This window comes from Bacillus sp. GW823-FHT06B01, assembly GCF_058952315.1.
Genome location: NZ_JBXAHR010000004.1, coordinates 57,672 through 115,342 on the forward strand (window position 1 = coordinate 57,672; position 57,671 = coordinate 115,342).

The window sequence follows — 57,671 nt, forward strand, 5'->3', positions numbered from 1 at the left end:
ATTAAATTGGAACAAGTTGAATCACTCGGAACGGCTTTAACAGGTATTATCGGATTCCTTTTCGTTCCATCAGGTATTTCGGTTATTAATTCTCTCGGTGTAATGGGACAATATTTTGTACAAATTTTAACTGTAATCGTTGTCGCAACAATTATTTTACTCGCTGTAACAGGATTATTTGCACAATTTATTTTAGGAAAAGACGATAAAGAAATAGAAGATACGAAAGAATTGAAAGTAGTAAATAAAGGACGCAAGCACGGAAAAGTTGCGTAACCAATTTAGTATATATTGCTAGGAGGGAATGAACATGGCAAGCACAATGACTCCATATTTCGGAATCGTCGTTTCATTAATCGCATACGGAATCGGAACATTATTATTTAAGTATTCAAAAGGATTCTTCTTATTCACACCATTATTCGTAGCGATGGTATTAGGGATTGTCTTTCTAAAAGTAGGTAACTTTACTTTTGAAGAATATAATACTGGCGGAAAAATGATTAGCTTCTTCTTAGAACCAGCAACAATCGCGTTTGCAATTCCATTATATAAACAAGTGGATAAGTTAAAAAAATATTGGTGGCAAATTTTATCGGCTATCGTGGTTGGATCTATTTGCTCAGTAATTGTCGTGTTTATTGTTGCAAAAGCAATTGGTTTAGATACAGCAGTAATGAATTCAATGTTACCACAAGCAGCAACAACAGCAATTGCATTACCAATCTCTGAAAGTATTGGTGGTATACCAGCAATTACATCGTTTGCAGTTATTTTTAACGCAGTTATTGTATACGCATTAGGAGCATTATTTTTAAAAACATTTAGAGTAAAACATCCAATTGCAAAAGGTTTAGCACTTGGAACAGCAGGTCACGCATTAGGAGTGGCAGTAGGAATTGAAATGGGTGAAGTAGAGGCAGCTATGGCAAGTATTGCTGTAACAGTAGTTGGGGTTGTAACTGTAGTTGTCATACCGATGTTTATGCCATTCATTGGATAGTAAAACTTACTTAAAAAAACGAGAAAAGCAAGCTATTTGTAGGACAGATTTCTACTGATAGCTTGCTTTTTATGTTACAGTAGTGGTAAGACCTATGTTAATAAAATGTAAGTTTCCTTAAATCTTCATTAATACTGTGTAGAATACGTTTTGAATTAGGTCATTGTATTGTAAAATAAGAAGTAAGCTACTATAGGATCTGCTAAGAGAGATCTATAATAAGCTTATAAAAATCTTTATATGAATGAATAATTAAAGGTAGAGAAGAGAGAAAAAATCTACTTATTAACGTTTTACTTTATAGGACAGGAGAGAGTACTCGTCGATTATGCAAATAAAAAACCTGTTTCAAAGCAAAGGATTTCAGAGGTTTCTCGTATTAGTAATACTTGCTCTCGTGTTATACGGGCTGCAAAGTATGTTGAATTTAATTTTAATTACGTTTATTCTCACATATTTAATGGATCGATTCCAAAAGTTTATTTCTCGCAAATTAGATCATTTCATGCCCATTAACCGAAAAATTATTATAGCGTTTCTATATGTAATGTTAATTGGTGGAATTGCTATTACGCTATTTAAATATTTACCAGTATTAACGATACAAATTTCACAATTGATTTATCAATTTAACGTATTTTTAAGAAACCCACCGGATAGTGAATTAATTAAGTATGCAGTTAATGCTGTCAATCATATGGAACTTTCGAAATATGTAGGACAAGGCGTTGACATTTTGTATAAATCGATTACGAATGTTGGGAAATTTGGCCTTCAAGTGTTACTTTCTTTAATTTTAAGTTTATTTTTCTTATTGGAGAAAGCTCGGATCGTTGCTTTTACTGCAAAATTTAAAGAAAGCCGACTTGCAATTTTCTATACTGAAATTGAGTACTTCGGTAAGAAATTTGCACGTTCATTCGGAAAAGTAATCGAAGCACAATTTTTAATTGCAGTTGTTAACTGTGTTTTATCCGTTATTGCACTATGGATATTAGGATTCCCGCAATTATTAGGTTTAGCGTTAATGATCTTCTTACTCGGTTTAATTCCAGTAGCTGGGGTTATCATTTCGTTATTCCCGCTTTGTATGATTGCTTACAATATTGGCGGTATTATGTACGTTGTTTATATTTTAATTATCGTAACAGTAATTCATGCGCTTGAAAGTTACGTGTTAAATCCGAAGTTCATGTCGCAAAAAACAAACTTACCGATCTTCTATACATTTATGGTATTAATCTTCTCAGAACACTTCTTAGGTGTATGGGGATTAATTATCGGTATTCCAATCTTCATTTTCTTATTAGATGTCTTAGATGTGACAAGTGATGAAATAGAGAATGATGCCAGAAAAAATAAGGTGAAGTAAAGAAAAAGCATCGATGTTCGATGCTTTTTCTTTTATAACATGATGTTTTTTATGCCATACTGTAAGCAGAAGATAGAATAGGGGTGAAATAATGGCTGTAAATGAAAAGGTAGAGTTAGCTACATTTGCTGGAGGGTGCTTCTGGTGTATGGTTTCGCCATTTGAAGAGATGGAAGGAATTATAAAGGTTGTTTCTGGTTATACAGGTGGTCATAAAGAGAGTCCAACATATAAAGAAGTATGTTCAGAAACGACGGGACATTATGAGGTAGTACAAATTACATTTGATACAAATAAAATGCCGTATGAGGAGTTATTAAATATATATTGGAGACAAATTGATCCGACTGATATAGGAGGACAATTTCACGATCGTGGACAGTCTTACGAAACAGTAATTTTTTATCACAATGAAGAACAACATAAAAAAGCAGAGGCTTCAAAAGAAGAGCTTGCAAAGAGTGGACGCTTTTCAAAACCAATTGCGACAAAAATATTACCAGCAGCTACGTTTTATCCAGCTGAAGACTATCACCAAGGATATCATAAGAAAAATACATTCCGCTATGAGTTATACCGTAAAGGATCGGGACGAGATGCTTTTATTAAACAACATTGGCCAAAAGATAATACTCATTTAAAAGAAAAACTCAATGAGATGCAGTTTTATGTAACACAGGAAAATGGTACAGAACCGCCATTTCGAAATGAGTATTGGAATCATAATGAAGAAGGTCTTTATGTAGATATCGTTTCAGGAGAACCGTTATTTACTTCTTTAGATAAGTTTGATAGTGGGTGTGGATGGCCTAGTTTTACGAAGCCAGTCATGTCAGCAAGTGTGAAAGAAAAAATGGATGTCAGTCATAATATGACGCGTACAGAAGTGAGAAGCAAAGAGGGAGATTCACATCTAGGTCATGTATTCCCAGATGGCCCAGGACCAAATGGTCTTCGTTACTGTATTAATTCCGCAGCCCTTCGATTTATCCGAAAAGAGGAATTAGAGAAAGAAGGATATGGTGATTTTCTAATCTTATTCGGAAATAAAAAATAACCTCGCTAACTGCGAGGTTATTTTTTGTTATTTTGCTTTTTTCTTTTTGAACTTGCTTAATACTTCATAAACGATTGGAACAATAAGAAGTGTTAATAACGTTGAACTTGTTAATCCACCAATTACTGTTACACCAAGTCCTTTAGAAATTAAGCCGCTACCTTCAAATCCTAATGCAAGTGGGATAAGAGCACCGATTGTTGCAATTGCAGTCATTAAAATAGGGCGAAGGCGTGTAGCACCAGCCTCTAATAAAGCTTCACGTGTTGATAGACCTTCATTTTCTTTATGAATAACACGGTCGATAAGCACGATTGCGTTTGTTACAACGATACCGATTAACATAAGTGCACCAATCATTGCAGAGACACTTAACGTTTCACCAGAAATTAATAAGGCAACAAGAGCACCGATAATTGTGAATGGTAGCGAGAATAAAATTGCGAATGGTGCAAGGGCACCGCCAAATGTAACGACAAGAACGAAGTATACAATGGCAATCGCAGCTAACATCGCTAAGCCAAGTTGCTTGAATGATTCTTCAATATCTTTTGTAACACCGCCCATAGAAACATCTACACCGGAAGGAAGATCCATTTTATCTACTTCCTTTTGAACAGCCGCAGATGCTTTTGAAACGTCATCAGATGTTAGTTTTGCACTTACTTCTGCATAAACACGGCCATCGCGGTGTTTCACTGTATTCGAAGTTTCACCTTCTTTTACAGTCATAACATCTTTCACAGCCACTTCAGTACCAAGTGGCGTTGTAATTTTACGATTTGTTAAGTCATCGATTGTTTCATAATTTTGTTTTTCAGCTTCTACATATACATTGACATCTTTACCGTCTTTTTTAATTGTTGTCAGAACAGGGCGATCATGTTGATTAGAAAGTCCCATTCCAATTTGCGCAGCTGTTAGACCCATTTTACTTAGTTTTTCCTGATCTGCGACTAAAGTGTACTCTGCATACGTTTTTGCAATACTAGAGTCAATATCCTTTAAGTCTTTATTTTTCTTCATGATATTTTGAATATCTTTGACGATAGGTTTAATGTCTTCCGAGCTATCTCCGTAAACGTATAGTTTAATTTCATTACTACCGCCACTCGCTCCGAAGTCTTGGTTTTTCCATTCGCCTTTTCCAGACATCTTCTGTAAATCTTTAACGACTTGCTCTTTTTCTTTTTCGAAGTTTTTCGTGTCGTTATCATATTGCACGAAGAACATTGCTTGATTTGATTGACCAGGACTCATTGGGTTTTCGCCACCTAATGAGAATTGAATTGTTTTGACGTCTTTATTATCTTGGAAGTGCTTCTCAGCTTTCGTTGCAATTTTTTCAACATCTTCTAACGTTTGACCTGGTTCAGGGTTGTACGTTGTAATGATCATTTTTTCTTCTTCAGATGGTAAGAAACTTACACCGATAATTGGCACAAGTGCAAGACTACCAACTAATAGAAGGACAGCAATGCTTGATGTGGTGATTTTATGATTTAAAGCCCATGCAAGTATGCGTTTATACCCGTTTGCTAATTTACTTGGTTTTTCTTCATGATGTACTTCTTTTTCCCTCATGCTCTCTTTTTTAAATAAAGAGTGAGCTAACATCGGCACGATTGTAACTGCTACTAGTAACGATGCTAATAAAGCGAAGACGATAGTTAAGGCAAATGGTAAGAACATTTCACCAATCATACCTTTTACTAGTCCAAGCGGTAAGAATACAGCAATTGTTACAATGGTAGAAGACATAATTGGGATAAACATTTCCTTCGTAGCTTCACGAATTAAATCTTTTCCGCGCAGTTTCTCTTCTGATAACGACATTCGTCGGTAAATATTTTCAATAACAACAATGGAGTCATCGACGACGCGGCCAATAGCGACTGTCATTGCTCCAAGTGTCATAATATTAAGCGTAATATCCATTTGCTTTATGACTAATACAGCAATTAATAAAGAAAGTGGTATGGAAACGACAGAGATTAATGTTGTTCGGATATTTCGTAGGAACAGCATAATAATAACAATCGCAAATATAGCACCAAAAATAGCTTTGCTCAGCATTGTTTCTACTGATTTCTCAATCGGTGCACCTTGGTCGAATGTTGAAATAATCTCTAAGTCTTTATATTTTTTCTCAAGGTCTTTTACTTTATCTTTCACTGCATTTACAACATCAACAGTATTCGCGTCAGCAGCTTTCACAATTTGAATTCCAATTGCTTCTTTTCCATTTGTTCGAGAAATAGATTCTGCTTTTCCGACTTCTTTAATTTCAGCAATTTCATCTAATGTAACTGTCGGAATCCCGTTCATAGCCGCTGGATTCATTTGCGGCGTTTGTGTACCAGCTCCAGCGTTTTGACTACCTTGACCGCTCGGTGATGAAGGTATAGCTGGGATCTTTAATTCTTTTAATGCTTTTATTGTTGTAATATTTCCATCTACAACAACTGATTTTTCTGTGTCTTTAAATGTATATAAGCCAAGTGGTAAAGATACGTCCGATCCTTTAATTACATTTTTTACAGTATCTTCACTTAAACCTAATTCTTTCATCTTATCTTTCTTGAAGACAAGTTGTACTTCATCTACTTGTTGACCTGAAATTTGAACAGATGCGACCCCATCAAGTCCTTTTAATCCAGGAACAACATTTTTTTCTACATTTTCAGTTAAGGCAGCTAAAGATTCATTTTTACTTGCTACGCTTAACGAAATAACTGGAAAGGCATTGAAGTTTACACGTGAAACTTTCGGGTCTTTTACACCTTCTGGGAGTTTCACATTTGTGAGAGCTTCTTTAATTTCTGTTTCAGCCTTTTCCATATTTTTATCAAAATCATATTCTATCTGAATAGAAGATGCGTTTTGATAAGATGATGAACTAACAACGTTTACACCACTTAAATTTTGTAGTTGCTCTTCCATCGGTTTTGAAACTTTGTCAGCTACTTCTTCTGGTGTAGCACCAGGATAAACCGTAGTTACTGTTACAACAGGTGTTGTAATATCAGGAATTGTTTCCAGCTTCATATTCAGCCCAGAATAAATACCTGCAATGGTAACAATAATGGTTAGTAGCCAAACTGCGAACTTATTTTTTAACGAGAAATTAATAATTTTGTTCATGTTTGCGCTCCCTTTGTATTGTATTGACCAACTGGTCAGTCTAATACATAATATAACTGACTGATCGGTCAGCCGTCAATGAAAAGGGATGGTATAATAAATTCATAATAAGATGCGAGATTAAATTTAGGAGAGACATGATATGAAAGAAAAAGAGCGCTTAATTATAGAGATGGCTATGAAGTTATTTGCGACTAAGGGTGTAAATGCGACATCAGTACAGGAAATTGTGACAGCTTGTGGCATATCTAAGGGAGCTTTCTATTTATACTTTAAATCGAAAGATGAGCTTTTATTAGCAACACTTCGATATTACTATGACAAGATTCAAAATAAAATGCTGGATATTGAAAATGAATCGTTATTGCCGCGTGAAAAATTTGCAAAGCAATTGCATTGTCAGTTTAACGATATACAAAAGCATAAAGAATTTATTATTATGCATGCGAGGGAAAATGCTATACCTTTTAATAAAGAAGTAGAAGAGTTTATGATGAGGATGAAGTTAGAGTCTCACGCATTTTATCGGAATAGTTTATTGTCTATTTATGGTGACAAGGTTATGCCTTATTTATTAGATTTAGTCATTATGGTAGAAGGTATATGCCGTGGATATTTAGAACTAATCATTTTACAAGCACCAGAAATTGACTTATCTTACGTTTCTGCATTTATTTTGAAAAGAGTAGATGATTTAGTAGATGGATTGGTAGAATCTTCGGAAGAACCTGTGTTACATGAAGAAAAGCTTGGGGAATTTCTTTGTAAATCAGAGCTTATTAAGGAGCAGGTTAAGGAACACTTTTTAAAAGAAGTTATTGTTTTTAAACGTACATTAGCTGATCAACTAGAAGATGAGGAATTGCTTGTTACATTAGATGTTTTGGAGGCAGAAATGAGATTGCAAAATCCAAGGATCCCGGTCATTCAAGGGATGTTGTCTAATTTAGACGTATACCCAAATTTAAAAGAATTTCGCTTACGACTTATGGGGTATTACAATATAAAAAGGTAACAATGATAGTTTTCATTGTTACCTTTTTTATTAATGAACGAATACTGCTTCCTTATATTGTTGTAAATCGTGTAAGGGTGTTATTACGTGAATATTTCAAAGGGCTGATATGGCATTGTGCATGTTTGGTGTACTTTTATATTATTCGATAAGATAATCTGTATTGTGTATATAAAGTTCAATAATCTTTTTATTTTAAACCTTGTATTGAGTTTCTTTTTGTTATTAGGATATGACATATATACAATCCATAGCTTTGAATAATCGTAAAGCTAGGAACGATGAAATAACGATATCTTGTTTGATATTCGATTAAGAAATGAATAGCTACATAACCAATTATTAGTAGTAAAAATAATGTATAAGGAGTTTCATTTTGTTTAGTTATTATAAGATAAAGAAGTGACAATATACCAAATAGCAAGGTGGTAACATAAATATATCTTTCGTATTTTATAAGGTTGTCTTTTAATGTGATTATATCATTGTCTTTATTTTCTAATCCAAATAAACTCCACATCGGAGCTGAATCGTAATCGGCCCACATAAGTATGAACTTGTCTTTAAATAAAGATAAAACTTTTTTCGGATCAGCTATGCGTTCTTGAATAAGTTTTTTTTCAGCGACTGTCCGTTCCTCACCAATTTCAATGGATGTAATATATTCTGCATCTTCCTCAGAATAACCGCCTTTTGTGTCATGATTAAACCCTACTGTGAATTTCCAGAGCGGATCACGATTAGAGAGCGGATATTGTGTAACACCGGTGGATATAAGTATGTAGCTAATAATATAATGTACAAGGTAAAAAATGATGAAAATACCAACAAGTTTTTTTATAGAATGGAAAACACTCTGTTTTGATTTTCCTAATATTCCTTGTAAAAAGGTATAAATAGTTACGGCAATCAAAATTAAGGCACCGAGTGGACGGATGATATCTCCTAGAGATAGGAAGATTCCTATAAAAATCCACATATATTTATGGCTTAATCCCTTTGTAATTAATATATAAAAACCAAGGTAAAAGAAGAAGGTAGCAAGGTGTTGATTTGTTAATACAGAGCTCATTATAATGCTTGGGATATATAGCGAGTATATTACCCCTGCAATACGTCCAGACCATTCATTAAATACCTTTGAAGTAATCATGTAAACCAGTAATGTTGTTCCTGTAGAATATGCAACATTTAAAATCTTCAGCAGTGTAGGGGATTCTCCGAATAAATTTATAATAAAAGCTTGATACATTGTAAAACCAAGTTGATACACCCATGAAGTATAGTATGTATTTTGAGCAAAACTAAAGTCGCCTTTAGCGGCTTGGACTGCGCTATAGTACATCATTGCAAAGTCAGATTCGATAGGGGTTGGAATATTGAGAATCCAGATCAATCGAATCGAAAAAGCTAAAGTAATAAGTGAAATAGTAAATACTATTTTTGACATATATTTATTCGCAATGTAACCAATAAGTAAAAGGAGTAAACCTATAATAAGGGGCAGGACTATAACAAGGAAACGAGAACCGGAAGTACTTCCGATTATGGATATGGAATACCATGTTATGGCTGCATAAATAAATAGGCATAGTAGTAATAAACACTTTACAAAACATGCATTGGCTTTTAGAGAAAATGTATTTTGCATTATATGTTTAAACTCCTTAATGAATTTTATAAGTTATTTCAATGAAAATGGCCCTATGCAAACTTAACTTGGTCTGCATAGGGCTTGTTTTAAGAAATTAAGAGTTTTGTTGAGACCATTCTTCTACGTCCCAAACTTTTGTTATCCAATCTTCATAAAAGTCTGGTTCGTGACATACAAGTAGAATCGTTCCTTTATATGCTTTCATAGCTTTCTTAAGCTCTTCTTTTGCTGTAACATCAAGGTGGTTTGTTGGCTCATCAAATAGTAGCCAGTTACTTTCTTCTCCCATTAGTTTACATAAACGAACTTTTGCCTGTTCACCACCACTTAATTGATTTAGAGGGCGAGAGATATGTTCATTTTTCAAACCACATTTTGCTAACATTGCACGGATTTGATGTTGGTCCATGCTAGGAAATGTATTCCACACGTCATCAATCGGTGTTATATTATCAGCTTTTACTTCTTGTTCGAAGTATGATGGCGTTAGGAAATCACCAAGGCTTGTTTTACCACTTAATGGTTTAATCTTGCCTAAAATTGTTTTTAGTAATGTTGATTTACCAACACCATTACATCCAACAATTGCAATTTTTTCACCGCGTTCAATTGTCATCGTTAATTTTGGTAATAATGGATGTGTATATCCGATTTCTACATCTTCACCTTCAAAGACGAAACGACTACTTGCGCGACACTCTTTGAAAGAGAATTCTGGCTTAATTGCTGTTTCAGGACGATCAATACGCTCCATGCGATCAAGTTGTTTTTGACGACTCTTTGCACGACCCGTCGTTGAATAACGAGCTTTGTTCTTCGCAATAAAGTCTTCTTGCTTTTTAATAAATTCGCGTTGTTTTTCATAAGCGTTTATATGCTGATTTTTATTGATTTCCGCTAGCTCTAGGAATTTTTCATATGTCGCTGTATAACGCGTCATTTTTGTGAATTCTAGATGGAAAATAACATCAACACATTTATTCATAAATTCCGTATCATGGGAAATTAATAGGAAGGCATGTGGATATTCTTTTAAATAACTTGTTAACCAATGAATATGTTCAACGTCTAGATAGTTGGTAGGTTCGTCTAATAGTAATACTTCGGGTTGTTCAAGTAGTAACTTTGCAAGTAATACTTTTGTACGTTGTCCACCACTTAATGCAGCAACATCACGATCTAAACCGATTGCATCAATTCCAAGACCACGAGCTGCTTCCTCAATTTTAATATCTAATAAATAGAAACCACCTGCTTCAAGAGCATCTTGTATTTCTGCCATTTGCTCAAGAAGTTCCTCTAATTCTTCTGGTGTAGCAGTGCCCATTTTTTCTGTAACTTCATTTAAAGCTTTTTCTTTTTGAAATAGAGGTAGAAATGCATCGGCTAATACATCACGAATTGTGCGACCGGGTGTTAAAATTGTATGTTGATCTAAGTAACCGTAATTTGTACCAGGTGTCCATTCTACACGGCCCTCATCATGGATAAGTTGACCAGTAATAATATTCATAAATGTTGATTTACCAACACCATTTGCACCAACTAATCCAACGTGCTCACCCGCTAGTAATCGCATAGATACATCTTTAAATAATGTACGATCGCCAAATGTATGTCCTAGTTTTTCGACTGTTAATAAGCTCATAATATCCTCCGTCCAACTTGAAATAGTATCTTGAATCATGATACTAAATTCTTTCGTATAATGCTATCATTTCAAAATGTATATTTTTTCAAAAAAATATGTTTCATTATTTTGAAAAATATATATATGATGGTGATAAGTATGAGAGATTTATTGGAGAAGTACCAAAAACGTCGTAGCGTGAAGGGGTAGAAAAGACTATTTTGTCTATAATAGAAAGATAGATAAATAGAAGGTACAATCAGTTTATTAAAAATGATTGCACCTTTTTTAGGGTAAATAAAAATTATTTAAAGTATCCACGGATAATGCCTCTTACCCGATTTGCATGGAATTTACGTTTATTGTTCAATATATTTTGCATCATGCGGAATGTAGCGGCAACGACTGCACGTACAAGGTAAGGAAATCCATAATGTAAACGAATAACTTTACCAAAACCACCAGCGTAAGAAATAGCTCTGTTTAATGATTGTTCATCTATAGTATCCTCTTTTACAGGATGGTACACGAAAAGATTTTTTCTAAATAAACCTATATAATTTTTTTTCATACCTCGTAGTACGAAATCAGTCTCTTCACCGGCGCCATAAATTGTTCCAGATCCAACACCTAAATCTTCATTAAATGTGCCAACGTCTTGTACAAATTGTTTTGTAAAAAACAGAGCGAAAGAGGGGCCCATGAATCCATACTTATTATTTAGAATGATATCTTTATCAGGCGCATGTATTAAAGATCCTGTTTTTTCAACGTTTGTAGTGTTTGTCGATATAAATTGAATATGTGCATTTGAGTTAAACGTTGCTACTATGCTCTCTAAGACATTCGTTTCGTAAATACAATCATCATCTGGAAAAGCAATAACATCGCCATCAGCTACTTGTAAGCCGATATTTCTTGCGCGAGATAGGCCTTTAATAGGTGTATAAATATAGTTAATAGAAAAATTATTGGTATATTCCTCAAAGAGCTCAGAGATTGGAATGTCATTTTGATCTACTACAATAAGTTCGAAGTTTTTATAAGTTTGTTGTTTAAGTGACTTTAGTAGATCTAGAATATCATCACGTCTACCACAAGTGGCCATAATCAAAGAAAATTTCAATTTTAACAGCTCCTTTAAGAGGTTGCGTTTACACCTTTTTGAATCGTACTTGTAGCTTTCCTAGTAGAGCTAATAGAATCTCATCTTTTGTTACAAATAAGATAAGAATGTATGTTGATCCGCATATCAATATTACTAGGGCGAATTGTATGATTTGTCCAGAGACTAACTTTTTTATAATAAACGCTATTGGTAAAAATGTTAGAGAATAAAATAGGTATTTAAGTTTTTGAATATCAAACAATGTATAATTCACTTTTAATTTCTTTTTTATATATATATATTCGAGAGTAATTAATCCAATGTTTGCAATGGTTGTTGTGAAAATTGCTGTTGTGGGAGTGAGTATATCGAAAAATATTAATGCGATATTGGATGCTAAGTTGACGAATCCACAAATAAATAAAAAGCGCACCAAAATATTTTCTTTCTTTTTCACATAAATAATTTGATTCGATAAGATAGACTCAATACCTACTGTGATCATATAAAAAGCAAAAATAATTAAAGTATTACCAGCGGGAGCGAATTCCTTTCCACCATAAATAATGACGGCCTTATGGGCAATGAGCATTAGACCGATTGCCGCAGGAAATAAGGTAATGAAATATACCTTTGATATTCTATTTAATAAATATTCATATTCATTTTCAGTTGCGTTTCCAGATAAATACGAAAGCCTTGGAATCGTGACTTGTACAACACTTAACATAAGTGTATTGATGATAGTCATAATTTGGAAAGCCATAACATAGAAAGCGACTTCTATTTTTCCTGCGTATGCGCCTAAGACAAGTCGATCTAATTGTGTATATAAAATATTGGCATTTGAAAAAATAACGACTAATACTAAGGGTTTTAAATGTGGAATAATCGTTAAGTTAGAAAAATCAAATTTAACTTGGCGTTTCACATATATAAAACTAATAAAATGATTTAAGAATGTTGATATCACTAATAAGCAGGCAAATGTTTTATAATCATTCACTCCATGAACTAGAGAGAAAAGAAGTCCAACATAGATAAGTCGAACAACAATTGTTTTTTTAGTAATGAAATCATAATTTTCATATGCTTCATTGAACCACTCCACATAAAATATATTTGAAATGAAATTGAAGCCGAAGATTAGAAGGACAGGGAATAAGTTTTCGTTACCGTATCCAATGTAACTAAAGAGTAAAAAGGATAGTAAGGCCAAAATACTAGTCGTAAAGTTAATTACATAAAGACTTGTAAATAACTTAGAAACTTTACTTTTATCATTTTTTATTAAACTCATTTCACGTAGTCCGTATTGATATACACCAAATACTGCGAATATGAAAAAATAATTAAAAATAGTTTCAGCATAGTTAACAGTTCCTATTGAATTGGCTCCTAGCATTCGATACGCGTAAGGACCAACTAAGATTGGGAGTATAATATTAAATGTATTGAGCAGTATTTTATAAAAGATATTAGAAATAATTGATTTTTGCATGATTTCACCTTTTCATTAAAGTAATACGATTTAATCAAAATATCATTTATATCGTATTAAGAACCCTTATTAGAGATCATTATTTGGCTCCATATAAAAATACATTTGAAGTGTGAATAATTTTAGTATAATGAAATACATTTTATATACAGTTTTGAAGGTATAGTTTTTTATATGAGCAATAAATCATCACCTTCATTTGTTAATTACGAGTATAAGTGTACCTTACATAAACTTTGTAAATCAACTATTGCTTGTATAGAAATAAATATAAAATAAATTGTATAAAAAAGAAAATAAGAATGGATATGCGTAGTTAAGATAGATATATATATGTTAAGGGGTGACTATAAAAATCGTAGTGGATGTTTGAATTGTTTACAAAGCAATGAGCGAATATATATACTACATATTCGCTCAGAAGGAAATTGTTTTTTATACGCTCCAAGGTTTATTTAAAGTTAGTACTTCAGCCATTTCTTTACTTTTTAGACGTCCTTTTTTTCGGTCTTCTGCACGTTCTAGACCAGTTTTGTGCAACCAATGTTCTTCTTCAGTTTCTGGCAGTACTTGCGGAACCGAAGAAGGTTTCCCATCTTTTAGAGCTACGAATGTAATGAAGCAAGTAGCAGCGATGCGACGTTCTCCTAATAATAAGCTTTCTGCGATAACCTTCACAAATACTTCCATAGATGATTTACCAGTATAACAAACAAACGCTTCGTAACAAACAGAATCAGCTTGTTGAATTGGTGTTAAAAAATTAACAGAATCAATAGATGCTGTAACGCAATGCTTTCTGCTATGTCTGGCAGCTGCAATAGAAGCAATACTATCAATTTCCGCTAATAATTTTCCACCGAATAAAGTTTGATGATTGTTCAAATCGTTTGGGAAAACACGTGTTGTTTTAATTGCTTTTGATTCTCTCATAAATTTCTTTTCCATATAATCAGCCCCTAGGTTACGTTTTCAATCAGAGTGACATGTTCTTTATGACATAAAAGGAGTATTAGTTCCTATTGGATTTTACCAGATATTCAAATGAGTAAAAGGTATGGATAGAGGGGGAGGAATACTTCTGCAAGTATATTCATGCAACTGAAAGAAAATTTATTTTGTCTAAAATGTAGTGTAAAAGAGGATTCGCTTACATTGCAAGTGAAAAGTGAAGAATACATATTTGTTATATAAATTCCCTATCAGCTGTGTGCCCATTCATGATAGAATCGTTGTGTTATGAATGGAAATAGAGGTGCAATGGACATATGAATCATATACAAACAAATTTTTCATCTTTCTCCAGTAAAATAATGGTTGGTACGATGCTCGCATTTTTTATTTATAGTTGCTGGTCAGCATTTGAAACGAGTAAGCAATTTTTTGAAGGAAGTACAATGAGTTTAACAATTATATTAGTAATTTTTATTATCTTTATTTTGTTAGTAACATCGATTTTACAATATCGTTTTACAGATAAACAATTTCTTATTTTTCTTATAGGCACATCTATAGTTGTGAGACTTAGTATGGTTATATTTATAGATGTTCCAATGATTGGTGATATGAAAGCAATGTATGAATCTGCAAAGCAGGTTGCAATTGGTAATAACATAGGGAATGTAGCTCAGTTACCTTTTATCATTTATGAATCGATTATTATTCGTATATTTGGTGATACGGTATTTGCTTTACAGCTATTTAATGTTTTATTTTGTACAGGGACCATATTCTTCATTTATCGCATTACGTCAATGATTTTTGGGGAAGAGTGTGGTCGTATTGCATCTGTATTTTATGCTTTATATATCCCAAATATATTTATGAGTTCCTTATTAACACAAGAATCGCTCGCAATATTTCTATTTTATTTTGCTTGTTACATACTTTTATATAAAGGATTAGATCATCCTTATATGTGGGTGTTTTCAGCAATCTTCTTTGCATTTAGCAATATGATTTTCCCAATGGGATTATTTCTTCCTATTTTTATCACTGTATATGTGTTGTTAATTGAATTTTTTCAATCAGCAACGAAACAAAAAGTGCTATTAAAGATGATAGGCATACTAATTCTATTTTATAGTGCTCATTTTTGTGTGAATTACGGAATTAAGGCAATGGGGATGTCCCAATACACGATTTCGAATGAGATGTATGTTCAATCTGTTTTAATTGGGAAAAATCAAAGTGAGGAAAAAATAACGAAAAATCAAAGTGTATCAGAGCACATTAATCAAAAGTTAAAAGAGATTGAAGATGAAAGATTTAATCTTTTAAAACCAGTAATTAATCAGTTTTCAGATGAGGGAGTAAATTCTATTCTATTTAAATGTGAAAAACTTATATATATAATGGTAACATTATTTATGGCTATAGCATTATTACATTTCCTTATTAAGACAAAACAAAATGAAGGATATATGTTGTTCTTATTGTTAATTAGTGGATATGTGTTGTTAAGACTTTTCCAAGTACATATGGCATATTACAATATGATTGTGCCAGCCTTGTTTATTTTACAAAGCTTTGGTATTTATATGAGTTATGTTTACTGTCAAAAAATATTTTTCAGAAAATAAAAAGAATCCATTTTGGATTCTTTTTTTGTAGATGGATGATTAGAGTTCATACAAAGGAGAGATGAAGAATCTCCACCCTTATATTTGTTTGCTTTATCGGTTTAGTTCTAGCTGCAAACTATCCGCTGTTAAGGCCATTTTTGAGGAGTCGTCTTGAATACTCTTCATTACCTGTGAAATAACTTCTAATTCATTTTCAATTTTTTTATTCTGGTCTTTAGAGTTAGACATATCTTTTACGATTTCTTGGAAATATTGATCTGTCGCATGCATACTATCTGTCCCTTCAGATACGAGAGAGCTAATTTGTTCTACGGAGGAAGAGACGTGGATAATTTGTTTATTAGTTTTTTCAACGAGCTTTGTAACGTTGTAGATAGATTCTTTCGTTTGCTCTGATAACTTTCGAATTTCTCCCGCTACGACTGAAAAACCTTTACCGAATTCACCAGCACGTGCAGATTCAATAGCAGCATTTAATGCTAGTAAATTTGTTTGCTCAGCGATTGATTTTACGATATCAATGATTTCGTTAATTTTATTAGAAATATCGAGAAGTTCACGAGTATCAGTAATGATAGTTTCCATATTTGTTTGAATGCTTTCCATACGTTTGTTTTGCAGATTTAATTGTTCTTTTCCTTTATTAGCCTTTTCTTCTGATGTTGTGGCTAATGATGTACCTGTTTTTGCAATTCCTACAATATTTTCTGATTTAGATGTTAACTGTTGAATAGAAGAACTTGTTTTTTCAGATACTGCTGCTAGTTCTGTTGCAATATGTGTAATCGTCATAGCTGTCAGTTCTTTTTCTTTTTCATGTTCTTTTTGAATTCTTTCATATTCGGATTCATAAGCCGCAATAACAAGTTCTTGTTCTAATGTAAATAATTTGTTTATTACATTTATAGAATAAGAAAAATCCTCTATTGTTGAAATTTTAGTTTGCAAAATCTTCATGACGGAACGGAATAATTCTTGATAGGCTGCAGTATACCATTTTCTATGTAAACCAATTTGTACATGTCTTCTTGCAATTTTAGCACGTTGTTCAATAAAATCTTCATACATATTACCGCTAAACAATTCTTTAATATGTGTCTTTAACGTTTGTTTTAATTTGGGAATAGAGCTGTAGCGTTCAATAACGGCAATTAAATTAGGTTGTTTTGTGATGTTGGTGTAGAATTTTTCAGTGATCCAATCTATTTCCTCATAAATAAACGGCTGTAATACTTTTACAATTTGTAAATCTTCCTTCGAAATATGTAGCATATCCATTTGAGTTTTTAGTTCAGAATTAGCAGGCACATTAAATATTATTTGTTGGCCTTTACTTAACTCAATTATACTGGTGTTTGTTTTATTTTTTTTAAAAACCCCAAGCATCATTCTTCCCCCTGTTTGTAAAGCGTTTTCAATTTTGTATTCTAACGTAATTATATATTGTTATATGAAATTACTCTACAGTATATGGAATTGTATATAAATTAAGAGAATTCTATGTAGAATCCTCTTAATGGCCTTTATTAATCTTAGCGTGTGTTTTAAAGAAAACTGGGAAATGTACATTATATATTACAGTCACGACACGAATAACGAATGTTACTAATAAACAAACATAGAAGGCTAATACGTGCGCGCCCATTGCATGTGTGATTAGGAAGCTAATTGCTCCTAAGATAGAAGCGATTGCGTAAATTTCTTTTCGGAATACGTAAGGGATATCTTGAGCGCAAATGTCACGCAAAATACCGCCTCCAATACCTGTAATGACGCCCATTGAAACTACTAAAAACGAGGCGTCAACGTGATGTGACATTGCTGCATTTGCACCAATAGCTGTGAATACACCTAAACCAACAGCATCAGAAAGCATAATAACGACTTGAAGTTTATTGATGCGCTCAAAAAACATACAAGTAAATAATGCTGATAATACGCTTACGAAAAAGTAAATGGGTTTTACAAATGCGACAGGAGGCAGGTTACCAATCATAATATCACGAATAATACCGCCGCCGAGCGCAGTAGCTACAGCTAAACAAAGGACACCGAATAAATCTAAATCTTTTTTCAAACCAACTAATGTACCAGAAATGGCAGCGGCGATAATGCCAAGAAACGTAAATATATCGATTAATAACATGGCTCTAATTCCTTCCTTATAAAGATGTTCCAGAGAAAAAATATACACTAAAGTTTTGGAAATAACAATGTATTTTCTTTACGTGTAAAAAAAAAGAATAAATTAGGAAAGAAAGCGTTTGAAAATACAAATTTATTACCTTTTCTATTATAAAAATTGGTATATAAATCGGATAGTTTAACAATAAGGTTATGTTATAATAAACATTTGAGATGAATAAAAAATGTTTATTTTATAGGTTGAAATTATGTAATAGTTATGGAGGCTTTAAATGTTAAAGGAAAACAGTATAAGTAGTAAATTTGAAAATTTCTTACTGATTTTTATAATGTTACAGCCAATTCTAGATTTACTCACGGCATTTTGTATAATGGTTTTAAAAATTGATACAACCATTGGAGTTCTTGCGCGTCTATTTGTCATGGGCCTAGGAGGAATATACATTGTATTCCAAGCTAGGAAAAGAGGGAATCTTAAGTACTTGCTGTATATAATTGGAATGGGTGCTTTTTTCACTATAGGACTAATTAATAATAAATTGGTTAAGGATCCTATCGTATTAGGGGAAGAGATTAAGTTTATAGCGAAATCTTTATATCCGTTTATCATGTTTACTTGCTATATTTTGGTCTTTAAATCACTTAAAGAAAATAGGCATTTTAAAATGCGAAACAATATTGCCTATGCAGCATTAATTATAAATATAGTAATGGTAGTTTCAGTTGTAACAGGAACAGATTATAACAGTTATGATTGGTTAAAGGTTGGTTCACGTGGATGGTTTTATGCAGGGAATGAATTAGGTTCAATTCTGGCGATTATTTGTCCAATAGTTGTTTTATATTCTATTGAAAAAACAACTAGTATGTCTAAAATATATTGCTGGATTCCTTCTATTTTGATTATTTTTTCATTGTTTGCCGTTGGTACAAAGGTTGGATTTGGAGCGATTTTTGCTACAATGATTATTGCGTTCATCATGTGTTTTATTCAGGCATTTATGCAACGTAAAGATGCGAAGAAAAATGCATATGTATTAAATGGTATGATTGCAATGACTGTTTTTCTAGGGGTAATGGCATACACTCCTTTCTCACCATTTATGAAAAATATGGGGCTACATTTTCAAGTAATTGAGAAGCTGCAAAATGAGAAGAAGGAAGAAAATGCGAAACAAGTAGAAGAATTGAAAGAACATAAACCTCACGTTATTGAGACGGAAAAAGAGAAAGAAATTGAAAAAGAAAAAGAACAGAAAGAGGAAACACAGGCTATTATTTTTAGTGGCAGGGAATTATTTGAACAGCAGTATAAAGAGTACTATGAAAAAGCTCCTCTTTCTCAAAAAGTATTAGGTATGGGTTATTCAGGTAATTATAAAGGTGAGCCGAAATTAATTGAACGAGATTTCCATGATTGGTTCTATTCATTTGGAATTGGTGGACTTGTGTTACTTTTACTACCTTTTGTATACTTTGGATTTAAAATTATTAGACTTGCATTGACTAAATTTAAACAATTATTCACTGTGAAATATGTATTAATAATGACCGGAATAGGTTTAGCCTTAGGTATTTCATTTATAGCTGGTCATGTTTTAATGGCACCGGGTGTAAGTTTTTATTTAGCCCTTATTAGCGCATACCTACTTGTTGATTTGGAAATTGAATGATTAAAAAATAAAAGCTAGCGCATGTTAGCTTTTATTTTTGTTATAGTAAGTAAAAATAAAAAGTGTGGAGGAAATAGGAAATGAAAGTGTTACATATAAATGCTGGTGCAGAAGAGGGCGGAGGAAAAACACATATTATTTCACTTTTATCTCAGTTTCCGAAGAAAGAAGTGGAATTAATGGTATTTGAAGAAGGTGCAATTGCTAGAGAAGCGAGAGACCTTGGTATTCAAGTGCATGTTTTTACTCAATCATCTCGGTACGACCTATCCATTCTTTCAAGAATAAAATCATTTATTAATGAAAATCAATTTGACATTGTGCATACACATGGCGCACGAGCGAATTTCTATCTCTCCCTCTTGAAAAAAGGTATAAAAGCAAAATGGATAATGACTGTCCATAGTGATCCAACGTTGGATTTTATGAAGAGAGGATTAAAAGGGTGGGTGTTTACGAAGTTAAATTTACGTTCTTTCAGGAAGGTAGATTTATTCTTTGCAATTACGGAAAACTTTAAGAGAAACATAATAAAACTAGGTGTACCAGAAGAGAAGATTTGTACGGTTTATAATGGAATCGAGTATGATAATACTCCAGCAAAACCTTATGATAAAAGTGAATTTGGCATCGATGAAGGAGTATTTACAGCTGTTCAAGTAGCGCGTCTTCATCCTGTTAAAGGTCATGATATTTTATTTGAAGCGTTACAAAAAATTAAAATTCCAAATATAAAGGTGCTCTTGCTTGGTGATGGACCTATAGAAGCAGAATTAAAAGAGATGGTGAAACAAAAGGGCTTAGAGGATAAGGTGATTTTTCTAGGTTTTCGTACAGATTCAAAAGAATTATATGCATCTGCACACATTAATTTGTTAACCTCTTATAGCGAAAGCTTCCCTCTTGTTTTATTAGAAGCGGCTAATCAACGCTTAACATCTATTGCAACAAATGTAGGTGATATGAAGAAGTTAATAGTTGATGATACGTATGGATGGATTGTACCGATTGGTGATGCGGCTTCGTTAGCAAACGCGTTAGAAAATGCTTATGAAAAATGGTTGAATGGTGAATTAGAAGCGATGGGAAATCTTTTATATACTCATGCATCTACTCATTTCTCGCTAAAGAATTTGTATGAAGATACTTATAATGCATATAAAAAACTTTTACTGAAATAGAGAGGATAGTTAATCATGGAAGTAAAAACGGTTGATATTCTAGGTGTTCCTTTTTCTACAATGACAATGGATGAAACGATCCAATATTTGAAGGGACAACTAGAATTGGAGCGAACTCATACTTTTCAGGTAGTAACAGCAAATCCTGAAATTGTTATGTGTGCAAAAAAGGATGAAACATTCCATAAAACATTATTAAATACAGATTTAATTACACCTGACGGTATTGGAGTTGTAAAAGCAAGTGGTATGTTAGGTACACCTGTAAAGGAACGTGTAGCAGGTTTTGATTTAATGTGTAATCTATTTGCAAAGTTATCAGAGGAGAATAAACCGGTATCTGTTTTCTTACTTGGTGCAAAATCGCATGTTGTACAAGCTGCAGCAGATCATTTAACGAAGACATATTCAGCTGTATCTATTGTGGGTACACAAGATGGGTACTTTAAACAAGAAGAAGAAGAGAGTATCGTTTCTCGTATTCAAGAAGCAAAACCAGATTTATTACTTGTCGCGCTTGGTTTCCCAAGACAAGAGAATTTTATCCAAACTAATAAGCATCGTTTAGAAACGAAGATGGCTGTTGGAGTGGGCGGAAGTTTAGATGTATGGGCTGGAGAGGTAAAACGTGCACCAAAATGGATTCAAGCGATTAACTTAGAGTGGTTTTATAGATTGTGTAGTAATCCAACGCGCTGGCGTCGTCAGTTAGTATTAGCGGAATTTTTAAAAGAAGTCATGCGTTCGAAAAAGTAGCGGAATATCGCTACTTTTTTATTTGGTCATTTTTAATAAAGTGAGGTTTTGCTCATCCACCACTGATGGTTAACCCTCACCAATTGGACGTTTAATGGCAGTTGGTCTTCAATTTAACCTTTTTGTTTCAGCTGAATTTTGAGGTGGGAGTCTTACTGCCCTCAAATAGTGTGATAAGTATTTTATTTTTTGGGAATGATGAAGGAGAATTTTTTGAACGAAAGTATTTTACTTATACAATTCACACATGTAAAATGATGTGTAAAGACAGCTGTGTAAGGAGGACTTCTTGTGGGCAAGGTGAAAGAAATTTCGAAGCGAAAGCTACTTGGTATAGCAGGGCTTGGATGGTTATTTGATGCAATGGATGTTGGAATGCTTTCATTTGTAATGGTAGCACTGCAAAAAGATTGGGGATTAAGTACGCAAGAAATGGGCTGGATAGGCAGCATTAATTCGATTGGTATGGCAGTCGGAGCACTCGTTTTTGGAATACTATCAGATAAAATAGGGCGGAAATCAGTCTTTATTATTACATTATTACTATTTTCTATCGGTAGTGGTTTAACTGCTTTAACGACGACACTTGCGATGTTCCTTTTTTTACGATTTTTAATTGGTATGGGGCTTGGCGGAGAGCTTCCAGTTGCGTCTACATTAGTATCAGAGAGCGTTGAAGCGCATGAACGTGGCAAAATAGTTGTGCTATTAGAAAGCTTTTGGGCAGGTGGATGGCTAATTGCAGCCCTTATCTCGTATTTTGTTATTCCGAAATATGGTTGGGAAGTTGCAATGGTATTGAGCGCGGTTCCGGCATTATATGCTTTATATTTAAGATGGAATTTACCGGATTCTCCGAGATTTCAAAAGGCTGAAAAAAGACCATCTGTTATCGAAAATGTAAAGTCAGTTTGGTCTGGGGAATATCGTAAGGCAACAATTATGTTATGGATTCTATGGTTTTCTGTTGTCTTTTCGTACTATGGGATGTTCCTTTGGTTACCTAGTGTGATGGTATTAAAAGGATTTAGTTTAATAAAAAGTTTCCAGTACGTACTTATTATGACGTTAGCTCAATTGCCAGGATATTTCACGGCTGCTTGGTTTATTGAACGACTTGGTCGTAAGTTCGTTTTAGTTACGTATTTAATCGGTACAGCATGTAGTGCTTATTTGTTTGGAGTGGCGGAGTCATTAACGGTATTAATCGTAGCAGGCATGTTACTATCCTTCTTTAATTTAGGTGCTTGGGGTGCATTATACGCTTATACACCGGAACAGTATCCAACGGTTATTCGTGGTACAGGTGCAGGGATGGCAGCAGCATTCGGTCGTATTGGTGGTATTCTTGGACCGCTATTAGTAGGATATTTAGTTGCTTCACAGGCTTCACTATCACTAATATTTACGATTTTCTGTGGATCAATTTTAATTGGCGTAGTTGCTGTAATTGTACTTGGGCAAGAAACGAAGCAACGAGAATTAGTATAAGGTGAAAGTTTAATCGGTGAGGGATTTATCCCTCGCTGATTATTAGCCAGCACCAATTGTGTTTTTGGGGAAGTAATATTCATTTCTTCGCATTCAGTGGGGGTTACTTCCTACAAATAATGTAATGAAAGGGTAGGGGGAACCGTTGTGGTTTCCTTTTTTCTGTTTTTTTAGATAAATAATGGTATAGTAAGAAAAAGGGAATGTTTCTTATAAAAGCGAATGTATACAACAAGACATATGGACAAAAGAATTAGGTGGTTGAAGAAATGAAAATTTTACTGATCATGGAAGAAGCAGAAGAGCGAAGAAGTTTAGCTGAAAAATTTACTGAAAATATAAGGAATGTAGAATGTTTTGAAGCGAATACGGGAACAGAATCATTATTGATCATGAAAAAGCATACACCAGATTTTGTTTTCTTGAATTCAAAATTACTAGATGGAACTGGTTTTGAATATGCGAGTTTATTACGGGAAGTAAATTGTTATACGAAATTGATTTTTATGGGTGAAGATATAGAAGAGTCGATTACGGCATTTCGGTTTCAAGCATTTTATTATTTACTACGCCCATTTCGTGAGGAAGATTTGCAATTCCTTTTATATAGAATGTGTAAAGAGCAAGGCGAAAAAGCAAAGAGTTATTTGCGAAAACTACCGATAGAAGGTCAAGAGGGAATTCGGTATATTTTCCCTGAAGATATTGTATATGTAAGCAAAAATAAGGAAAATAAAACGGTTTCAATTTATACAACAAATAATCAGTATATTTCAACATATACACTTCAGGAGCTGGAAAATAAGCTAAATGTATATGATTTTTTACGTGTGCATAAAAGTTATTTAATTAATATGTCATATGTACAAGAACTAAAACCTTATTATAATGGCACATATAATCTGTATTTAGATAAATATGATGAGCAACCGATTCCAGTTAGTCGTAATTATGTGAAACGACTTCGAAATAAGATTGAATTATAGTAGGTAATGCGAATTTTTTAACATGATAAACTAAAAATCCTTCATGATAAGGAGGATTCAAATTAAATATTCAGAAAATTTAGTACAATCCGACTAAGCGATAGTATTGGGGGGATTGTATGTGAAAACATTGAAGTCGATTTTACTATGGGGAGTTATTGCAGCAGTAGGCGCAGGTGCTTTTGGTGTAATAGCTTTATCACAAGGTGAAACTATTAATGCCGTGTGGCTCTTAGTAGCTGCGGTATGTGTGTATGCAGTTGCTTACCGCTTTTATAGTAGATTTATAGCGAGAAAGGTATTTGGTTTAGATAATAATCGGCAAACGCCAGCCCATACATTAAACGATGGAAAAGATTATGTTCCGACAAATAAGTGGGTATTATTTGGGCACCATTTTGCAGCAATTGCTGGGGCAGGCCCTTTAGTAGGACCGATTTTGGCAGCGCAAATGGGATATTTACCAGGGACAATATGGATTATTGTTGGGGTAGTTGTTGCTGGAGCTGTACAAGATTTTGTAATTTTATTTGCTTCGATGAGACGGAATGGTAAATCTTTAGGAGAAATGATTAAAGATGAGATCGGTCCTGTTACAGGGCTTATTGCAATGATAGGCATTTTAGGCATTATGATTATTTTATTAGCGGTATTAGCATTAGTGGTAGTAAAGGCGCTTGTCGGAAGTCCTTGGGGAATGTTTACAATAGCAGCAACGATTCCTATTGCTATTTTAATGGGAGTGTACATGCGCTACATTAGGCCTGGCCGGGTTGGAGAAGGGTCAGTAATCGGAATTATTCTACTTATACTGTCTCTTATTGGAGGACAGTATGTAGCAGAGCATCCAACGCTTGCAAGTATGTTCACGTTTAGCGGTGAAACGATTGCTATTATGCTTATTGTATATGGATTTATCGCATCGGCCTTACCAGTTTGGATGCTTTTAGCACCACGTGATTATTTAAGCACATTTTTAAAAGTCGGAACAATTGTTGGATTAGCAATTGGTATTTTAATTGTAGCACCAGATTTACAAATGCCAGCAGTTTCGAAATTTATCGATGGAACAGGTCCTGTTTTCTCTGGAAACTTATTCCCGTTCTTATTTATTACAATTGCTTGTGGTGCGGTGTCTGGATTCCATGCTCTCGTTTCATCAGGTACGACACCAAAGATGATTGAACAAGAGGGACACGCACAGCCAATCGGTTATGGGGCAATGTTAATGGAATCATTTGTAGCCGCGATGGCGATGATTGCAGCTTGTGTATTAACACCAGGAACTTATTTTGCGATTAATAGTCCCGCAGCACTTATCGGTACAGATGTCTCGCAGGCAGCTCAAGTTATTTCCTCATGGGGATTTGCCATTACACCAAATGAATTAAAAGATCTCGCTGTAAACGTTGGAGAGCAAACGATTTTATCACGCACAGGTGGTGCACCAACGTTAGCGATAGGTATGGCGTATATTTTCTCACAAGTAATAGGTGGAACAGCGATGATGGCATTTTGGTATCATTTTGCAATCCTCTTTGAAGCTCTATTCATCTTAACGACAATTGATGCTGGAACGCGTGTAGGCCGATTTATGATTCAAGATATTTTAGGACATGTATATAAGCCATTTGGGAAAACGGATTCTACATTAGCGAATGTGATAGCTACAACGTTATGCGTATTAGGATGGGGTTATTTCTTATACCAAGGGGTAGTTGATCCGCTTGGTGGAATTAATACATTATGGCCACTTTTCGGTATTGCAAACCAAATGTTAGCAGGTATTGCATTATTACTTGGAACGACAATTTTGTTCAAAATGGGGAAAAAGGCATATGTTTGGGTGACACTTATTCCAACTGTCGGATTGCTTATTGTAACGATGACGGCGGGTTATCAAAAGCTATTTCATGAAAATCCTAAAATAGGATTTCTATCTCATGCAAAGGTGTTTCAGGGAGCATTAGATGAGGGGAAAGTGTTAGCACCAGCTAAAAATGTCGCTCAAATGAAACAAATTATTTTCAATGATTATATTGATGCAGCGCTTTGCGGGATTTTTATGATAGTTGTAATCGCTGTATTAATTTCTGCAATTCGAATTTGGATTCAAGTATTAAGAAATAGGCCGATGCCGCTAAAAGAGGCGCCATATATTTCTAGAGATGAAAGTGAGTCGAGGAACTATTATGCTTAAACGACTACGGAAAGTATGGAGACAAAGAAAACACTTTATTAGTTTACTCGTTGGAGTACCAAGTTATGAAACATATGTAGAGCATATGAAAAAGCATCATCCAGAAGAAGAGGTTGTATGTCAAAAACAATTTTTTGCAGAAGTGCAAGAAGCTAGGTTTAATGCAAAGGGTGGAAAGATATCACGGTGTTGTTAATAAAAAGGGCGAATTTTCGTCCTTTTTTATTTTTTGCTGTTTCACGTGGAACAGCAAAAAATAAATAAAAGCTTTGGGAATTATAGGGATTTCGTATACAATAAAATAAGGAAAGTGATAGATAGAAAAGTAGGGAGATTATTTTATGTTAAGGGACTTATTTGTAAACACAACAATTATTCTTTCCTTTATTTTTGTTGGAGGTCAGCTTTTAAGAGATAAACCGTTAAAAGAAGGGTTCTCTTTTTTGCAGAAATGTGTAGTAGGTATTCTTACTGGAATATTAAGTGTACTGTTGATGCATTTTGGTGTACATATTGAAGATATTATGTTGGATCTACGTTATTTAGCTGTTATTTTGGCAATTATAATTGGAGGTCCGATAGCTAGCAGTATAACAGTTACTATTATATTAATTACCCGATTATTTTTTACTGAGTACTCTTTAGCCTCTGAATTGGCTTGTTATACAATTGTATTGATAGGTTTTGGAATTATTTTCATTTGGCGGATGAAAGCTTCTATATTTAAAAGATGGATCTGGTTTAATGTATATAGTTTATCTATTTTAACGGTTCCACTTTCTATTTTATTTAAGGATATGTCTATAGTAGCATTATATTTAGTTTGTAGTGGTGTTGCAGCATATATCACATTTATAAGCGCAAATTATGTATTGCAATCCAATGAGTTATTTCAAACGATGAAGCAATACGCAACGATAGATGCACTGACAGGTTTAGGAAACGTAAGACAGTTTGATTTAGAGATGAATCGTCATATTGGTAATAAGCGTATGAAAAATGATTCACTTTGTTTATTACTTATAGATATTGATCACTTTAAGTGTGTAAATGATACGTATGGGCATCCTGCGGGAGATGAAGTATTAAAACAAATGGGGCATATTTTACGAGAAGTTTCAATGTTTCCAGATTTGGCTTTTCGAAAGGGTGGGGAAGAGTTCGCGCTTTTGATACCGCAGAAAGGATTAGCTTATGGAATGCGTATGGGGGAAAAAGTTCGCACGGCTGTTGAAAACCATCCATTTCAATTGCTAAATGGAACAAAAATAAAAATTACAGTTTCAGTAGGAATTTCAGTGTATGAAGAATCACCAGAGCGATTTATTCAAGCTGCTGATGATGCATTATATTACTCCAAAAGAAATGGTAGAAATCAGGTTAGTTCTGCATCTTAAAGATAAGATGACCAGAAGAGCTTATAAAAAAACACCCACAGAGAGGAAATATATAAACTCTGTGGGTGTTTTCATTTATATGTTAGACAAGTTCTTTTGATGCAACGAATTTACGATATGCACCGTGATGTGTTGGGCCTACGTATTCGTTGATCTTGAATGAATAACGGATAGCAGCTGTGATAAATTCTTTAGCAGTTTTTACTGCTTCTTTCACAGTTTTTCCTTTTGCAAGTTCTGCTGTAATTGCAGCGGAATATGTGCAACCTGCGCCGTGTGTATTTGTCGTATCAATTTTTTCTGATTCTAGAAGATCGAATGTTTCTCCATCATATAGGACGTCGATTGCAGTTTCCGTACCAAGCTTGCTACCGCCTTTAATTAGGACGTATTTCGCACCTAAAGCGTGGATTTTTTTCGCAGCTTCTTTCATGTCTTCAAGAGAATTAATCTTTATGCCACTTAATTGGTAAGCTTCAAATAAGTTTGGTGTTACAACTAATGCCTTTGGAACAAGAACGTCACGTAAGCAATCGTTCGTTTCAGGATGTAATGCTTCATCAGCACCTTTACATACCATAACAGGGTCCACTACTACATTTTTGAAATTATGTTTCTCGATTGTTTCTGCAACCATTTCAATAATTTCTACTGATCCAAGCATACCTGTTTTTAAAGCATCTACGCCAACGCCTTCAATTGTCGTTTCTAATTGTGGTTTTAATGTAGAAGCCGGGATTGGGAATACGTTATGTGCCCAACCGTTATGTGGATCCATCGTTACGATTGTCGTAAGAGATGTCATTCCGTATACACCAAGTTCTTGGAATGTTTTTAAATCTGCTTGTATACCAGCACCGCCACTTGTGTCAGAACCAGCGATAGTAAGTGCTTTATTTAATGTCATTATGAAATCCCCCTCAAGTGATATAATGAAAACTATGTTTTCACCATTATATCAATGTTACGAATAAGTACAAAGTGAAAAGTAGATGATTTACTTTAGGGGCGATTTAAAATCTTGTATGTAGGAGACGAATTATGTTTCAAGAGAATCGTACAAATGAATTAGTTATATTAAAAGAGATTGCAGAGACGTTGAACACCTCAAATGATACATATCATGTGCTGCAAGCTGTGTTGGAAAAACTGTTGAATGTAACAGGTTTAACGACAGGATGGATATTTCTTGCGGATGAAAATGGCAGATATACAAAATTAATTGATTATCAATTACCAGAGGGATTAAGATTTGAAAATAAACGACCGATGTGTGAGGGGAATTGTTGGTGTTTACACCGATTTGTGGAAGGGAAACTAGAGAAAGCCGTTAATATTATTGAATGTAAGAGAATTAATAATGCGATTGAATATAACTGGGGAGATACAGAAGGGATTGTGCATCATGCGACAGTGCCGCTAAAAGCGGGGGGAGATGAATTTGGCGTATTAAATGTGGCTAGTCCAGGTAAAACGCATTTTTCTGAAGAAGAGTTAGTGCTATTACAATCAGTTGCTTTCCAAATTGGAACAGCATTAAAACGTACAAAATTGTATGAAAATGAAAAGAGAAGGGCTCATTATTATGTAAAGTTAGACCGCTTTATTCAAGCTTTAAGGACGATTCATAAATTTAATGCATTGCCAGAGGAGATTGTAAAGCAAATAGGGAAGTTATTTTTATGGGAGCAAGTTGTATTCTTTATTAGAGAAGAAAATGAACTTGCTGTAAGAGCCTCATGTAAGATAGATGAGATACAAGAGGATTTGAAGTCGGCGGCACAGGAAGCTCTGAAAAAAGAAGAGCCTGTTTTGTTAAAGAGTCAGGTTGGGAATATCGTACATCCTAATCGTGCGGTTATTGCCATTCCCATACATATTCAAGATCATATATTTGGCGTACTAAGTGTAAGTTCGAATAATGGAGAATTTGATATAAATACGATAGATGTAGTACAGGCGTTAGCCAATCATATATCGTTAATGATAGAGAACTTAAGGTTAAATGAAAAGCGCCGAGAACTTGTACGACTGGAAGAACGTAATCGTTTAGCTAGAGATTTGCATGATTCTGTTTCACAAAAGTTGTTTTCATTAACTTTTATGACGAAAGGTGCCGAAGCCGTCTTAAAGGGGAAAAACGAAAAGGTAGATCAGTCTTTGCATGAGATACGTGAGTTATCGCAAGGTGCTTTAAAAGAAATGAGGACGTTAATTTGGCAACTACGTCCAGCGGGATTAGAGAAAGGACTATTACCAGCTTTAAAACAATATGGTGAAAGTTTGGGATTGAAAATTCGGGAACAAGTTACAGGTGTTCGTGATTTGCCACGTGTAGTAGAGGAAGCGCTATGGCGAATTGGACAAGAAGCTTTAAATAACGTAAGTAAACATGCGAATGTCAGAGAAGCGGCGATTTATTTCAAAGTGACGGAGAAGAATGTATCATTAGAAATAGTCGATCAAGGAAACGGCTTTGTAGAGAAGGATATAAAAGAGAAGAAATCACTCGGTATGACTACGATGCGCGAAAGAGTAGAATTAGTCGGTGGAACAATTAAAATTGTAAGTGATAAGAAAAGAACAAGTGTAAAAGTAAATGTACCATTATGATGTGAAAATGAGGGAAGTTTGTGAAAATAAAAGTATTGTTAGTTGATGATCATACAGTCGTTTTAAAAGGATTAGCATTTTTCTTAAGTACACAGGAAGACTTAGAGCTAGTTGGAGAAGCAAGTAATGGGAAAGAGGCATTAGTGAAAGTAGGGGAGACACATCCTGATGTTGTACTAATGGACTTATATATGCCCGAAATGGATGGTGTCGAGGCGACGGCGTGCATCAAAAAAGAATATCCAAATGTGAAAGTAATTGTATTAACCAGCTTTTCTGATCAGGCGCATGTTTTACCAGCGTTAAGGGCGGGGGCAAGTGGGTATATTTTAAAAGATGTAGAACCCGATCAGCTTGTTGAAGCTATTCGAAGCGCATATAAAGGTAATATTCAATTACATCCAGATATAGCAAATACTCTTCTCTCTCAAACATTACCTGTGGAAGAAAAGGAAGAAGAACCTTCTATTCAAGTGGATGTGCTAACGGCGAGAGAAAATGAAGTGTTGCAGCTATTAGCTAAAGGGATGAGTAATAAAGAGATTGCTTCTGTTTTAGTTATTACAGAAAAAACGGTAAAAGCGCATGTAAGTAGTATTTTGAGTAAGTTGAATTTATCTGATCGCACGCAAGCAGCATTATATGCAGTGAAAAATGGAATTGTATAAGACAAAAGTCGTAAGACCTAGTTCGCCTTTAGAAGGTGGACTTTTTTTATGGAAAAATACGTCTATGTGAGGACGAAATTGTCTTGATATAAAGATAAAATATGTTTGTAAGCAACAAAACAACAATTACAAGGGATACCTTTTTTGAAAGCATATAACAACAGAAGAGTGAGTACTAGGAGGAAAAACAATGGCAACAGTTTTATTTGTAAAAGCAAACAACCGCCCAGCGGAACAAGCAGTTAGTGTGAAATTATACGAGGCATTTTTAGCAAACTATAAAGAAGCACATCCGAATGATACAGTAGTAGAACTTGACTTACATAAAGAAGAATTACCATATGTAGGCGTAGATATGATTAATGGTACATTCAAAGCAGGTAAAGGATTTGATTTAACTGAAGAGGAAGCAAAAGCAGTAGCAGTTGCTGATAAGTATTTAAATCAATTTTTAGAAGCTGATAAAGTCGTTTTCGGTTTCCCATTATGGAACTTAACGATTCCAGCAGTGCTACACACATATATTGATTATTTAAACCGAGCTGGCAAAACGTTTAAATATACGCCAGAAGGTCCAGTTGGTCTAATTGGAGATAAGAAGATTGCATTATTAAACGCGCGCGGCGGCGTATATTCTGAAGGTCCAGCAGCTGAAGTAGAAATGGCTGTTAAATATGTAGCAAGCATGATGGGCTTCTTCGGTGCAACAAATATGGAAACAGTAGTTATTGAAGGACATAACCAATTCCCAGATAAAGCAGAAGAGATCATTACAGCTGGTCTTGAAGAAGCAGCTAAAGTAGCAAGCAAATTTTAATTGAAAATAGAATCGTCACTATAAAAAAGTAGCATTAACAGGTAAACGTTAATGCTACTTTTTTATATTTTAAGTTCATCAGCCAGTTTTTCTAATTGAATTCGATCTTGTATGTAATAGGTTCTTCCGTCTTTTTTTAAGTAATTTTGCTGGCAAAACTGGTTTAATACGTATAAAAGATGGCGGTAGCTGACATTTAAGTATTCCGAAGCCTCGGTATGTTTTTCTGTATAACTGTTATTTTGTTCTGTTAATAGAATAAACGCCGCTAATCGATTTTCGAACGGATAACTATTGTTTTTGGCGTAACTTTCTGTTCGGCTAATTGTTTTTTCACCGATAAATTTACATAGTTTCTGTAGAAATGTAGCATCTTGCAACAAAAGATGCTGACAATCTTTAAGAGGAAGCGCTAAGCACATACAATCTTCAATCACTTCCACCGTTTTCGTAACGGATTCTACGCCAATTAACCCTAATTCTCCAATGAACGAAGGTGCTTGAATAAAGTTAATTAAGGAGACCTTCCCGTTTTTGTGACTCATATATATTTTCGCTTTTCCGGAAATTAAGTAATAAAGATAAGGAACATCAACACCTTCATTACATATCCTTTCTCTCTTTTGAAAGGAATGTAGTTCAGCATACGGTAAGACATCAAAAGAAAAAAGAGTATGGAAGTTGTAAGTTTGCATGTAATGAGAGATTTCTTCGCTATTTTTGCTGACTTTCATATTTTCACCTCATGTTTAGTATGAGATATCTCCTATTATGTTTACAAGAAGGAATGATACGATTTACATAAATTTGTTTTTGTAGAAAAGAGAGTGTGAAGGGCTTATGAAAAAATATAAAACATTGCTATTTGATGTAGATGATACATTGTTAGATTTTCAGAAGGCGGAGAAAATGGCGTTACGTATGCTGTTTGAAGAGAAAGGGATTCCTCTAACTAGCGAGGTTGAAGGGCACTATAAAAAAATTAATAAAAGTCTTTGGGATGCTTTTGAGGAAGGTGAAATGAACCGTGATGAAGTTGTAAATACGCGGTTTTCAATTTTGTTTAAAGAGTACGGGGAAGAAGTAGATGGAGTATTATTCGAAAATAATTATCGTAGCTACTTAGAAGAAGGAGACCAACTTATGCAAGGTGCGTTTGAATTTATAAGTCAAATTCAAAGTGAGTACGATTTATATATAGTGACAAACGGTATTTCTAAGACGCAAGATAAACGTTTACGTAATGCAGGATTACATGCCTTGTTTAAAGATATTTTCGTTTCTGAAGATACGGGATTCCAAAAGCCGATGAAAGAGTATTTTGATTATGTTTTTGAACGAATTCCTAATTTTTCCCCTGAAGAAGGGCTCATTATTGGGGATTCGTTAAGTGCTGATATGAAAGGTGGATATGTAGCGGGAATTGATACTTGTTGGTTTAATCCAGAAAAGAAATCAAATAATAGCGAGATTGTGCCAACATATGAAGTACAAAATTTTGAAGAGTTATACGCGTTATTGAAGCAACGTGTGTAATAAAAATAGGCAGTGGAACTTTTGTCCCTACTGCCTATTTTTATTCGTTTGTAGCTTCGTTATTTTTAGGAAGTGGAAATGCATTACCAATCGCTGCCGCTCCAAGCATCGGTAATAGTAAATTGAGCGGGAAAAACATGAGTAATAGTAATGTTATAGCAATTGGTTTTCTTAATGCATAGCTTGAAATTGCTGTCGTGACGATGGCTACCGAAGCGATTGGATCTATCGGGATAATGGAAGCTATAGCATATCCGATACTAGATCCAGCAAATATAATTGGGAAAATATGTCCACCGCGCCAACCTGTATTTAAACAAACGGCAGTAATACATAATTTTAAAACACCTGAAAGAAGTAGTACCCAGAAGGATAAATGACTCCATTCAACGACTAAATCTTTTAATTGGTGTTCTCCTGAGAATAACGTGTACGGGAGAACAGTTCCTGTAATTCCTAATAAAATACCACCGATAATTCCAAGTGATAGTTTGTATTCCCTGAAGGGATGGATTAATTTCTCTAATGTGAATTCAAATTTGAAATAAAAGAAACCAACTATAGCACCAATACTAGCAAGTGGTAGAAAGGCGATCCATTCATTAAGAGAAAGGGAACCTTCCCCAAAATCAACGATAAAGGATCCGCGATTATCGAATTTACTAAGTAATAAATAAACGGAAAAACCAGCGAAAGTAGTAGCTAAATATACAATTGCTTTTTTTCCTTTAGAAAATTCGTTAATTTGCTCACCCTCATTTTCATTTGGAGCTAAATAACCGAATAGCGGCGCGTTAAAAATTACACTTAAAGTAGCGCCAATTCCAACCTCTGTTAGTTCATTCATTCCTTTTAAGGCAAATGTAAAGCGATCCCCTACCCATGTACAAAGTCCACCGATAATTCCAACAAGTGCTGCTTCGGGACCTAAGCTAGCTCCAAATATTAAAACGATAATCGCAGTTAAAGTAGCTTTATGTACAAAACGGTATTCAATTCTACCTGTTTTTTTATATTCACCCATCACTTCTGGCATAAGACGTGGATATGTACCGAAATACTTTTGAGTTAAACCAACGAGAATACCACCGATAGTTGTGACGCAAATAGTGTAATACGGGGGAGAAGCGAAAATAGTAGGTAAGTATCCCCAAATAAAGTGAATGCCGATATTTATTGTAACTAAAAATAGCCAGACTGTAGCTCCTACTATAGAGCCTAAAAGAATGCCGTATAGGACGAGTATATAGTGCATGTCCTTTGTATTTGTCATGTTATACCTCCGTTATGTAAGCTTTAATGTTGAAAGGATTCAATATGCTCCTGCGAAATGAATATGTATAGTATCTTTTTGAGAGGTTGGCTTATTCAATATATTGAGGTCTCGTGAGAATTTGAAATGTTATACAGTTAAACTACTTACTTAATTTTATATAGTAATCGAGGGTTTTAAAAGGTCTTTTTCAAATGAATATGGAATATATTTCTTTTGTTATGCATGTCAAATTCTTTGTATTTAATTTAGAACATTCAGAAAAACTGATTGACATTAGGAAATTATTGCTATAAAATCAACGGTAATTGCATAGTCTTATCAAGAAAAGGTGGAGGGACAGGCCCGATGAAACCTTGGCAACAGCCGTATAACGGAATTGTGCCAAATCCTGCAGGTAATAATCCTGAAAGATAAGAAAGAGCCTTTAGAGCGTGTTTTCAAACTGCTCCTTTCTTGTTTTCAGGAAAGGAGCAGTTTTTTTATTTTGTATAAAAGAAAGGAGAATGAGAGATGGGAGAATCATGGGGAAAAGGAACAATTTGTGTGCAAGGTGGCTATACACCAAAAAATGGTGAACCGCGTGTTTTGCCACTTTATCAAAGTACAACGTATAAATACGATACTTCAGATGATTTAGCAGCGCTATTTAATTTAGAGGCAGAAGGATATATATATACGCGTATTGGAAATCCTACTTTAGCTGCATTTGAGCAAAAGTTAGCGGATTTAGAGGGTGGTGTAGGAGCTGTTGCAACGGCTTCTGGGCAGGCTGCTATTATGCTTGCTGTTTTAAATATTTGTAGTAGCGGAGACCACTTGCTTTGTTCTTCCACAGTTTATGGCGGAACGTTTAATTTATTTGGAGTGAGTTTGCGTAAGCTTGGTATTGACGTTACGTTCTTTAATCCGAATTTAAGTGCTGATGAAATTGTGGCCCTTGCTAATGATAAGACGAAACTTGTTTATGCAGAGTCGTTAGGAAATCCAGCGATGAACGTTTTAAATTTCAAAGAATTTTCAGATGCAGCGAAAGAGTTAGAAGTACCTTTTATTGTGGATAATACATTAGCAACTCCTTATTTATGCCAAGCATTTGAGCACGGAGCAAATATTATCGTTCATTCTACGACGAAATATATTGATGGTCATGCAAGCTCTTTAGGCGGCATTGTTATTGACGGAGGGAACTTCGATTGGACAAATGGGAAATATCCTGAACTTGTTGAACCGGATCCAAGTTATCACGGCGTAAGTTACGTTCAAAATTTTGGTGCAGCAGCTTATATTGTGAAGGCGCGTGTTCAATTATTAAGAGACTACGGAAACTGTATGAGCCCATTTAATGCGTATATTAGCAATATCGGCTTAGAAACGTTGCATTTAAGAATGGAGCGTCATAGTGAAAATGCTCTCGCAGTTGCTAAGTGGCTTGCTAACCATGAACGTATTGAATGGGTGAATTATCCGGGATTAGATAGTAATGAAAATTACTCGTTAGCACAAACGTATTTGAAAAAAGGTGCTAGTGGTGTTTTAACATTCGGCATTAAGGGCGGATTAGAAGCAGCGAAAGAATTTATCGCAAATGTAAAACTAGCAACTCTCGTAACGCATGTAGCGGATGCACGAACTTGTGTTATACATCCTGCTAGCACAACGCATAGACAATTAAGTGCTGAAGATCAGCGTCTAGCTGGCGTTACATCAGATTTAATTCGTTTATCGGTTGGTATAGAAGATGTTTCTGATATTATTGCAGATTTAGAAGCAGCGCTAGTCGGAGGCAAAGAACATGCCGATCATAATTGATAGAGATTTACCAGCTCGCAAAGTGTTGCAGAAGGAAAATATTTTTGTAATGACGAAAGAGCGAGCAGAAACACAAGATATCCGGGCATTGAAAATTGCTATCTTAAATTTAATGCCTACAAAGCAAGAAACAGAAGCGCAATTACTTCGTTTAATTGGCAACACACCGTTGCAATTAGATGTTCACTTACTTCATATGGAATCACATTTGTCTCGCAATGTAGCGCAGGACCATTTAACGAGTTTCTATAAAACATTTCGTGATATTGAGAATGAGAAATTTGATGGACTTATTATTACAGGAGCACCAGTTGAAACTCTTTCTTTTGAAGAGGTAGATTATTGGGAAGAGCTTAAACGTATTATGGAGTATTCAAAAAAGAATGTAACATCTACGCTTCATATTTGTTGGGGGGCACAGGCTGGCTTGTATCATCATTATGGTGTTCCAAAGTATCCTCTTAAGGAAAAAATGTTCGGTGTATTTGAACATGAAGTTCGTGAGCAACATGTGAAATTGTTACAAGGGTTTGATGAATTGTTTTTTGCCCCGCATTCTCGTCATACAGAAGTACGAGAGAGTGATATTAGAGAGGTGACAGACTTAACATTATTAGCAAATTCTGAGGAAGCGGGAGTTCACCTTGTCATTGGGCAAGAAGGAAGGCAAGTATTTGCGCTCGGGCATAGTGAATATAGTTGTGATACGTTAAAGCAAGAATACGAACGGGATCGCCAAAAAGGGTTAAATATTGATGTGCCGAAAAATTATTTTAAGCATAATAATCCAAATGAGAAACCACTTGTAAAGTGGAGAAGCCATGGGAATCTATTATTCTCTAATTGGCTGAATTATTACGTGTATCAAGAAACCCCTTATGTATTATAAAAAAAAGATTGTGTAACACGTGGCAACGTTTTCTTTGTAAAGATTAACTTATATTTTTCCGAATGTTCAAAAAACATTGTTTTTCAGATTTTTTACTCATATAATTTCATCTAAACACAATTTTTGAGGGGTGGACAGTATTATGAAAGAAATTCAAGTTGGTTTATTAGGTCTTGGGACAGTTGGGAGTGGTGTAGTTCGTATCATTACAGATCATCAAGAGCGACTTATCCACCAAGTAGGTTGTCCTGTAAAAGTAACGAAAGTACTAGTACAAAATATTGAAAAAGAGAGAGAGGTAGAGGTACCTTCTACTCTATTAACACAAGATGCAAATGAAATTTTAGATAATCCAAATATTGACGTTGTCATCGAAGTGATGGGTGGCATTGATGATGCAAAAGCATATATTTTGCAAGCCTTACAGAGCGGGAAGCATGTTGTGACTGCCAATAAAGATTTAATGGCGTTACATGGGGCGGAACTCTTAGCGGTAGCCAAAGATAATAAAGCAGATTTGTTTTATGAAGCAAGTGTAGCCGGAGGGATTCCGATTTTAAGAAGTATCGTAGAAGGACTTTCTTCAGATCTTATTACGAAAGTAATGGGAATTGTAAATGGAACGACAAATTTTATTTTGACGAAAATGTCAGATGAAGGGAGAGCATATAACGACGTGTTAAAAGAAGCCCAACAACTTGGATTTGCAGAAGCAGATCCAACATCAGATGTGGAAGGTTTAGATGCAGCGAGAAAAATGACGATTTTGGCTACCCTTGGTTTTTCTACAAATGTAGAGCTTGGAGATGTGAAGGTAAAAGGGATTACTTCTATTACAGAAGAAGATATTGAATACAGTAAGAGTTTAGGATACACGATTAAATTAATCGGTCTTGCGAAGCGAGATGGTGAAAAATTAGAGGTGACGGTTGAACCGACACTACTTCCAAATACACATCCTCTTGCGGCCGTACAAAACGAATATAACGCTGTATATGTGTATGGTGAAGCGGTCGGAGAAACGATGTTTTATGGACCAGGTGCAGGAAGTTTACCGACAGCAACAGCTGTTGTTTCAGATTTAGTAGCTGTAATGCAAAATATTCGATTAGGTGTAAACGGAAATAGTGCGGTATCCCCGCAGTATAAAAAGGTATTAAAAGAGCCAGACGAAATTGTTGTGAAGAAATTTTTAAGACTTCATGTAAAAGATGAAATTGGTGTATTTGCAAAAATTACTTCATTATTCTCTGAGCGTGGCGTTAGCTTTGAAAAGATTATTCAAATGCCGCTTGAAGAGAAAGGGAAGGCTGAAATTGTAATTGTGACGCATCGTGCGTCTCTTGCTGATTATGATTATATTCTACATACGTTGCAAGGGTATGAAGAAATAGATTGTTTGAAAGCAAACTATCGAATTGAAGGGGATTCTAAGTAGTATCTCTTCTCATAAAACAGAAAGAGCCTGTTAAGCAGCTTGCTTAATAGGCTCTTTTCTATTTAAAATCTTCGTACCAATTTGAATAAATGCTTGGATAATCCAGCCTGTTGTAAAGGATAAGATGATTGTTCCAAAATAGATAGGTCCATCTAATAGGAAGCTTAATGTTAAAAATAAAAACGCTAACGAAATTTCTGTTCTTCTAAATGTCCATTTCTTTTTCTCAGCAACCGTTAAAACGAAAGCTTCTTGAGGTGCTGCGCAAAGGTTTGTAGAGACGTAAAGACCAATCCCAGCTCCAACGAATAGATTTCCGCAAATAAGTGTTATATATTTTGGAAGAGAACGGATAGCGTCCATAATAGTTGGAATGGAACCAATCCAATCAACAAAAAGGGAAATAAGAACCATCGTTACAATTGTACCAATTGTTATTTGTTTTTTATTCCAAAAGAGTACGATAAGAGTAAATACAAAGTTAATCATGAAAATCCAAAAACCGATACTTATCCCGAAATTTTGATATAGTGCAATAAAGAAGGAATCATAAGGGCTAAGTCCAAAGGAAGTAATTGTCGTCATCATATTAATACCGATGGCGAGAGTGAGTAGACCGCCAATGAAAAATATATATTCTAATTTGAATCGAAGCATAGTTGTATATCCTTTCAAAATGTATTTGCTAGGAAAGGATATATTGTGGAAAGCTTACCAGGTCAAGGGAGAATTTTTGCAGAGAAGGGGAAAATGAGATGACGAATATAAGAAAGATTGCTGAACTTGCTGGAGTATCTGTTTCAACTGTTTCACGTGTACTGAATAATCATCCATATGTGAATGAACAGAAACGAAAAGAAATTTTAGCAATTATAGAAGAATTAAATTATACGCAAAATGTGAACGCAATTCATTTAGTGAAAGGAAAAACGAATGTCATTGGTGTTTTATTACCGCATGTAAATGATCAATATTATAGCGCTATTATCGAGGGAATATCAAAGGAAACAGCAAAGAATAACTATAATATGATGCTTTGTCAGACGAATTATAGTGAGGAAAGAGAATTAGAAATTTTGAATATGTTAAAAATGAAAAAGCTTGATGGGGTTATTATATGTTCCCGAGCAAATAGTAAGGGAAAGCTTGAAGAATATACGAAATTTGGTCCAATTGTTATGTGTGAAGAAATAGACTCGAATTTCATTTCGAGTGTGCATATTGATTACTATAAAGTCTTTTCGCGCGGGATGAAGAGCTTAATAGATGCCGGCCATACAAGTATTGGGTATTGCATTGGAAGGAGTAATAGCATTAATAGTCAGAGAAGAAAACAAGCATATGAAGATTCGCTTCAACAGATTGCTGTAACACCGATAGAGGCTTGGAAGTTTAAAGGCTGTTTTACGGTGGAAGATGGGCGTAATGTGATTAGGGAATGGACACGTATGTCAGTGAAACCAACTGCGTTTCTTGTATCTTGCAACCATATTGCGGCGGGAATGGTAACGGAAGCAAGAAAACAAGGAATTTGTATTCCAGAAGATATTACGATTATCGGTTGTGATGATCAAGATGTCGCAGATATTTTAGGCATTACGACGATTTCGTATTGTAGTAAAAATGTTGGTGTGAAGGCATTTGAATTATTATATGAAAAGATTAATGATGAGAAAATAGATGTAAAGCACGTAGAGTTATTGCCAGAACTAGTACATAGGGAAACAACATAATAGATAAGGTGTGAAAATCGCTTTTCAAAATTGCGTTTGGTATAATTATGGACAATCTATGAGGGCTAAAAGGGGTTTTGATATGAGATCAAAAGTAGTAAAAGTAATTCTACTCATTACAATTGCATCTTTCTGTTTATTTGCATATGGCTTTGTTTCAGGTGTAAATGATGTGTTAAATCCAAAAGCTTCAAATTTAATTAAAAAGACCGATGTAGTGGCAAAAGAGAAAAAGAAAACGGGAACGTTACAAATCGTTAGTTTAGGTGACTCATTAACACGTGGTGTTGGTGATAAAGAAGGAATTGGCTATATTGGGCGTATGAAAGAGGATTTACAAAAAGATTATAAGCAAAGGGTTGCATTAACAAACTTAGCTGTTAGTGGTGCAAAAATGCCTGACCTATTAAAACAAATTGAGAGTAGTGGCGCTCAATATTCAATTAAGCAAGCAGATGTAATCGTTTTAACAATTGGAGGAAATGATTTATTTCCAGGTTGGGAATCGCTTGGAAAGATAGATTTAGAAACATACCGTCCTGATACAGCAACGTTCCAAAATGAAGCGAAGAAAATAATAGAAGAAATTCGTAAGTTAAATACAGATAGCCCTATTTTTTGGCTTGGTTTATACAATCCTTTTGAAGATGTAGAAGATTTAAAAGGTTCTTCAACCATCGTTGTAGACTGGAATGCATCTTTAGAAAAATTGGCGATAAATAATAAAAATGTGTATATTACACCGACATTTGATTTATTCCAAAACCGTGGGAAAGATTTATTATACTCCGATCATTTCCATCCGAATGAAATAGGATATACATATATGGCGGACCGATTAGTTCAAAATGTTGTGAGTAAATTAAAACTAGAACAAGGAGGGGTAAAATGACGACGATACTTTCTGTACGAGACGTGAAGAAGGTAATTGGAAAGAAGACTATTGTAGAGAATATTTCCTTCGATGTAAAACAAGGAGAAGTGTTTGGCTTCCTAGGACCAAATGGCGCCGGAAAAACAACTACCATTCGAATGTTAGTTGGATTGATTAAAGAAACAGAAGGTACGATTTCTATCGGTGGTTATTCGATTAAGGAAAATTTCAGAGAAGCGATGCGTCAAATTGGGAGTATCGTTGAAAACCCAGAGTTGTATACATATTTAACGGGATGGGAAAATTTAAAGCAATTTGCTCGTATGTTAGGTGATATATCAGATGAACGTATTATTGAAATTGCTGAAATGGTTCATTTAGATGAAAGAATTCATGACAAGGTAAAAACGTACTCACTTGGTATGAAACAACGCCTTGGAATTGCGCAGGCGCTCCTTGGGAATCCAAAATTGCTCATATTAGATGAGCCAACGAATGGTTTAGATCCAGCAGGGATTAGAGAACTTAGGGAATTTATACATAAGCTTGTGAAAGAAGAAAATATGAGCGTGTTTATTTCAAGTCACTTGCTAAGCGAAGTACAAATGATATGTGATCGGGTTGCGATTATTCATAAAGGAAAAATGATAACAGTTGCCAAGGTTGAAGAGTTAATTAAAACAGCAAGTGATCGTGTAGAATGGATTGTTACACCGATTTCTAAGGCGAAAAATATGCTAGAAGATGCTAAGGAAGTAAGAGAAGTGAGTATAGAAGATAATCGATTACTATGCCGCATGGATATCGCATGTATAAGTAGTTGGAATAAAAACTTTGTAGAAAATGGGATAGATGTGCATAGCGTTAAGGAGCTTGTATTTACGCTAGAAGATTTATTTATTGAACTCACAAGGGGTGAGCAGCATGCGTGAATTTGCGAATCTAGTCTTAAATGAATCGGAGAAAATTTATCGTAAGAAACGTATTTTTGTTGTCATGCTTATTTTAGCAATCTTGATCCCGCTTTTCGTGTATGCGCAGTATCGTGAAGTAGAAACGACACAAAAAAGGCTCGGTACGACGGATTGGAAAGTTTCATTACAACAACAAATTGTTGATTCTCAAAATCGTTTGAACAATTCTAGACTACCAGAAGAATGGCGTGATTGGCTAAAGGTAAGAGTGGAGCAGCAACAATATTATTTAGATCATGATATTAACCCGATGGCACCGGGCGCACCCACTTTTGTAAGGGCGTTTATTGAGCAAGGAATTACATTGTTTATTCCGCTTCTCGTAATGATTGTTGCTATTGATATTGTTTCAGGAGAGCGAAGTGATGGAACGATGAAGATGCTACTTACACGGCCGATTCGGCGCTGGAAAATACTTCTTAGTAAGTACGTGACGATGTTATTTTTCATTTCACTCATACTGCTTCTTGTAGGTTTGTTTGCTTACATATTATCTGGGCTTGTATTTGGATACTCGGGATGGAATTTGCCTGTTTTAACTGGGTTTGTTATTGATAAGGAAACGTTAAATACGAATTTTGTACATCTTATTCCGCAGTGGCAATACGTCTTGATGGCGTATGGGCTAGCTTGGTTTGTTGCTATCGTTGTCGGAACTATATCATTTATGGTTTCTGTTTTAATTCGAAATACACCAGCCGGTATGGGCGTTATGTTAGCCGCATTAATCGCAGGTGGTATTTTAAGCTCATTCGCAACATCTTGGGAAGGTGCGAAATATATTTTTAGTGTGAATTTATCATTAACGGATTATTTATCAGGAAAACTACCTGCATTACAAGGCTTATCGATGGGGTTCTCTTTAATGAATTTAACGGTATGGGCAGTTGTATCTCTTATTATTTCATTTGTAGTATTTACAAAGCAGGATATGGTGAATTAATTGAACAGGAAGTGAAAGTATGGAAAATGTTTTAAAAAATGATTGGGGACCATTATTGGCACCAGAATTTGAGAAAGAATATTATCGCAAGTTGGCTAATTTTTTGAAAGAAGAGTATAGTACACATGTTGTTTATCCGAAGGTAGAAGATATTTTTAACGCTCTTCAGTATACAAGTTATGAAAATACAAAGGTCGTTATTTTAGGACAAGATCCATATCATGGACCGAATCAAGCGCATGGTTTAAGTTTTTCTGTACAACCTGGTGTTAAAACACCACCATCATTGTTAAATATGTATAAAGAACTTCGAGATGAATATGGTTATGAAATTCCGAATAACGGTTATTTAGTAAAGTGGGCAGAGCAAGGAGTATTACTACTAAATACAGTATTAACAGTTCTTCAAAGTGAAGCAAATTCTCATAAGGGAAAAGGATGGGAACACTTCACAGATCGTGTGATTGGACTGTTGAATGAACGTGAAAAGCCAGTTATTTTCATATTGTGGGGGCGCCATGCGCAGGCGAAGAAGAAGTTAATTACGAATACAAATCATCATATTATGGAATCTGTACACCCAAGCCCATTATCGGCAAGACGTGGTTTCTTTGGTAGTAAGCCATACTCTAAAGTAAATACGATTTTAGCTAATATGGGCGAAAGAGAAATTGATTGGGAAATTCCAAATTTGTAAATAAAAAAGGTAGTTAACAGTCGTTAACTACCTTTTTGTTATTATTGTTGCTCGTTCTTTAATTTTGCATCTAGTACAAACGTACCGAATGGGATAATTGATGAAACGAATGCTCCAAGTGCCCATAAAATTGATTTACGGTGTACGATTGTTACTTGAATTACCGCAAAGATGAATAGAATAAATAAAACACCATGAGCCATGCCTGTAATTTTAACGGCTGTAGCAAATCCTGCAAAATATTTTAATGGCATTGCTACAAATAATAGTAGTAGGAAAGAAATCCCCTCAACAAGTCCAATTGCTCTTAATCGTCCGATTGGTGTAGATAACATGAAGTAGCCTCCTTTAATGTATGCTTGTATATAGTAAATTTGTATTCTTTTTCAAAATAAAATAGTCTATTTTGTTCCATTATATACAAAAAGAAAGTTTACACTACGAGAATAGTGCAAAGTTCAAAATATAGTCACAAAAGCATGAGAATTTAAATAAAAACCTATTTGAAGTGTTTGACTTCAAATAGGTTTTATGAGTGAAAATATTAAACGAGTGCTTCTCTTTTTAGTACGAACTTCTCTACAACTTTTGCAACGCCATCGTTCATATTTGTATCTGTTACGTAGTTTGCAATTTCTTTAATATCATCTGGTGCATTGCCCATTGCAACACCAAGACCGGCGAATTCGATCATTGCCTGATCGTTATAGCTATCGCCCATTGCGATAACTTCTTCGCGCTTAATGCCAAGTTTTTGAATCAGTTGGTTTAAGCTTGTTCCTTTTGTAACACCAGCTTCAGTAAATTCTAAGAAGAATGGTTTAGAACGCATAACACTTAATTGGCCTTCTAGTTGTTGTTGTAGTTTTGATTCTACCGTTTGTAAATGTTCTGGATTTTCTACCATTAACACTTTTACAACTGGTTGTTGTATAGATTCTTTCAGGTTATTTACTTCTACGATTGGCATACCCGTAATTTGACCTTCAATTTCTGTATAAGAGTTGTTTTTTTCAGTGATAATATCGTCACCAATGTATGTGTGAATCCATACATTTTCTTCTTTACTAATATCGTAAAGACTGTGAACGATTTCAGGGGATAATGTACTACTGAATAACTCTTCATCTGTTTTACAGTTAATAATTTTTGCACCATTAAATGAAAGAATAAAGCTACCGTACTCCTCTAATTGCAATTCTTTTGCGATTGCACGCATTGCGAATGTTGGACGTCCAGAAGCAAGTACAACTTTTACACCTTGCTCTTGTGCAGTCATTAACGCTTCTTTCGTACGAGGTGAAATAGTATGGTCATCACGTAATAAAGTATCATCTAAATCTAAAACAATCATTTTATAAGTCATATTGAAAATTCCTCTCTTTGTTGAAATAGAAATAAAGTTTTATGAAGATATTGGGGAATATATAGTAAGACATCGAACTTCTTTATCCCACATTAACGGGCAGTAAGACCCCCAACTCAAAATTCAGCGAAAGCAAAGAAGTTAGGTGGGGGTCGGGCTGCCCGTAAAAGTCCGATTGGTTCAACTAATAATCAGTGGGGGATGAACAAAACCCCCACTGATTAAAGTTTCACTTTATGTGAAGCTAGGAGAAGTTCTGTATTTTTAGTATAAATTACCACGAGCATGTTGCCTATGATAATTTATACTGCTAATGCCCGATCGGTGAGAGCTAATCATTAGTAAAGATGAATGGCTCTCATTGATTAAAGTTTCACTTTATCATTATCGTAACAACTCTAAAGATAGAGTGCAATAATGGAAGTTTTCCAATTTACGATGGTTGTTTTTCTGTAGAACGAGAAAATAGTATTTCGAGCAAAATTGCCATTACAGATCCAAGAACGAGACCGTTACTTAAAAACGATGCTAGAAATGGTGGGAGTGTAGAAAATGCTCCTGCTGGAACAAACATAACTCCGACTCCTGTAAAGATTGAAAGACCTGCTACTTTAAATAACCGTTCTTTATCTTGTACTGTTTCGTATTCGCGAAAGGCAAGACCAATCATGCTTGCAAATACAGGGTAAATGGCAGCATATCCGACTGCGACAGGTATCGCCGCAAAGAATGAAGTAATCTTTGGGAATATACTAACGAAAATAATAAAGCTTGACCCTAACATAAAGGGGAGTCGTTTATAAATATTAGTCGTTGCAATAAATCCTGCTGATCCAGAAATCGCAACAGGTCCAATAGCTGAAAAAAGGCCTCCTAGCAATTGATTTATGCCTGTTATAATGCCGGCTTGTTTGAAACGATCTGGTGCTGCATTCTTTTCATACTTAGAGACAATCCTTTGCACAACGCGAATACTTGCTAACATATTTGTTAGAAGTAATAGTGTAACGAAAACGACTGTAATTGCCATATTCCATTCAACACGAGGCATTCCGAAAACAAATAGAGACGGAAAACGGATTATATCTGTCACAGGTGTTACTGGATTAGATAATCCGAAGCATGCGAATAATATCCAGCCGCAGACGATACTGAAAAGAACAGAATATTGTCCGATAATAGGTAGCTTCATGATGAAAAAGGATAGTAAAATAACAATGAGTGAAAGAATAAATACGTCAGCTTGTACTTCTGTATGTTTTCCATCAAGGCCAAACATTCCTTTTAAGAAGGACCCGCTAAGTTGCGCGACAAGAAGAAATAAATATGTTCCAATGACTGTCGGTGTAAAATAGCGAACTAGTTTATCGATGAGTCCAAAAATACTAAGAATAATACAAATGATACCACTTAATAGGAATGCGTACTGAAGGACTTTAAGCGTTTCATTGCTGGATCCAAATAATACGACACCTAAACTTGCATAAAGGGAGAAAATGCCCCACCAAAGGCCTGCAGGACCTTCTTGAATAGGCAGTTTATGTCCAAATACAGCTTGCAGTAGGCCGGCAAAGCCAAGAACAAATAATGTTCTTTGTACGAATGCAATAGCTTCAGCGCCATCGAGACCATAATTAGTTGCGACGCTAATTGGTACAATAAGGCTTCCAGCTAAAATAAATAGTGCCCATTGTAAGGCGGAAAGAAATGTTTTCATTATATCAACCTCTTTCATAGATTCCGTATCTAGTATATATGTATTTCATTTCCACTGGCAAAGATTGTAGATAGAGAAAAGAGTTGAAGCACAATATGAATGCACGGAAGCAATTATGGATAGCAGTTATATGTATGACTTTTGTTGTAATTCTAGGAACGCTAGGATTTATGATGATTGAAGAGATTAGTTTGTTTCAAGCATTTTGGATGACGATGATTACTGTATTAACTGTTGGGTACGGAGATGCCGTTCCTGTAACACAGGCAGGAAAAGTTTTTGCGCTTCTTATCATACCTGTTGGAGTCGGTATTGTTACGTATGCAATTGGTGTAGTGGCAGCTATGATTATTGAAGGGAATTTATTTCATGCAGTACGGAGGAAGAAGATGGATAAACAAATAGCACAGTTACAAAATCATATTATCGTATGTGGTTGTGGTAGAGTGGGGCTTCAAGTTGTACATGAATTGCAAGAAAAGAAAATTCCATTTGTCGTCGTAGATAAAGATGAAAGTATATTAGAGAAGGAAAAACTTTTGTATGTACACGGAGATGCAACGGAAGACCAAGTGTTACATCATGCGGGAATTTCAAAGGCAGCCGGTTTAGTTGCTATCGTAGCAAATGATGCTGAAAATGTATTTATTACATTAACGGCAAGAGGGCTAAACGATGCAATTAAAATTGTGGCAAGAGCAGAAAAACCAGAAACTGAAGACAAATTAAAGCGTGCTGGGGCAAATAAGGTGATTAATCCATCTAGCATGGCAGGAATTCATATTGCAAAAGGTATTGCGAATCCGCTAACAGTTCATTATATTGATACAGTACTATATGGCGTGGAACAGTCATTTGTAATTGAAGAAATTGCAGTCGGCAAAGGTTCTATTTTAGCTAGTAAATCGTTACTAGAGAGTGATGTGAGAAATCAATTTGATGTAACAATTTTAGCGATTTTGAGAAATGGGAATGTTATACATAATCCAACGGGGCAGGAAAAACTACAAGAACATGATATGATAATAGTGTTTGGTTCAGTAGAGAAGCTAGGACAATTTGAGAAAGAACTACAAAGTAAGAGGTGACAAGGAATGCAAATATCGAGCGATAAGATTTTAAATAAAATGGCGAATGAAATTGCAAAGGCAAAAAGCAGTGAAGGGCAACAATCAAAAGCGCATTTATTAGTTGTGCGAGCGTTATGTGATTTATTATTAGATGAACAAGCTGAGCCTTCTATGTATAGAGAACCTGAGATTCCATCACAAGTAATTGGCTCTCAGCCTATGACGACAGTTCAACCAGTTATGCCGGTTTCTGGAGAACCTGTTTATATAAAAGAAGAAGGCGCAAACGGTAATTCTTTATTTGATTTCTAGAAGATAAATCGTTTGGCTTATATGAAAAAATTGCTTATGATAAAGGTAAAAAAAGGGGAATTAAGATGAAAATTTTCTTTTTACTAGGTTGTATTGCGGCAGGGCTATCTGTTGCGTTAGGGGCTTTTGGAGCACACGGTTTAGAAAATAAAGTTTCTGCAAAAATGTTAGAAGTTTGGAAAACAGGTGTTACATATCAAATGTTTCATGCCGGTGGACTATTCGTAGTTGCTTTATTAATGGATAAAATTCAATCATCACTTTTAACTACTGCTGGCTGGCTTATGGTAGCTGGGATTATTATGTTTTCAGGTAGTTTGTATGCATTAAGTACGACAGGTATTAAGTTCTTTGGCCCAATTACACCTCTTGGTGGTGTAGCGTTTATCGTGGCATGGATCTTAGTCGGAACTGCAGTTGTAAAAGGATTATAAAAAACAAAAGCTGGCATACGCCAGCTTTTTTTTATGGTCTTGGAGCATAAGTTGCTTGTTGACTAGGTAAATAAGTAATTTCTTCTGGGAATTCTACATAATCTAAATAAATCATTAATAGTAAATAACGTTTCCCTGATTGGGGCTCACTAATTACGATATGATCACGACCAGCTGCCTCAATAATACCTGTATAAGATTGTGTACCGAGCGAACTACCACGCTCATAAGTCATTACAACGGTAGCTTGCTTGCCTTTGTTCAAGCGAAGAATATTTTCAATGTACGACTGTTCTAATGGTAACATGCCTTGAGAAACGGCATATTGAGCTTGCGCAGCTTGTTGTTGCATTGCTTGCTGTTGTTGCTGTTGCTGTGGGGTCATTTGTTGCGGTTGTACATAAGTTCCAGATGGTTGATAGAAACCTGTTCCGTAATACGGGTTTTGTTGCTGTGCCATTCAAAAATCCCTCCTCATTATCAATCCTTAATATACGCCAGGACAATCCTCGCCAGATGGCTGGAAGAAGCAGTGCTTTTTGAAGCGACCAGAGTTTTGCTGATTATACCAAGTTGGCGGACAAGGGCCTTCCGGTCTAAAAAACCATAAGGAAAAGTTGGCGGGCCAAAAACGTTGTCCTTGAATCGTTCGCCTTGCTAATGCGATATCTTGTTCTCTTGCACGCTGATAAAAATACCCTTTTTGCGTTGCCTCAAAACCGCCAGGATTTTGATAAACCATTTGACGTAAATTACGTATTTTTTTAAAATCTAAACAATTTCCGCGGACACGATTTACTCCTACGTTTCCGACCATTAACATTCCTTGTTGTCCTTCTCCTTCGGCTTCAGCACGCATCAGTCTAGCTAATAACTTTACATCTTCTTCGTTATAAGCAATAACACCCATTATGTGTCACCTCTCTTTTTGGAATACCTTGTGGAAAGAGGTTTATTTCTAGATGAAGTGTGTAACGATTACTAGTTCATACGTATGAGAAAAAGGACTCAGATATGACAACCAAACGAAGTTTTACATGGAGAGAGGGAAATAAAAAAAGCTAGCGTGAGCTAGCTTTCCGTCATTAAAATACTTTAGACCATAAGTTTGAGAAGAAATCTCCAATAGAGCGCATTGTTAATACGAACCAATTTGCCTTTTCAACTTCTTCTGTCGTTTTTGCAGTAACTTTCATGTTTTTATTTCCATCTAAAAATCCGTATTTATCAGTTGGTTCTAGAACGATGGAACCTACTTTTGCATCCTTTTTAACAGGAGCGACTAAATGTCCATCTTCAGCAAGGGATTTATCTGCTTCAGTCCCAATTTTATAAGGATCTTTGCTACCTTTTTTCGCAATTACTGTTATTTCTTTTTCCGGTGTAACAGTCACTTGATCTTCGTTACCTTTTACTACAGAGATTGTGTTGTGTTTATCAACTTTTAATTTTTGTTTTTCAAAGTTATTAAATCCATATTCAATTAATGCACGAGATTCAGTGAAACGCTCGTCCATTGATTTTGTTTTAATAATTACTGAAATAAGGCGTAAGTCACCACGTTTTGCTGTAATAGTGAATCCGTATCCAGCAGTATCAGAACTACCAGTTTTTAAACCATCTGTTCCTTCATAAGAAAAAGCAGCACCTGGTAACATCCAGTTCCAGTTTTCCATACGAATTGGTTTCGGATGATTATCTGGGAAGTTTCTAAATCTTTGTTTTGTATCCTCTAGCATTTCTGGATACTTTGTAATTATTGCTTTTGAAAGCATACCCATATCGCGAGCTGACATGGAATTTTCTCCATTCGGATCCGTTCCCTCAGGGTGTTTTCCCTTTAAGTCAGCGTTATTTAACCCAGTAGCGTTTACAAATTTATATTTCTTTAACCCTAGTTTTTTTGCATGTTCATTTGCAAGGTTTAAGAAGTTTTTCTCACTTCCTGCAAGAAGTTCTGCTAAGGCAATACTAGATCCGTTTGCAGAGAAGATAACGATAGAATGATATAATTCTCTTACAGTATATTGACGTCCCTTTTCAAACGGAACGTTAGAGAATTCATTATTACGTGAAACTTCATAAGCATAATCAGAAATGTTTACCTTTGTATCCCAAGTGATTTTTCCTTCTTTAATTGCTTCTAATACGGCATAAACAACAATTAGTTTTGACATACTAGCAATAGCTAGCAATTCATCTGGATTTTGTTCATGCAGTATTTTTCCTGTATCTGCATCAAATAGAAGTGCAGCAGCTGCCTCAATGTGTATTTTTTCTTCCGCATGGGATGTTGTTACTCCTAAGGAAGAAATTGACAATAAAAGCGCTAGTAAAATAGACAAGATTTCCTTCATATAGATTATCACCTTCGCATCGTTATTAGCATGTAGCTCGTACCATTTTAGCATAAATTTGGATATAGAAAGGTTACAATTTTGTAAGGAAATCGAAAAGAATTGTCGATTTTTGTTCAAATTTGCAGAGAAAAGAAGTTTTTTGAGGAGAAATATAGAGGGTAATAAAAAAAGGAACGAATTTCGTTCCTTTTTCATGATTTGCCCCGCTATTTGCCGGGCAGTAAGATCCCCACCTCAAAATTAAGCGACAGCAAAGAAGTTAGGTGGGCGATGATAATGAGTGGGGGATGAACAAAACCCCCACTCATTAAAGTTTCACTTTATATGTGTAAAAATTTCTCTACCTTTTCGTCTGGTAAAATGTTTCCAACGAAAAATGTTCCGAATTCACCATAACGAGCACTTACTTCATCGAAGCGCATTTCATATATAAGTTTTTTAAATTGAAGAACATCGTCAGCGAATAATGTTACGCCCCACTCAAAATCGTCGAATCCAACTGATCCTGAAATAACTTGGCGTACTTTACCTGCGTACTGGCGACCGATTTTACTATGACTGTACATCATTTTTTTACGTTCTTCCATAGGAAGCATGTACCAGTTGTCATCACCTTGGCGACGCTTATCCATTGGGTAGAAGCAAATGTGATTTGCTTTTGGTAGTTCTGGATATAAGCGAGCTAAGATTTGTGGGTTTTGATATGGATCTTCATCAGCTGGAAGGTAGTTGCTTAGTTCAACAACAGATACGTAAGAGTATGCAGGAACCATATATTCAGCTAATGTTGTTTTATTCAATTCTGTCTCAATTTCATTTAACTCTTCCATTGTTGGACGTAAAATCATAAGCATAATATCAGCTTTTTGGCCAACAACAGTATACATTGCATGACTACCTTTTTTCGCGGTAGATACTTCGTTCCATTTTTCAACGACATTTAAAAATTCAGACACAGCTTGTCCGCGTTCGTCGCTAGATAATGTTTTCCATGCAGCCCAATCAATAGAACGTAAATCATGTAAACAATACCAGCCATCTAACGTTGTTGTTGCTTCACTCATTCTATTCACCTCAGTTAATGATAGTTTTACACGTTAACTATAGCATATATAGTTTTAAAATCATCTATATAAAGCTTTAGCGCATAAAATTGTCACATTTAAATTTACTTGAAAATAGGAGAAGATAAGGCTTAAAGGGGATTTATTTCTAGGCTGAATTTTATGAAAATATAATCATTTTCATTTTATCTATTTTTTGGGAGCTATAAGTTTAAAATATAGAGGAAAAGCAGTATTCTTAAAGATAGAGTTTTTTAACATATGTAGGAGGGTTTATTCGTGAGCAACTTATTTACAACAGTAAAAGAAAAAGTTCAAGGAAAAGGCATTTCTATCGTACTTCCTGAAGGAACTGATGAAAGAATTTTAGGCGCTGCAGAGCGTTTAGCAAAAGAAGAGTTAGTACAACCAATTTTAGTTGGTAATAAAGAAGAAATTAGCGCAAAAGCTGCTAGCATGAATTTAACATTAGCAGGCGTTGATATTTATGACCCAGCTACATACGAAGAAATGGATGCAATGGTAGCATCTTTCGTTGAACGCCGTAAAGGTAAAGCAACTGAAGAAGACGCTCGCAAAATCCTTAAAGACGAAAACTACTTCGGTACAATGCTTGTATACATGGGTAAAGCACACGGTTTAGTAAGTGGTGCAGCTCACTCGACAGCTGATACAGTTCGTCCAGCACTTCAAATCATTAAAACAAAACCAGGCGTTACAAAAACTTCTGGCGTATTCATCATGGTACGTGAAGAAGAGAAATATGTATTCGCTGATTGTGCAATTAACATTGCACCAAACAGCCAAGATTTAGCTGAAATTGGTATCGAGAGTGCGAAAACTGCTGAACTATTCGGTATTGATCCACGCGTTGCTATGTTAAGCTTCTCTACAAAAGGTTCTGCGAAATCTCCAGAAACAGAAAAAGTTGTAGAAGCAACTCGTATTGCAAAAGAAATGGCTCCTGAATTAACTTTAGATGGAGAATTCCAATTCGATGCTGCATTCGTACCGTCTGTAGCTGAGAAAAAAGCTCCAGGTTCTACAATTAAAGGTGATGCTAACGTATTCGTATTCCCAAGCTTAGAAGCTGGTAATATTGGCTACAAAATCGCTCAACGTTTAGGTAACTTCGAAGCAGTAGGACCAATCTTACAAGGTTTAAATATGCCTGTAAATGATCTATCTCGCGGATGTAACGAAGAAGAAGTGTACAAGTTAGCTTTAATTACAGCAGCTCAAGCACTTTAATTCTATAATGAATCGAAATAAAGACCGTCGCTATTATAGCGACGGTCTTTATTTTTCTAAGCCAAGTGCTTTATTGTTACGATCAATAATGCGTTGTAAATTCGTCTCATATAAAGGTATTTCATCTATTGTTAATTGAGATGATGTTAACTTTGGAGCGAATTGCTGCAATGTTTTTAAAAGGCGCATCATTAAATCTTGTACTGTAATGGTTTCGCCAAGTAATTCTGAAAGTGAAGCCATCGTACTCGGTACAATTTCAGGATATGTAAAGCGTGTTTCTTCTCCTTGAATGGCTAGGTTGTAGAAATCACGAACGAGTGCGGCACGCTCAGAGCCACTTCCTGTAGCGCAGAGATAAATTTGGACAGCGACACCACCGCGAATACGGCGCTGTGAAATGCCAGCAAATTTTTGATTGCGAATACTTAAGTCATAGCTACCAGGACAGTAAGAACCAACAATTTCTTTTGCCTCGATTGTAACATCGTAATCGTTTAACATTTCCTTAATTAAATGCCACATTGTATCGTATCCAAGATCAATATCGATACCTTTTTCCGTCTCTTGGAATAAAAGTGATACGTTTAAAACACCTTTATCAAGTACGACTGCAAGTCCACCGGAATTACGAACGATAACATTGAAGTTGTTTTCTTGTAAAAAGGAAATACCTTCTTCCAAGTGTGGTAGGCGTGAATCTTGAATGCCAAGAACAATTGTATTGTGATGAACCCAAGAACGCATTGTTGCAGCTGATTGACCATTTCCAATGCTTGTGCACAGTGTGTCATCCATTGCGAATGACTGCAATGCATGGAATGTTGGTCCCAAACTAGACTGATCTACAATACGCCACTCTGGCTGAGATAAAATGGAACGGGAATTGCTCATATAACTAACCCCTTATCTTTAAAATGACAATCTCTATTATAGCAAAAAATGAAGAATGGGGTTTTCTCGCATATAAAGGGAAAGTTTAAAGATGAAAGACTAAAAAAGGATGCATTACATGCATCCTTTCTATTCTGCAATTTTTTCTAAATTACCGTTTCGATCCATGCGGAACGATGTTTGTGAGCGTTCCTCATCATCCATGACTGCCAACTTACGAGCGCGGTTCATAATGTTCATAAGTGTTTCGTAATCTTCTTGTACAGTATGAGATTGTTTTTCTAATTTTTCTAGTTTCTTTTCTAGTTCTTCATTTCGAAGCATTTGTGATTTAATTTCTTGTTTCAATCTCGTATTCTCGTTTTCAAGAGCTGTTACTTTTATATTGGAAGATCCGACTGTTTGTAAAAAATAAATAACATCTTGCATTGTTATAGAGCCTTTTGCAGCAGGAACGTTGGCTTCTTTATATGGAATAGCTTCTTTATATTGTACAATTGATTCCTCTTGTACGAATTCTTCGTAATCAGTTATCGAATCTGAAGCTGGTGGTGTATAAAGTAAACGTTTTTTCGCTTGTTCGCCGCTTGCAGCGCGCATTTTATCTTTACGATGTTTTTTTGCTAGTTGAAGAGCTTGTTCATAACTATAGCGAACAACAGCATTCCAACGGAAACCACAGGCAGCCGATGTACGATTTAATTGATCACCCACTTCTTCAAATGCATTTAATTGAGTACTTCCTTCTCGAACGTGACGAAGTACAGTTTCAGCAAGTAATAAATCATCCTCATCCGTCCAAGCATCTTGTCTTACTTTCATAGATTCAACTCCCTTTCTTTTTATGAACTTCCTATTTTTATAATGGGCAAAAAAATGAGCTTTTATACAAAGCTTTTAAAAATATGGTAGATTTCGATGAAAGGTATAAATTTTGCCAAGAATGACGTAAGCTTCTGTAGGAAAACATATAAATATGTAGCATTAATATGAAGAAAGAGCTTTAAAGGGAAACTTGCAACGAGCTTCAAAGAGCGGTAAAATACCATTTAGTGTTTATTCTTAAATGTACTTGAGAAAAGTTTAAAATAGAGGAAGTGTTATATAATGGGGAACGAATTTCGTGTGTGTGATGATTGTCAGGCAACGAACGTTAAAACGTTGATTCCAAAGTTAAAAAAAGTAGATTCATGTGCAACGATTGAAGTTGCGTGTCAGTCTTACTGTGGCCCTGGCCGTAAAAAATCATTCGCATTTGTAAATAATCGTCCAGTCGCGGCTCCAACAGAAGATGAATTAATTGTAAAAATTGAAGCAAAGTTAAATAAGTAAGAAAAAGAAGAGTGAATAGATTACTCTTCTTTTTTATGCCCATAAGAGGAATGAGTTATTCTACGAAAATACAATTGAGTAGATTAACATTCAATGAAGGAGGGGCATCATCTATTTATTCAAATTTCAATTTATATAAATTTGTATTTCAAAATAATGGTTGACAGTCTTTTGAAGCGATAGGTAGAATAGAAAGTGTCTGATTCTGATAATCATTATCAGGAAAAGATCAATTAACCTAATTTTTTTATTACTATTTGAGAATAAATTTCATTTTATTAAATATATGTTGTTGGTTAGGATGGTTGAGGTATGGAAGCGAGCGCAAGGAGTATAGAACATCAAGATGTGAATGTTAAAGAGATTAAGAGCAGACCGCTCGTTGCTTCTATTATTTTAGTAGCAGGTACAGTTTTGTTAGCTTTAAGCATGGCAGTTTCTATTTCGTTTGGTGCTGCAGATATTAGTTTAAAGACTGTATGGCAAGCTGTGTTTCAGTTTGACGGTTCTATTACGCATCATAACGTAATTCAAGAACTTCGCATGCCTAGAGCAATAGGGGGCGTAGTAGCAGGTGCCTTTTTAGCGGTATCAGGGGCAATTATGCAAGGTATGACGCGAAATCCACTTGCTTCACCATCGTTAATGGGAATTACAGATGGAGCTGTATTTGGAATTGCAATTATGTATGCATTCTTCCCTAATTCACCTTATTTAATGTTCGTTATCGCATCTTTTATTGGAGCTGCGTTTGGAGCGAGCATTGTATATGGAATTGGGTCTTCTTCACCAGGTGGATTAACACCTGTGAAGTTAGCTTTAGCCGGTGCAGCAATTAGTGCTTTATTAGGGGCCATTTCATCTGGAATTGCGCTATATTTCAACCTTGCCCAAGAGGTGAGTATGTGGAATGCAGGCGGAGTTGCGGGAGTGAAATGGGAAAGTATTAATATGTTAGTACCAATTGGCCTTGTTTGTCTCTTTATTGCAATTATGATGTCGAGGTATATTACAATTTTAAGCTTCGGTGAAGAAATTGCAATTGGGCTTGGTCAAAATACGACATTAATTAAATTTATCGGAACAGTACTTGTTCTTGTGTTAACAGGTTCTGCGGTTTCTATGGCAGGATCGGTTGGATTTGTTGGTCTTGTAATCCCGCACATGACTCGTTTCCTTGTAGGCTCAGACTATAGATGGGTTATTCCATGTTCTGCGGTCTTAGGTGGGCTGTTAATTGAAAGTGCAGATATGTTATCTCGCGTTATTAATCCGCCGTTTGAAACGCCAATTGGAGCAATTACAGCGCTAATTGGGGTTCCATTCTTCCTCTACTTAGCACGTAACGAAGGGAGAGGGAAAATGTGAGGACAAGTGTCTTAACAAAAAAGAATGTTTCTGTTTTAACAATCTTAGTAGGATTAATCGTTACTGTATTTTTAGTAAGTTTAAATACAGGGACATTTAAAATACCGCCAATGGACGTATTAAAGTCATTGGTTGGACTTGGTGCTGAAGATCAGTCTGTTATTTTATTTGAATTCCGTATGCCGCGTATGGTTATTGCTATATTAGTTGGATCCGCTTTAGCGATGTCAGGTGCGATTTTGCAAGGGTTATCACGAAATCCACTTGCTGATCCAGGTATTATCGGTATTAACGCTGGAGCGGGATTAACAGTTGTTATATTCGTCTACTTTTTCTTC

At 35.2% G+C, this 57,671-nt stretch carries 54 protein-coding genes, 1 pseudogene and 1 riboswitch (2 of these 56 cut by a window edge); of the genes and pseudogenes, 33 read left to right on the top strand and 22 right to left on the bottom strand.

What is annotated here, in order from left to right:
* From lrgA to msrB, 4 genes are all read left to right on the top strand, one after another.
* Positions 1-276 carry the 3' portion of an antiholin-like murein hydrolase modulator LrgA gene (gene lrgA, locus AC1Q8N_RS18875; protein WP_000104908.1) on the top strand. It extends 156 nt beyond the left edge of the window, so only the last 276 of its 432 coding nucleotides appear in the window; the start codon falls outside the window, past its left edge; it ends in the stop codon at positions 274-276.
* 34 nt (positions 277-310) lie between these two features.
* Positions 311-1,003: an antiholin-like protein LrgB gene (gene lrgB / locus AC1Q8N_RS18880; protein WP_079519763.1), complete on the top strand. Its 693-nt coding sequence runs from the start codon at positions 311-313 to the stop codon at positions 1,001-1,003.
* 328 nt (positions 1,004-1,331) lie between these two features.
* Positions 1,332-2,375, top strand: a complete 1,044-nt coding sequence (locus AC1Q8N_RS18885; protein WP_048542816.1) for an AI-2E family transporter — start codon at positions 1,332-1,334, stop codon at positions 2,373-2,375.
* A gap of 91 nt (positions 2,376-2,466) precedes the next feature.
* Entirely contained in the window at positions 2,467-3,432 is a 966-nt protein-coding gene (gene msrB, locus AC1Q8N_RS18890) for a peptide-methionine (R)-S-oxide reductase MsrB (protein WP_404519956.1), read from the top strand.
* A gap of 27 nt (positions 3,433-3,459) precedes the next feature.
* Here msrB and AC1Q8N_RS18895 read toward each other — a convergent pair whose 3' ends face one another.
* On the bottom strand, positions 3,460-6,576 hold the full coding sequence (locus AC1Q8N_RS18895; protein WP_404519954.1) for an efflux RND transporter permease subunit: 3,117 nt from the start codon (positions 6,574-6,576) through the stop codon (positions 3,460-3,462).
* A gap of 142 nt (positions 6,577-6,718) precedes the next feature.
* Between AC1Q8N_RS18895 and AC1Q8N_RS18900 the strand changes: the two genes are divergently transcribed.
* A complete protein-coding gene (locus AC1Q8N_RS18900; protein ID WP_404519952.1) occupies positions 6,719-7,591 on the top strand; it encodes a TetR/AcrR family transcriptional regulator in 873 nt (290 codons plus the stop codon).
* Positions 7,592-7,781: 190 nt separating this feature from the next.
* On the opposite strand, the gene AC1Q8N_RS18905 is transcribed toward AC1Q8N_RS18900, so the two are convergent.
* From AC1Q8N_RS18905 to AC1Q8N_RS18925, 5 genes are all read right to left on the bottom strand, one after another.
* A complete protein-coding gene (locus AC1Q8N_RS18905) occupies positions 7,782-9,242 on the bottom strand; it encodes an ArnT family glycosyltransferase (RefSeq protein ID WP_098827577.1) in 1,461 nt (486 codons plus the stop codon).
* A 97-nt stretch (positions 9,243-9,339) separates the two neighbouring features.
* Positions 9,340-10,932: an ABC-F family ATP-binding cassette domain-containing protein gene (locus tag AC1Q8N_RS18910; RefSeq protein ID WP_003295909.1), complete on the bottom strand. Its 1,593-nt coding sequence runs from the start codon at positions 10,930-10,932 to the stop codon at positions 9,340-9,342.
* A 247-nt stretch (positions 10,933-11,179) separates the two neighbouring features.
* Positions 11,180-12,001 carry a glycosyltransferase family 2 protein gene (locus AC1Q8N_RS18915; RefSeq protein ID WP_048542805.1) on the bottom strand — a complete coding sequence of 274 codons (822 nt, stop codon included), beginning with the start codon at positions 11,999-12,001 and terminating at the stop codon, positions 11,180-11,182.
* Between the two features lie 28 nt (positions 12,002-12,029).
* Entirely contained in the window at positions 12,030-13,484 is a 1,455-nt protein-coding gene (locus AC1Q8N_RS18920; RefSeq protein ID WP_048542803.1) for an oligosaccharide flippase family protein, read from the bottom strand.
* 435 nt (positions 13,485-13,919) lie between these two features.
* On the bottom strand, positions 13,920-14,432 hold the full coding sequence (locus tag AC1Q8N_RS18925; RefSeq protein ID WP_000412137.1) for an acyl-CoA thioesterase: 513 nt from the start codon (positions 14,430-14,432) through the stop codon (positions 13,920-13,922).
* A gap of 320 nt (positions 14,433-14,752) precedes the next feature.
* Here AC1Q8N_RS18925 and AC1Q8N_RS18930 point away from each other — a divergent pair, with 320 nt between their 5' ends.
* Positions 14,753-16,066, top strand: coding sequence for an ArnT family glycosyltransferase (locus AC1Q8N_RS18930; RefSeq protein WP_404519949.1), 1,314 nt, complete (start codon positions 14,753-14,755; stop codon positions 16,064-16,066).
* A 93-nt stretch (positions 16,067-16,159) separates the two neighbouring features.
* Here the strand turns inward: AC1Q8N_RS18930 and AC1Q8N_RS18935 are convergent, their stop codons facing one another.
* The 3 genes and pseudogenes from AC1Q8N_RS18935 to AC1Q8N_RS18945 all read right to left on the bottom strand — a co-directional run bounded on the left by AC1Q8N_RS18935 (position 16,160) and on the right by AC1Q8N_RS18945 (position 18,215).
* On the bottom strand, positions 16,160-16,861 hold the full coding sequence (locus AC1Q8N_RS18935) for a methyl-accepting chemotaxis protein (RefSeq protein WP_371273001.1): 702 nt from the start codon (positions 16,859-16,861) through the stop codon (positions 16,160-16,162).
* 102 nt (positions 16,862-16,963) lie between these two features.
* A pseudogene (locus tag AC1Q8N_RS18940) lies at positions 16,964-17,458 on the bottom strand (protoglobin family protein); the annotation flags it as partial.
* 124 nt (positions 17,459-17,582) lie between these two features.
* Positions 17,583-18,215 carry a trimeric intracellular cation channel family protein gene (locus AC1Q8N_RS18945; protein WP_000924371.1) on the bottom strand — a complete coding sequence of 211 codons (633 nt, stop codon included), beginning with the start codon at positions 18,213-18,215 and terminating at the stop codon, positions 17,583-17,585.
* Positions 18,216-18,486: 271 nt separating this feature from the next.
* Here AC1Q8N_RS18945 and AC1Q8N_RS18950 point away from each other — a divergent pair, with 271 nt between their 5' ends.
* The 8 genes from AC1Q8N_RS18950 to AC1Q8N_RS18985 all read left to right on the top strand — a co-directional run bounded on the left by AC1Q8N_RS18950 (position 18,487) and on the right by AC1Q8N_RS18985 (position 27,898).
* Complete coding sequence (locus AC1Q8N_RS18950; protein ID WP_404519947.1) at positions 18,487-19,887, top strand: O-antigen ligase family protein; 1,401 nt, start codon at positions 18,487-18,489, stop codon at positions 19,885-19,887.
* 80 nt (positions 19,888-19,967) lie between these two features.
* Positions 19,968-21,068: a glycosyltransferase family 4 protein gene (locus AC1Q8N_RS18955; protein WP_098067640.1), complete on the top strand. Its 1,101-nt coding sequence runs from the start codon at positions 19,968-19,970 to the stop codon at positions 21,066-21,068.
* A 15-nt stretch (positions 21,069-21,083) separates the two neighbouring features.
* Entirely contained in the window at positions 21,084-21,824 is a 741-nt protein-coding gene (locus AC1Q8N_RS18960) for a WecB/TagA/CpsF family glycosyltransferase (RefSeq protein ID WP_048542796.1), read from the top strand.
* Positions 21,825-22,115: 291 nt separating this feature from the next.
* Positions 22,116-23,315, top strand: coding sequence for an MFS transporter (locus tag AC1Q8N_RS18965; RefSeq protein ID WP_098067639.1), 1,200 nt, complete (start codon positions 22,116-22,118; stop codon positions 23,313-23,315).
* 269 nt (positions 23,316-23,584) lie between these two features.
* Positions 23,585-24,301 carry a LytR/AlgR family response regulator transcription factor gene (locus AC1Q8N_RS18970; protein ID WP_048542790.1) on the top strand — a complete coding sequence of 239 codons (717 nt, stop codon included), beginning with the start codon at positions 23,585-23,587 and terminating at the stop codon, positions 24,299-24,301.
* Positions 24,302-24,422: 121 nt separating this feature from the next.
* Positions 24,423-26,501, top strand: a complete 2,079-nt coding sequence (gene cstA / locus AC1Q8N_RS18975; protein WP_048542787.1) for a carbon starvation protein CstA — start codon at positions 24,423-24,425, stop codon at positions 26,499-26,501.
* Positions 26,494-26,697, top strand: coding sequence for a YbdD/YjiX family protein (locus AC1Q8N_RS18980; RefSeq protein WP_048542785.1), 204 nt, complete (start codon positions 26,494-26,496; stop codon positions 26,695-26,697). The genes cstA and AC1Q8N_RS18980 overlap by 8 nt, the downstream gene beginning before the upstream one ends.
* 145 nt (positions 26,698-26,842) lie before the next feature.
* Entirely contained in the window at positions 26,843-27,898 is a 1,056-nt protein-coding gene (locus AC1Q8N_RS18985) for a GGDEF domain-containing protein (protein WP_048542784.1), read from the top strand.
* A gap of 82 nt (positions 27,899-27,980) precedes the next feature.
* Here the strand turns inward: AC1Q8N_RS18985 and pdxK are convergent, their stop codons facing one another.
* Positions 27,981-28,805 carry a pyridoxine/pyridoxal/pyridoxamine kinase gene (gene pdxK / locus AC1Q8N_RS18990; protein ID WP_098827581.1) on the bottom strand — a complete coding sequence of 275 codons (825 nt, stop codon included), beginning with the start codon at positions 28,803-28,805 and terminating at the stop codon, positions 27,981-27,983.
* A gap of 134 nt (positions 28,806-28,939) precedes the next feature.
* On the opposite strand from pdxK, the gene AC1Q8N_RS18995 reads away from it, so the two are divergent.
* The 3 genes from AC1Q8N_RS18995 to AC1Q8N_RS19005 all read left to right on the top strand — a co-directional run bounded on the left by AC1Q8N_RS18995 (position 28,940) and on the right by AC1Q8N_RS19005 (position 31,996).
* A complete protein-coding gene (locus AC1Q8N_RS18995; RefSeq protein WP_061671883.1) occupies positions 28,940-30,511 on the top strand; it encodes a GAF domain-containing sensor histidine kinase in 1,572 nt (523 codons plus the stop codon).
* Between the two features lie 20 nt (positions 30,512-30,531).
* Positions 30,532-31,179 (top strand): response regulator, encoded by a 648-nt coding sequence (locus tag AC1Q8N_RS19000; RefSeq protein ID WP_048542779.1) that lies wholly within the window; start codon positions 30,532-30,534, stop codon positions 31,177-31,179.
* 190 nt (positions 31,180-31,369) lie between these two features.
* Positions 31,370-31,996 carry an FMN-dependent NADH-azoreductase gene (locus AC1Q8N_RS19005; protein WP_493521318.1) on the top strand — a complete coding sequence of 209 codons (627 nt, stop codon included), beginning with the start codon at positions 31,370-31,372 and terminating at the stop codon, positions 31,994-31,996.
* A 62-nt stretch (positions 31,997-32,058) separates the two neighbouring features.
* Here the strand turns inward: AC1Q8N_RS19005 and AC1Q8N_RS19010 are convergent, their stop codons facing one another.
* Positions 32,059-32,730, bottom strand: coding sequence for a transcriptional regulator YeiL (locus AC1Q8N_RS19010; protein ID WP_046958586.1), 672 nt, complete (start codon positions 32,728-32,730; stop codon positions 32,059-32,061).
* A 106-nt stretch (positions 32,731-32,836) separates the two neighbouring features.
* Between AC1Q8N_RS19010 and AC1Q8N_RS19015 the strand changes: the two genes are divergently transcribed.
* The gene (locus AC1Q8N_RS19015; protein WP_048542774.1) at positions 32,837-33,532 is read left to right on the top strand and encodes a YjjG family noncanonical pyrimidine nucleotidase; all 696 of its coding nucleotides are present in this window, start codon (positions 32,837-32,839) and stop codon (positions 33,530-33,532) included.
* 40 nt (positions 33,533-33,572) lie between these two features.
* Here AC1Q8N_RS19015 and AC1Q8N_RS19020 read toward each other — a convergent pair whose 3' ends face one another.
* Positions 33,573-34,805, bottom strand: coding sequence for a chloride channel protein (locus AC1Q8N_RS19020; RefSeq protein ID WP_064469937.1), 1,233 nt, complete (start codon positions 34,803-34,805; stop codon positions 33,573-33,575).
* Between the two features lie 315 nt (positions 34,806-35,120).
* A riboswitch (SAM riboswitch) is annotated at positions 35,121-35,225 on the top strand.
* A gap of 93 nt (positions 35,226-35,318) precedes the next feature.
* On the opposite strand from AC1Q8N_RS19020, the gene AC1Q8N_RS19025 reads away from it, so the two are divergent.
* The 3 genes from AC1Q8N_RS19025 (at position 35,319) to AC1Q8N_RS19035 (ending at position 38,944) form a co-directional block, all read left to right on the top strand.
* Positions 35,319-36,617, top strand: coding sequence for a bifunctional O-acetylhomoserine aminocarboxypropyltransferase/cysteine synthase (locus AC1Q8N_RS19025; protein WP_000504750.1), 1,299 nt, complete (start codon positions 35,319-35,321; stop codon positions 36,615-36,617).
* Positions 36,601-37,506 carry a homoserine O-acetyltransferase MetA gene (metA, locus tag AC1Q8N_RS19030; RefSeq protein ID WP_098075897.1) on the top strand — a complete coding sequence of 302 codons (906 nt, stop codon included), beginning with the start codon at positions 36,601-36,603 and terminating at the stop codon, positions 37,504-37,506. Before AC1Q8N_RS19025 ends, metA begins: the two co-directional genes overlap by 17 nt.
* A gap of 142 nt (positions 37,507-37,648) precedes the next feature.
* Positions 37,649-38,944, top strand: a complete 1,296-nt coding sequence (locus AC1Q8N_RS19035) for a homoserine dehydrogenase (RefSeq protein WP_048542766.1) — start codon at positions 37,649-37,651, stop codon at positions 38,942-38,944.
* A 30-nt stretch (positions 38,945-38,974) separates the two neighbouring features.
* Here AC1Q8N_RS19035 and AC1Q8N_RS19040 read toward each other — a convergent pair whose 3' ends face one another.
* On the bottom strand, positions 38,975-39,601 hold the full coding sequence (locus AC1Q8N_RS19040) for a YczE/YyaS/YitT family protein (RefSeq protein WP_098048850.1): 627 nt from the start codon (positions 39,599-39,601) through the stop codon (positions 38,975-38,977).
* A gap of 98 nt (positions 39,602-39,699) precedes the next feature.
* On the opposite strand from AC1Q8N_RS19040, the gene AC1Q8N_RS19045 reads away from it, so the two are divergent.
* From AC1Q8N_RS19045 to AC1Q8N_RS19065, 5 genes are read left to right on the top strand one after another with little or no spacing between them, the layout of a single operon-like run.
* Complete coding sequence (locus AC1Q8N_RS19045) at positions 39,700-40,677, top strand: LacI family DNA-binding transcriptional regulator (protein ID WP_098075899.1); 978 nt, start codon at positions 39,700-39,702, stop codon at positions 40,675-40,677.
* Between the two features lie 10 nt (positions 40,678-40,687).
* Positions 40,688-41,569, top strand: coding sequence for an SGNH/GDSL hydrolase family protein (locus AC1Q8N_RS19050; protein WP_176374059.1), 882 nt, complete (start codon positions 40,688-40,690; stop codon positions 41,567-41,569).
* Entirely contained in the window at positions 41,566-42,483 is a 918-nt protein-coding gene (locus AC1Q8N_RS19055; RefSeq protein WP_048542759.1) for an ABC transporter ATP-binding protein, read from the top strand. The genes AC1Q8N_RS19050 and AC1Q8N_RS19055 overlap by 4 nt, the downstream gene beginning before the upstream one ends.
* On the top strand, positions 42,476-43,468 hold the full coding sequence (locus AC1Q8N_RS19060; protein WP_048542758.1) for a DUF2705 family protein: 993 nt from the start codon (positions 42,476-42,478) through the stop codon (positions 43,466-43,468). Before AC1Q8N_RS19055 ends, AC1Q8N_RS19060 begins: the two co-directional genes overlap by 8 nt.
* 19 nt (positions 43,469-43,487) lie before the next feature.
* The gene (locus tag AC1Q8N_RS19065) at positions 43,488-44,165 is read left to right on the top strand and encodes a uracil-DNA glycosylase (protein WP_048542757.1); all 678 of its coding nucleotides are present in this window, start codon (positions 43,488-43,490) and stop codon (positions 44,163-44,165) included.
* A 41-nt stretch (positions 44,166-44,206) separates the two neighbouring features.
* Here the strand turns inward: AC1Q8N_RS19065 and AC1Q8N_RS19070 are convergent, their stop codons facing one another.
* The 3 genes from AC1Q8N_RS19070 to AC1Q8N_RS19080 form a co-directional block, all read right to left on the bottom strand.
* Positions 44,207-44,500, bottom strand: a complete 294-nt coding sequence (locus AC1Q8N_RS19070) for a DUF3817 domain-containing protein (RefSeq protein WP_048542756.1) — start codon at positions 44,498-44,500, stop codon at positions 44,207-44,209.
* 209 nt (positions 44,501-44,709) lie between these two features.
* Positions 44,710-45,531 carry a Cof-type HAD-IIB family hydrolase gene (locus tag AC1Q8N_RS19075; RefSeq protein WP_000221370.1) on the bottom strand — a complete coding sequence of 274 codons (822 nt, stop codon included), beginning with the start codon at positions 45,529-45,531 and terminating at the stop codon, positions 44,710-44,712.
* A 433-nt stretch (positions 45,532-45,964) separates the two neighbouring features.
* Positions 45,965-47,248 (bottom strand): purine/pyrimidine permease, encoded by a 1,284-nt coding sequence (locus AC1Q8N_RS19080; RefSeq protein ID WP_116443140.1) that lies wholly within the window; start codon positions 47,246-47,248, stop codon positions 45,965-45,967.
* 95 nt (positions 47,249-47,343) lie between these two features.
* On the opposite strand from AC1Q8N_RS19080, the gene AC1Q8N_RS19085 reads away from it, so the two are divergent.
* The 3 genes from AC1Q8N_RS19085 to AC1Q8N_RS19095 all read left to right on the top strand — a co-directional run bounded on the left by AC1Q8N_RS19085 (position 47,344) and on the right by AC1Q8N_RS19095 (position 49,064).
* Positions 47,344-48,336 (top strand): potassium channel family protein, encoded by a 993-nt coding sequence (locus AC1Q8N_RS19085; protein WP_048542753.1) that lies wholly within the window; start codon positions 47,344-47,346, stop codon positions 48,334-48,336.
* A gap of 6 nt (positions 48,337-48,342) precedes the next feature.
* Complete coding sequence (locus tag AC1Q8N_RS19090) at positions 48,343-48,630, top strand: YwdI family protein (RefSeq protein ID WP_001167358.1); 288 nt, start codon at positions 48,343-48,345, stop codon at positions 48,628-48,630.
* 65 nt (positions 48,631-48,695) lie between these two features.
* The gene (locus AC1Q8N_RS19095) at positions 48,696-49,064 is read left to right on the top strand and encodes a DUF423 domain-containing protein (RefSeq protein ID WP_000688322.1); all 369 of its coding nucleotides are present in this window, start codon (positions 48,696-48,698) and stop codon (positions 49,062-49,064) included.
* A gap of 31 nt (positions 49,065-49,095) precedes the next feature.
* Here AC1Q8N_RS19095 and gerQ read toward each other — a convergent pair whose 3' ends face one another.
* From gerQ to hemQ, 4 genes are all read right to left on the bottom strand, one after another.
* Positions 49,096-49,524: a spore coat protein GerQ gene (gene gerQ, locus AC1Q8N_RS19100; RefSeq protein WP_000068648.1), complete on the bottom strand. Its 429-nt coding sequence runs from the start codon at positions 49,522-49,524 to the stop codon at positions 49,096-49,098.
* A gap of 27 nt (positions 49,525-49,551) precedes the next feature.
* Positions 49,552-49,974, bottom strand: a complete 423-nt coding sequence (gene cwlJ, locus AC1Q8N_RS19105) for a cell wall hydrolase CwlJ (RefSeq protein ID WP_000538163.1) — start codon at positions 49,972-49,974, stop codon at positions 49,552-49,554.
* A gap of 175 nt (positions 49,975-50,149) precedes the next feature.
* Complete coding sequence (locus tag AC1Q8N_RS19110) at positions 50,150-51,421, bottom strand: serine hydrolase (RefSeq protein ID WP_048542747.1); 1,272 nt, start codon at positions 51,419-51,421, stop codon at positions 50,150-50,152.
* Positions 51,422-51,744: 323 nt separating this feature from the next.
* The gene (gene hemQ, locus AC1Q8N_RS19115; protein WP_001287602.1) at positions 51,745-52,488 is read right to left on the bottom strand and encodes a hydrogen peroxide-dependent heme synthase; all 744 of its coding nucleotides are present in this window, start codon (positions 52,486-52,488) and stop codon (positions 51,745-51,747) included.
* Between the two features lie 279 nt (positions 52,489-52,767).
* Between hemQ and pta the strand changes: the two genes are divergently transcribed.
* Positions 52,768-53,739, top strand: a complete 972-nt coding sequence (gene pta, locus AC1Q8N_RS19120) for a phosphate acetyltransferase (RefSeq protein WP_000067226.1) — start codon at positions 52,768-52,770, stop codon at positions 53,737-53,739.
* Positions 53,740-53,787: 48 nt separating this feature from the next.
* Here the strand turns inward: pta and lipL are convergent, their stop codons facing one another.
* A complete protein-coding gene (gene lipL / locus AC1Q8N_RS19125; RefSeq protein WP_098075903.1) occupies positions 53,788-54,633 on the bottom strand; it encodes an octanoyl-[GcvH]:protein N-octanoyltransferase in 846 nt (281 codons plus the stop codon).
* A 129-nt stretch (positions 54,634-54,762) separates the two neighbouring features.
* A complete protein-coding gene (locus tag AC1Q8N_RS19130; protein WP_404519940.1) occupies positions 54,763-55,455 on the bottom strand; it encodes an RsfA family transcriptional regulator in 693 nt (230 codons plus the stop codon).
* Between the two features lie 285 nt (positions 55,456-55,740).
* Between AC1Q8N_RS19130 and AC1Q8N_RS19135 the strand changes: the two genes are divergently transcribed.
* The 3 genes from AC1Q8N_RS19135 to AC1Q8N_RS19145 all read left to right on the top strand — a co-directional run.
* Positions 55,741-55,965 (top strand): YuzB family protein, encoded by a 225-nt coding sequence (locus AC1Q8N_RS19135; RefSeq protein ID WP_000526075.1) that lies wholly within the window; start codon positions 55,741-55,743, stop codon positions 55,963-55,965.
* 312 nt (positions 55,966-56,277) lie between these two features.
* A complete protein-coding gene (locus AC1Q8N_RS19140; protein ID WP_088047723.1) occupies positions 56,278-57,333 on the top strand; it encodes a FecCD family ABC transporter permease in 1,056 nt (351 codons plus the stop codon).
* On the top strand, positions 57,330-57,671 hold the 5' end (the start) of the coding sequence (locus tag AC1Q8N_RS19145; protein ID WP_001260774.1) for a FecCD family ABC transporter permease. Its footprint extends 675 nt past the window's final position; only the first 342 of its 1,017 coding nucleotides appear in the window; the start codon lies at positions 57,330-57,332; the stop codon falls past the right edge of the window. Before AC1Q8N_RS19140 ends, AC1Q8N_RS19145 begins: the two co-directional genes overlap by 4 nt.

Excerpts from the sequence above, each read along its gene's own strand:
- metA (WP_098075897.1), top strand. The coding sequence starts at position 36,601 with ATGCCGATCATAATTGATAGAGATTTACCAGCTCGCAAAGTGTTGCAG.
- AC1Q8N_RS19060 (WP_048542758.1), top strand. The coding sequence starts at position 42,476 with ATGCGTGAATTTGCGAATCTAGTCTTAAATGAATCGGAGAAAATTTAT.
- AC1Q8N_RS19005 (WP_493521318.1), top strand. The coding sequence starts at position 31,370 with ATGGCAACAGTTTTATTTGTAAAAGCAAACAACCGCCCAGCGGAACAA.
- AC1Q8N_RS18895 (WP_404519954.1), bottom strand. The coding sequence starts at position 6,576 with ATGAACAAAATTATTAATTTCTCGTTAAAAAATAAGTTCGCAGTTTGG.
- lipL (WP_098075903.1), bottom strand. The coding sequence starts at position 54,633 with ATGAGCAATTCCCGTTCCATTTTATCTCAGCCAGAGTGGCGTATTGTA.
- AC1Q8N_RS19015 (WP_048542774.1), top strand. The coding sequence starts at position 32,837 with ATGAAAAAATATAAAACATTGCTATTTGATGTAGATGATACATTGTTA.
- gerQ (WP_000068648.1), bottom strand. The coding sequence starts at position 49,524 with ATGGCACAGCAACAAAACCCGTATTACGGAACAGGTTTCTATCAACCA.
- AC1Q8N_RS18900 (WP_404519952.1), top strand. The coding sequence starts at position 6,719 with ATGAAAGAAAAAGAGCGCTTAATTATAGAGATGGCTATGAAGTTATTT.
- hemQ (WP_001287602.1), bottom strand. The coding sequence starts at position 52,488 with ATGAGTGAAGCAACAACAACGTTAGATGGCTGGTATTGTTTACATGAT.
- AC1Q8N_RS18960 (WP_048542796.1), top strand. The coding sequence starts at position 21,084 with ATGGAAGTAAAAACGGTTGATATTCTAGGTGTTCCTTTTTCTACAATG.
- cwlJ (WP_000538163.1), bottom strand. The coding sequence starts at position 49,974 with ATGGGTGTTATTGCTTATAACGAAGAAGATGTAAAGTTATTAGCTAGA.
- AC1Q8N_RS18970 (WP_048542790.1), top strand. The coding sequence starts at position 23,585 with ATGAAAATTTTACTGATCATGGAAGAAGCAGAAGAGCGAAGAAGTTTA.
- AC1Q8N_RS19130 (WP_404519940.1), bottom strand. The coding sequence starts at position 55,455 with ATGAAAGTAAGACAAGATGCTTGGACGGATGAGGATGATTTATTACTT.
- AC1Q8N_RS19045 (WP_098075899.1), top strand. The coding sequence starts at position 39,700 with ATGACGAATATAAGAAAGATTGCTGAACTTGCTGGAGTATCTGTTTCA.
- AC1Q8N_RS19040 (WP_098048850.1), bottom strand. The coding sequence starts at position 39,601 with ATGCTTCGATTCAAATTAGAATATATATTTTTCATTGGCGGTCTACTC.
- AC1Q8N_RS18950 (WP_404519947.1), top strand. The coding sequence starts at position 18,487 with ATGTTAAAGGAAAACAGTATAAGTAGTAAATTTGAAAATTTCTTACTG.
- AC1Q8N_RS19070 (WP_048542756.1), bottom strand. The coding sequence starts at position 44,500 with ATGTTATCTACACCAATCGGACGATTAAGAGCAATTGGACTTGTTGAG.
- AC1Q8N_RS19065 (WP_048542757.1), top strand. The coding sequence starts at position 43,488 with ATGGAAAATGTTTTAAAAAATGATTGGGGACCATTATTGGCACCAGAA.
- msrB (WP_404519956.1), top strand. The coding sequence starts at position 2,467 with ATGGCTGTAAATGAAAAGGTAGAGTTAGCTACATTTGCTGGAGGGTGC.
- AC1Q8N_RS19010 (WP_046958586.1), bottom strand. The coding sequence starts at position 32,730 with ATGAAAGTCAGCAAAAATAGCGAAGAAATCTCTCATTACATGCAAACT.
- AC1Q8N_RS18885 (WP_048542816.1), top strand. The coding sequence starts at position 1,332 with ATGCAAATAAAAAACCTGTTTCAAAGCAAAGGATTTCAGAGGTTTCTC.
- AC1Q8N_RS19110 (WP_048542747.1), bottom strand. The coding sequence starts at position 51,421 with ATGAAGGAAATCTTGTCTATTTTACTAGCGCTTTTATTGTCAATTTCT.
- AC1Q8N_RS18995 (WP_061671883.1), top strand. The coding sequence starts at position 28,940 with ATGTTTCAAGAGAATCGTACAAATGAATTAGTTATATTAAAAGAGATT.
- AC1Q8N_RS18920 (WP_048542803.1), bottom strand. The coding sequence starts at position 13,484 with ATGCAAAAATCAATTATTTCTAATATCTTTTATAAAATACTGCTCAAT.
- AC1Q8N_RS18980 (WP_048542785.1), top strand. The coding sequence starts at position 26,494 with ATGCTTAAACGACTACGGAAAGTATGGAGACAAAGAAAACACTTTATT.
- AC1Q8N_RS19055 (WP_048542759.1), top strand. The coding sequence starts at position 41,566 with ATGACGACGATACTTTCTGTACGAGACGTGAAGAAGGTAATTGGAAAG.
- AC1Q8N_RS19095 (WP_000688322.1), top strand. The coding sequence starts at position 48,696 with ATGAAAATTTTCTTTTTACTAGGTTGTATTGCGGCAGGGCTATCTGTT.
- AC1Q8N_RS18985 (WP_048542784.1), top strand. The coding sequence starts at position 26,843 with ATGTTAAGGGACTTATTTGTAAACACAACAATTATTCTTTCCTTTATT.
- lrgB (WP_079519763.1), top strand. The coding sequence starts at position 311 with ATGGCAAGCACAATGACTCCATATTTCGGAATCGTCGTTTCATTAATC.
- AC1Q8N_RS18935 (WP_371273001.1), bottom strand. The coding sequence starts at position 16,861 with ATGACGATTACACATATTGCAACAGAACTAGCAGCAGTATCTGAAAAA.
- AC1Q8N_RS19020 (WP_064469937.1), bottom strand. The coding sequence starts at position 34,805 with ATGACAAATACAAAGGACATGCACTATATACTCGTCCTATACGGCATT.
- AC1Q8N_RS18905 (WP_098827577.1), bottom strand. The coding sequence starts at position 9,242 with ATGCAAAATACATTTTCTCTAAAAGCCAATGCATGTTTTGTAAAGTGT.
- AC1Q8N_RS18955 (WP_098067640.1), top strand. The coding sequence starts at position 19,968 with ATGAAAGTGTTACATATAAATGCTGGTGCAGAAGAGGGCGGAGGAAAA.
- AC1Q8N_RS18910 (WP_003295909.1), bottom strand. The coding sequence starts at position 10,932 with ATGATTCAAGATACTATTTCAAGTTGGACGGAGGATATTATGAGCTTA.
- AC1Q8N_RS19085 (WP_048542753.1), top strand. The coding sequence starts at position 47,344 with ATGAATGCACGGAAGCAATTATGGATAGCAGTTATATGTATGACTTTT.
- AC1Q8N_RS18945 (WP_000924371.1), bottom strand. The coding sequence starts at position 18,215 with ATGTTATTAATCGATATATTTACGTTTCTTGGCATTATCGCCGCTGCC.
- pdxK (WP_098827581.1), bottom strand. The coding sequence starts at position 28,805 with ATGACATTAAATAAAGCACTTACTATCGCTGGTTCTGACACAAGTGGC.
- AC1Q8N_RS18925 (WP_000412137.1), bottom strand. The coding sequence starts at position 14,432 with ATGGAAAAGAAATTTATGAGAGAATCAAAAGCAATTAAAACAACACGT.
- AC1Q8N_RS18930 (WP_404519949.1), top strand. The coding sequence starts at position 14,753 with ATGAATCATATACAAACAAATTTTTCATCTTTCTCCAGTAAAATAATG.
- AC1Q8N_RS19140 (WP_088047723.1), top strand. The coding sequence starts at position 56,278 with ATGGAAGCGAGCGCAAGGAGTATAGAACATCAAGATGTGAATGTTAAA.
- AC1Q8N_RS19080 (WP_116443140.1), bottom strand. The coding sequence starts at position 47,248 with ATGAAAACATTTCTTTCCGCCTTACAATGGGCACTATTTATTTTAGCT.
- AC1Q8N_RS19090 (WP_001167358.1), top strand. The coding sequence starts at position 48,343 with ATGCAAATATCGAGCGATAAGATTTTAAATAAAATGGCGAATGAAATT.
- AC1Q8N_RS19035 (WP_048542766.1), top strand. The coding sequence starts at position 37,649 with ATGAAAGAAATTCAAGTTGGTTTATTAGGTCTTGGGACAGTTGGGAGT.
- AC1Q8N_RS19025 (WP_000504750.1), top strand. The coding sequence starts at position 35,319 with ATGGGAGAATCATGGGGAAAAGGAACAATTTGTGTGCAAGGTGGCTAT.
- AC1Q8N_RS19135 (WP_000526075.1), top strand. The coding sequence starts at position 55,741 with ATGGGGAACGAATTTCGTGTGTGTGATGATTGTCAGGCAACGAACGTT.
- AC1Q8N_RS19075 (WP_000221370.1), bottom strand. The coding sequence starts at position 45,531 with ATGACTTATAAAATGATTGTTTTAGATTTAGATGATACTTTATTACGT.